The sequence below is a fragment of the Cupriavidus sp. C3SS-1 genome (genome assembly GCF_057073755.1).
This window is the reverse complement of the sequence record NZ_CP172700.1, coordinates 2,198,735-2,256,405: the sequence shown is the minus strand read 5'-3', so window position 1 is coordinate 2,256,405 and position 57,671 is coordinate 2,198,735. Positions and strand designations below refer to the sequence as shown.

Sequence of the window (57,671 nt, the reverse complement as noted above, 5' to 3'; positions counted from 1 at the left end):
CCGGCATCTTCGTGCTGACCGGCACCGGCGCGCTGACCGCCGGCCCGGCGCTGACGGTGTCTTTCGTCATCGCGGCCATGGCCTGCGGCTTCGCCGCGCTTTGCTATGCCGAGTTTGCTTCCGCCATCCCGGTGTCGGGATCGATCTATACCTACAGCTATGCCACGCTGGGCGAGATCATCGCCTGGATGATCGGCTGGGACCTTCTGCTCGAATACGGCCTGGCCACCTCGGCGGTGTCGGTGGGCTGGTCCGGCTATTTTCAGTCGCTCGTCGCCGGCTTCGGCCTGAAGCTGCCGGTGGCACTCACGGCCGCGCCAGGCGCGGTGCCCGGTGTCGAGACCATGGTCAACCTGCCGGCCATGCTGATCATGCTGGCGATCACCTGGGTGGTGTCGTACGGCGTGAAGGAATCCACGCGGCTGAATAACGTGATGGTGGCGATCAAGATCAGCGTGGTGCTGCTGTTCATCGCCGTGGGCGTCTGGCACGTGAAGCCGGTGAACTGGCAGCCGTTTGCGCCGTTCGGCATGGGCGGCGTGTTCAATGCGGCGGCGCTGGTGTTCTTTGCCTTCATCGGCTTCGACGCCGTGACTTCCGCCGCGGAGGAAGTCCGCAACCCGAGCCGCGACCTGCCCATCGGCATCATCGGCTCGCTGGCGGTCTGCACCGTGCTGTACGTGGTGGTGGCCGCGATCATGACCGGCATCGTGCCGTTCGCCAGGTTCGCCGGCGTTGACCACCCGGTGTCGCTGGCATTGCAATTCGCCGGACAGAACTGGGTGGCCGGCTTTGTCGACCTCGGCGCCATTCTCGGCATGACCACGGTGATCCTGGTCATGACCTTTGGCCAGACTCGCGTCATCTTCGCCATGTCGCGCGACGGCCTGCTGCCCGCGCGGCTGTCGTCGGTGCATCGCGTACATGCCACGCCGTTCTTTGCCACCTGGACCGTCGGCATCGTGTTCGCGTTGATCGCCGCATTCGTGCCGCTCAATGTGCTGGCCGAGCTGATCAATATCGGCACGCTCTCCGCCTTCACGCTGATTTCGATCGCGGTGCTGGTGCTGCGCCGGACACGTCCCGAGTTGCCCAGGGCCTTCCGCTGCCCCGGCGTGCCGGTGGTGCCGCTGCTATCGGTTGGCTTCTGCCTGTTCCTGATGGCCCACCTGCAGGCACTGACCTGGATCGCCTTCCTCGCCTGGCTCGGAATCGGCCTTGCGGTCTATTTCCTGTACGCGCGCCGTAATGCGGTGCTGCACGGCGCCACCCGGTAGCAAGGGCTGGCCGTAAGAAGCGACGCGGACACCCACCATTCGCGATGGGGCTACCCGCCCCGTCCAGAGCCGCACCGCACTGCAATCCAGGCGGTGTACCAAGGAAGGCAGGGCTACAGCCTTGCATTCCCTACGTCATGGAGAAGACATTGAACGACCGTACCCACGCAGCGGCCGCCGTGCGCCTGTTCGGCACCGGCGAAGGCCTGTCCCACGAGCGCGTGACGCTCGCCACCGATCCGGAATCCGGCCTGCAGGCCATCATCGCCCTCTACAGCACCACACTGGGCCCCGCTTTCGGCGGCTGCCGGTACTGGACCTATCCTACCGAGGCCGAGGCGCTGTCCGATGCGCTGCGCTTGTCGCAGGGCATGGCCTACAAGAACGCACTTGCCGGGCTGCCGTTTGGCGGCGGCAAGGCCGTGATCCTGCGCTCGCCAGCGCAGACGGATCGCCGGAAGCTCTTCCGCGCTTTCGGGCGCATGGTGGAATCGCTGCGAGGCAGCTATATCTCGGCCGAGGATGTGGGCACGACGGTGGACGACATGCGCGCGGTCCAGGCCGAGACGCGCTACGTCAGCGGCCTGCCGCGCGACGGCGGATTCGGTGGCAACCCCTCGCCGTGGACGGCATACGGCGTGTTTGTGGGGATTCAGGCAGCGGTGCAGTACCGCCTGGACCGCAAGTCGCTCGCCGGATTGTCGGTGGCCGTCCAGGGTCTGGGATCGGTAGGCTGGGAACTCTGCCGACGCCTCCATGAAGCGGGCGCGGCCCTGACCGTGGCCGATATCGATGCGGGGCGGACCACGCAGGCGCAACAGCAATTCGGCGCACGCGTCGTAGCGCCGGAGGCCATTTCGGGCGCGGACGCCGATGTTTTCGCGCCTTGTGCGCTCGGTGGCGTCATCACCCCGGCCGTGGCCGAAAGCTGCCGCTTCCAGGTCATCGCCGGCGGCGCGAACAACCAGCTCGCCTCACTGGCCGAAGGGGATACCCTCCATCAGCGCGGCATCTTCTATGCGCCCGATTTCCTCATCAACGCCGGCGGCATCGTCAGCTGCGCGCGGGAATACCTCGGCGGCGTCGATGATTCCGTCCTGCGCGACGAAGTGGCCGGCATCCGGGACCGGGTGCTCAAGCTGGCGCAACGCGTTGAGTCGACGGGCCAGGCGCCGGCACGTGAAGCGGTGACGTGGGCTCACGAGGTGTTATCGCAAGGTATCGAGTCGAACTGAGCTGCCACCCTGGCCATGGTGATGCCAAGGCCGGTGCGGCAGCTACCGCAGGCGGCGCTTGCGACAGCGCCGCCCGCCGGGCATGCCGGTCAGCGTGCCATCTCCCTGGCATCGCCGACCAGTCGCCGCACTTCCTTCGAGACGATCGTATAGGCCTCGCCGGAAATCGACTCCAGCCCGTTGCGGTCGATCACGATGATGCGGCCGCGCGTATGCTCGATCAGCCTCAGGTTCTGCAGCTTGCCCATGGCTTCGGTGACGCCTTCGCGGCGCACGCCGAGCATCTCCGCGATGCGCTGCTGCGTGATGCGCAGCTCGTTGCTCTGGAGCCGGTCCAGCGTCTGCAGGATCCAGCGGCAAAGCTGCTCCATCAGCGTCCGGTGGCAGATGCATGCCGCGGTCTGGCCGACTTGCGTCAGCAGCAGCTGCATGTACCGCATGACCAGCCGTTGCATCTGCGGCAGCCGCGGATACAGCTCGCGCAGGTCGCCGGCGGCAATGCGCCAGCTCGTGCCCGGGTGGCTGACTTCGCACCGCTGCGGCATGGATTCCGCGCCGGTCAGCGCGGGCAGGCCGATCAGGCCTTCGTTGCCGACCGCGGCCAGTTCCACGCTGGAGCCGTCCGCATGGAGCGACAGCAGCGAGACCACGCCATCTTTCGGAAAGTAGACGTGCCGCACGCGCTGCCCGGCATCGCACAGCAATTGCCCGCCACGCAGCGCCACGGCTTCGAGATATGGCTTGAGTGCCGCCCATTCCGATTCCGGAAGCTGACGCAACAGTAGGTTGTTGCCACCTGTCCTGTTCGAAGTGTCCATCCCGCGCTCCCCGTTTCCATGTTGCAAAGTTCCGATGGGTTCCTGCCGGTCTGGTGCCGGCCCGTGGGCACATTAGGCGCGTTCTGTACGACGACGAACATTGGCTGAAGGGCTTAGACCCCGTTTCACATGGCGTAAAGGCGTCGCCATTCGCCCGATGAAACGGGTTTCGGCGCCCCGCGTGCGGGTTGCGACGAAAGGTTGAGTCCCAGCCAAAGGGAGGAGGCGGCGCGCCGCCGGCCGATCAGCTGCCGCAGGCGTGGATCAGGAACTCCCGCAGCGCGTCGGCCGGCTTTTCGAGCTTGCGTCCCGGCTGCCACAGCATGCCGACCTCCATGTCCGGCACCGCGTCGGCGATGGGCCGCGCGGCGATCTGCCGGCCTTCCAGCGACCATGGGCGGTACACCATGTCGGACAGCACCGTGACGCCAAAGCCATGCGCGACCAGCCCGCGCAGCCCCTCCATCGAACTGGTGCGGAACGCGATGTTGGGCGCCAGCTTGCGGCCCCGCCAGTACCGCAGCGTGGACGACTCGGCCTCGTCCACAGTGATGAGGATGTAAGGGTAGGCCGCGATATCGCGCAAGGACGGGCGCTCGATGGCCAGCAGCGGGTGCGTGGCCGACGTCCAGAGCTGGCGCCGCGAACGGATCAGCGTGTGGCGGGCAAAGCGCTGCGGGCGCTCCAGGTTGGACAGCAGCCCGATGCCAAGCTCGATGTCCCCCGACAGCACGGCCCGCTCGATCTCGGGGCGGTCCATGTCCTGCAGGTCCAGGTCGATGTCGGGGTAGCTGGTGCGAAAGCGCGCCAGCAGGCCCGGCAAAAAGTAGCCCAGCACCGTATAGGACGCCGCCAGCCGCACGCTGCCTTTTAGCCCATACACCTGAAAACGGGGCTCGCGCAGCGCGTCCTCGACCGAGTCCAGGATCTGCCGCGCATGCTGGTGGAACAGGTGGCCTTCCGCGGTCAGCGCCACGCCGTGCGGCAGGCGGTCGAACAGGCGCACCGCCAGCCGCTGCTCCAGCGTCAGCACGGCGTTGGTAATCGCCGATTGCGACACATGCTCGGCGGTCGCGGCCATCGAAAACTGGCCTGTTTCCGCCGCCGCGACGAAGTAGCGGAACTGCCGCAAGGTGATTTCCTTGGCCAGCCGTTCCGGCGTCTCGCGTGCCTTTGCCATGGTCATTGCTCCGGTATTCGTTTGTCGGATATCAGCTCTCGGATTTCATGATTTTACGATATCGATGGCGCTTCCTACACTGCCACGAATAACTTCGACATCCCCGGAGAGAGACACCCATGAATGCCCCGCTGCCACAAGCCCTGCGTGAGGCCCTGGCCAACGCCAGCCTGGACGACAAATACACCCTGGAAAAAGGCCGCGTCTACCTGAGCGGCACCCAGGCGCTGGTGCGCCTGCCCATGCTGCAGAAGGCGCGCGACCGTGCCGCCGGCCTCAATACGGCGGGCTTTATTTCGGGCTACCGCGGTTCGCCGCTGGGCGCCGTCGACCAGGCGCTGTGGAAGGCCAAGGCGCACCTGGCCGCCAGCGACGTGGTGTTCCAGCCCGGCGTCAACGAAGACCTCGCCGCCACGGCCGTGTGGGGCAGCCAGCAGGTCAACCTGTTCCCCGGCGCGACGCGCGACGGCGTGTTCTCGATGTGGTACGGCAAGGGACCCGGCGTGGACCGCTCCATGGATGTGCTCAAGCACGCCAACTCGGCCGGCTCGTCGCGCCACGGCGGCGTGCTGCTGCTGGCCGGCGACGACCATGCGGCCAAGTCTTCCACGGTGGCGCACCAGTCGGAGCACGTGCTGCTGTCCGCGGGCATTCCGGTGCTGTACCCGTCCAATGTGCAGGAATACCTGGACTACGGGCTGCATGGCTGGGCCATGAGCCGCTACTCGGGGCTGTGGGTGTCGATGAAATGCGTGACGGACGTGGTGGAAAGCACGGCCTCCGTCGATATCGATCCGGACCGCGTGCAGGTCGTACTACCCGATGATGTCACGATGCCGGAGGGCGGCCTCAATATCCGCTGGCCGGATACGCCGCTGCAGCAGGAAGCGCGCCTGCTCGACCACAAGTGGTATGCCGCGCTGGCCTATGTGCGGGCCAACAAGCTCAACCGCGTCGTGCTCGATTCGCCCAACGCGCGCTTCGGCATCATGACCGCGGGCAAGGCCTACCTCGACGTGCGCCAGGCGCTGGTCGACCTTGGGCTGGACGACGACACCTGCCAGCGCGTCGGCATCCGCGTCTACAAGGTCGGCTGCGTGTGGCCGCTCGAGGCGCACGGCGCGCGCGAGTTCGCGACCGGGCTGGACGAGATCCTGGTGGTCGAAGAGAAGCGCCAGATCATGGAGTACGCGCTCAAGGAAGAGCTGTACAACTGGCGCGACGACGTGCGGCCGAAGGTTTATGGCAAGTTCGACCAGCGCGGCAATGACGGCGGCGAGTGGTCGGTGCCGCGCGGCAACTGGCTGCTGCCCGCGCACTATGAACTGTCGCCGGCGCTGATCGCCAAGGCCATCGCCCGGCGCCTGGAGCGCTTCGATTTGCCCGAAGAGGTGCGCGCGCGCATCGCGGCGCGCGTGGCGCTGATCGAAACCAAGGAGCGCGAGGCCGCCCAGCCGCGGCTCGCCGTCGAACGCAAGCCATGGTTTTGCTCGGGCTGCCCGCACAACACCTCCACGCGCGTGCCCGAAGGCTCGCGCGCGCTGGCTGGCATCGGTTGCCACTACATGACGCTGTGGATGGACCGCAATACCGACACCTTCAGCCAGATGGGCGGCGAAGGCGTGGCGTGGACGGGCCAGATGCACTTCACGAACGACAAGCACGTGTTCGCCAACCTCGGCGACGGCACGTACTTCCACTCGGGCCTGCTCGCCATTCGCGCGTCGATTGCCGCCAGCGCCAATATCACCTACAAGATCCTGTTCAACGACGCGGTGGCGATGACGGGCGGGCAACCGATCGACGGCGTGCTGACCGTGCCGCAGATCGCCCACCAGGTCCTGGCCGAAGGCGCGAAGAAGCTCGTGGTCGTCACCGACGAGCCCGACAAGTACGGCAATGGCGGCATGCTGCCGGCCGGCGTGACGGTGTTCCACCGCGACCAGCTCGACCAGGTCCAGCTGGACCTGCGTGCGACCGAGGGCGTCACCATCCTGATCTACGACCAGACCTGCGCCACGGAAAAGCGCCGTCGCCGCAAGCGCGGCACCTATCCGGACCCGGCTCGCCGCGCCTTCATCAACGACGCGGTCTGCGAAGGATGCGGCGATTGCTCGGCCAAGTCGAACTGCCTGTCGGTGGAGCCACTGGAAACCGAGCTGGGCACCAAGCGCAAGATCAACCAGTCGTCGTGCAACAAGGACTTCTCGTGCGTCAACGGCTTCTGCCCGAGCTTTGTCACCGCCGAGGGCGCGCAGGTGCGCAAGCCGGCCGCCGCGGGCGGCAAGGGCACGGGCGCTGATTTCGACGCGCTGCCGCTGCCCGTGCTGCCGGCGCTGGAGCGTCCGTATGGCGTGCTGGTGACCGGCGTGGGCGGCACTGGCGTGGTCACCATCGGGGGGCTGCTGGGTATGGCTGCGCATCTCGAACGCAAGGGCGTGACCGTACTCGACATGGCCGGCCTGGCGCAGAAGGGCGGCGCGGTGATCAGCCACGTGCAGATCGCCCCGAGTCCGGCCGCGCTGCATGCGACGCGCATTGCCACCGGCGACGCGCGGCTCGTGATCGGCGGCGATGCCATCGTCTCCGCATCGGCGGACGTGCTGTCCAAGGTCCGCCACGGCGTGACCGCGGCCGTCGTCAACAGCGCCAACACGCCGACCGCCGAATTCATCAAGAACCCGAAGTGGAAGTTCCCGGGCGCCAACGCGGAACAGGACCTGCGTGCCAGCGCCGGCGAGGCATGCGCGTTCGTCGATGCCAGCGCCTGGGCGGTCACGCTGCTGGCGGATGCCATCTATTCCAACCCGCTGCTGCTGGGCTTTGCGTGGCAGAAGGGCTGGGTTCCGCTGCTGCGCGACAGCCTGCTGCGAGCAATCGAACTCAACGGCGTGTCGGTGGAGAAGAACCGTCTCGCGTTCGAATGGGGCCGCTATCTCGCGCATCACGGCGAGGCGGCGGTGCGTGCCATGCTGCCGACCGCGCCGCGCGAGCAGGTGGTTGCCATGCCGCAGACGCTCGACAACCTGATCCGCAAGCGTGAAGCGATGCTGACCGACTACCAGAACGCCGCCTATGCGGGCCGTTACCGCGATGCGGTAGAGCGCATCCGCGCGGCCGAGCAGAAGCTTGGCGGCGGCCGCAAGCTGGCGCTGACCGAGGCCGTGGCGCGCAATCTTGCCAAGCTGATGGCCTACAAGGACGAGTACGAAGTCGCGCGTCTCTACACCGATCCCGCCTTCCTCGACAAGCTGCGCGCGCAGTTCGAAGGCGAGCCCGGCCGCGACTACCAGCTCAACTTCTGGCTCGCGCCGCCGCTGACGGCGAAGACCGACGAAAAGGGCCGCCTGCTCAAGCGTCGCTTTGGCCCGCGCACCATGTCGGCGTTCCGCCTGCTGGCACGCCTGAAGGGTTTGCGCGGCACCGCGCTCGATGTGTTCGGCAAGACCGCCGAGCGCCGCGCCGAACGGCAACTGGTTGCCGACTACATGGCGATGGTCGGCGAGTTCGCGCAATCGCTGAGCCATGACCGGCTCGACACCGCGATTGCGCTGGCAACGCTGCCCGACGACATCCGTGGCTTCGGCCACGTGAAGGAAGGCAACATGCATGCCGCGGCCGCAAAGCGCGAGGCACTGCTTGCGCAGTATCGCGCGGGCACACGCCTGGCGGCGTGACGGGTAAAGACCGCCGCCTTGTGCGGCGGTCTTTTTTTCCGTCGAGACGGAAAGTGACTTGCCGGTTACGCCGGCGGAACAGCCCACAGCCAACCAAATCAAATCCCAAATCCCCCATCGCCGTGAACTAGAATCCATTGAAACCCCTCCGGCACCACGTCCCCGGTCCCAAATGGAAGACGACGCGATTCCTTCACGGAGCACGCTGCCGCCGGCAGCCAATATCGACGGCCCTCCTGCCCCGGACGCATCGTCCACCTGGCAAAACGGCAACGCCCTGTTCGTCAATCGGGAACTGAGCCAGCTGGAATTCAACCGGCGCGTGCTGATGCAGGCCGCCGACCCCGACACGCCGTTGCTCGAACGCCTGCGCTTCCTGTGCATCTTCAGCAGCAACCTGGACGAGTTCTACGAGATCCGCGTGGCGGGCCTGAAGGAACAATGCCTGGTCCAGTCGCCGGTCAGCGGCCCCGATGGCCTGTCCCCGCAGACGCTCTACGACCTGGTGAACGCCCGGGTACGCGAACTGGTCGCGCTGCAGTACCAGATGCTCAACGACGTCCTGATTCCCGCGCTCGCCGCCGAGCAGGTCTGCTTCCTGCGGCGGCCGACCTGGAACGCGGCGCAGGCGGAATGGATCCGCGAGTATTTCTTCAATGAACTGATGCCCGTGCTGACGCCGATCGGGCTGGACCCCGCGCATCCGTTTCCGCGCGTGCTGAACAAGAGCCTGAATTTCGCGGTGGAACTCGACGGCAAGGACGCGTTCGGCCGCCGCTCGGGCAACGCCATCGTGCAGGCGCCGCGTGCATTGCCGCGCGTCATCGCGCTGCCGCCCGAAGTGGCCGGGTGCCGGCATGGCTTTGTGTTCCTGTCCTCGATCCTGCACGCGCATGTCGGCGAATTGTTCAGCGGCATGACGGTGCGCGGCTGCTACCAGTTCCGCGTGACGCGCAACAGCGAGCTGTTCGTGGACGAAGAGGAGATCAAGAACCTGCGCGAAGCGCTGCAGGGCGAGCTGCCGCAGCGCCATTTCGGCGACGCCCTGCGGCTTGAAGTCGCGGACAACTGCTCGCCGCCGGTGACCTTGTTCCTGCAGCAGCAGTTCGGCCTGTCGGCCAAGGAGGTGTTCTCGGTCAATGGGCCGGTCAACCTGGTGCGGATGCTGCAGGTGCCCGAAGCGGTCGACCGCCCCGATCTCAAGTACCCGCCTTTCCGCCCGGGCTTGCCAAAGGGACTGCAGCCGCAGGCCGACATGTTCCGCGCCATCCGCGAAGCCGACATCCTGCTGCATCACCCGTTCCAGTCGTTTGCGCCGGTGGTGGATTTTGTCCGGCAGGCCGCGCAGGACCCGGATGTCGTGGCGATCCGCCAGACCGTCTATCGCGCGGGCCATGATTCGGTGCTGTTGTCCGCGCTGACCGATGCGGCGCGCAAGGGCAAGGAAGTCACCGCGGTCGTGGAGCTGCTGGCGCGCTTTGACGAAGAGGCCAATATCGGCTGGGCCGCGCAGCTCGAAGAGGCGGGCGCGCATGTGGTCTACGGCGTGGTCGGCTACAAGGCGCATGCCAAGATGGTGCTGGTGGTCAGGCGCGAAGGCGGACGCCTGCGGCACTATGCGCATCTCGGGACGGGCAACTACCACAGCCAGACCACGCGCTTCTACACCGATTTCGGCTTGATGACCTGCCATCCGGAGATCACGCAGGATGTCGCCAATGTCTTTGGCCAGCTGACCGGGCTGGGGCAGATCAGCAAGACCGCCCATGTCTGGCAGTCGCCGTTCACCCTGCACAAGTCCCTGCTGCAGGCCATCCGGCGCGAGGCCGAGCATGCACGCGCGGGGCGCAAGGGCTGGATCATCGCGAAGATGAATGCGCTGCTAGAGCCGGGGCTGATCCAGGCGCTCTACGATGCCTCGCGCGATGGCGTGCGCGTCGACCTGATCGTGCGCGGCGCCTGCGCGTTGCGGCCGGGCGTGCCGGGTCTCTCGGAGAGCATCAGCGTGCGCTCCGTGATCGGCCGCTTCCTCGAGCACTCCCGGATCTTCTACTTCCACAACGACAAGGCCGAAGACGTCATGCTCTCCAGTGCCGACTGGATGGACCGCAACCTGTTCCGGCGCATCGAAGTCTGCTTTCCGGTGCTGGACGCGCGCCTCCGGAAGCGGGTGATCGCCGAAGGCCTGAAGCCCTATCTGCGCGACAAGCGCGAGGCCTGGGAAATGGAAGCGGACGGGACCTACCGGCGCCGCCGTTCGCGGGAGGGCGAATCCGCGCAGGGATTCCTGCTGGCAAGCCTCACCTGAACGGGTGAGTCGGCGGCTTCCCTTCCGCAATACCTTTCAATCCCCTCCCAACCCCGCACCGATTACTGACGCACCGCAAGGCATCCCCAAGCCGCAGTCCTAGAATGGCTGCCGGCTTTTCCCCACTTTACGTCGACGATCCATTACCGGACTGATTCGACGCTCGCTTCCCATTTCTTCGCCGGCATGGTTCGACTGCAACGACAACCCATCGCAAGGCGATCCTGTTTCCATGTCATCGCATCGATGTCGTCGGGCCGCGCAGGTTTTTTCCCTTTCGCACGACCTGTGGTCCATGGCGCAGGCCGCACCGATACGCGTCCGGACTGCATCAGAAATGTCTGAAGAATCGAATTCCTTCTATATCCGGTGGCGATGTGCCAGGCCTAGACTTTTCCACGCAATTGCCAGGATCCGCGACAACAGCGGCGTCCCATCTCGCACCGGGTAGAAGACGCGCGCGGCGCGCGCGGAATTCGCATCAGCACAAGCCAGCGCGCAAGCCAGCCACGTCCTGATGCCACGCCGCCGGCCAGGAGGGGATTGCCCGGCCAAATCGTGACGCTGCCATGCGCGCGGTACGCGCGTACCGCGCCGGCTTGCGTCACCCGCGAATTCTTGCCACCCGTAAGGAAGTCATGGAAACAGAGGGAAACCGCCTGGGGCTGAATCTCGGTCAAGCGTTGTCGGCCGGCGCGTTGTGCATGTTCCTGCTGGCCGAAGCGGCGCAGGCCGTCGACGTGGGAGGCGGCATGGCAGGCCGCGAGATCGCCGCGCAGCGCGCCACATGGCGCCTGCTCCGTGACGCATGGCCGCTGCTGTTGCCCGCGCTTGGGCTCTGCCTGGTCCTGGCGGTCGGCTATGTGCGCACGCGCCGGCTGGTCGCGCAGCGCGCGAAGGCGGAAGGCAAGCTCGGCTATGAACTCGCGCTCAAGGAAGCCCTGCTGGCGAGCCTGCCCGAGCCCGTGGCGGCCAAAGGCCCGGACCTGCGCTACATGGAACTCAATCCGGCATTCGAGCGCTTCTTCGGCGTGGTGAAAGCCGATGCCGTGGGCAGGCATGCCCTGGAGGTCGGGCATCTGCGCGACCGGATGAGCGGCGAGCTCCTGGCCCTGCAGGATGAAGCCATGCGGACCATGGCGCCACGCCAGATGCATCTGCACATGCAGAACGCGGCCGGCCAGTTGCGGCGCGTGAACTTCTGGGCCTTGCCGTTCCGCAACCCGGATGGCACGCCGGGCGGCATCGTGACCGTGCATTTCGACGTGACGGACATCGATGAATCGCGCGAGCGCGCGCAAGCGTTCGAGCGCCGCCTGCAGGACGTGGTCGACAGCCTGCCCGTGACCGTGTTCCAGAGCCGCTTGCGAACCGGCGACCTGGACAGCGACTGGGACGTGACGTATGCCGCCGGCGATGGCACGGGGCTGGACATCGATACCGCCCGCGCGCTCGGCGCTGGCTCGCCGGCCCAATCGGGGGTCTGCCCGGAGGACCATCCGCGCCTGCGTGCCGCGATCCTGGAAAGTGCCCGCACCGGCCAGCCCCTGGATATTGCGGGACGCCTGAAGCGGGGGGCGGAACTGCGGTGGATTCAGGCCCGCGCCACGCCCAGGCGCGAGGGAACCTTCACGGTGTGGAATGGCGTGATCCTCGACGTCACCGAACAGCATCGCCAGGCCGACGCGCTGCATGAGGCCAAGGACGCGGCCGAGTCCGCCCTGCGCGCCAAGGAAGGATTCCTCGCCATGATGAGCCACGAGATCCGCACGCCGATGAACGGCATCCTGGGACTGGTGGAATTGCTGCAGAACTCGGGGTTGGCGCCCGAACAGCAACGCCTGCTCGCGCTGGCACAGGAATCCGGCCAGGCTCTCGCGCAGATCCTCGACGATATCCTGGACTACGCCAAGATCGAAGCCGGGCGCCTGGCGATCGTGCCGGCGCCGCTGGACCTGCGTGACCTGGTGGACAGCGTCGCATCGCCGCTGATGCCGCAGGCGCAGAAGAAGGGCCTGCAGATGCGCCTCTGCGTCAGTCCGGAGGTCCCGGCCACGGTACGCGCCGACGGCATCCGGATGCGCCAGATCCTGTTCAATTTGCTGGGCAACGCCATCAAGTTCACCGATCGCGGCAGTGTTGCGCTGCGCGTCACGGTCGAGACCTGCGTGGATGACATCGCGGGGGTGCTGGTGGAGGTGCGCGACACTGGCATCGGCATGGCAAAGGCCGACATGCAGCGGCTTTTCACGCCGTTCGTGCAGGTCGAGCGCAGTTCCACACGCCGCTTTGGCGGCACTGGACTCGGGCTGGCCATCTCGCGCAACCTGGCGGCCATGATGGGCGGCAGCCTGGCGCTGGAGAGCGAGGAGGGCACCGGCACCACGGCGGTACTGCGCGTGCCGTGCACGATCCTGTGCCAGCGCTACGACCTGCCATGTCTGCGGGAGCGCAAGGTGGCCGTCCGTGTGCGCGACCCCGACATCGCCCAGGCGCTGTTGGCCCATGTCCGGACCGCGGGCATGGTCCCGCTGGCGGGGCACGTCGACGCCGGGCAGGCCGCGATCGTGCTGGCCGATGCCGACCGCGGCCCGGTGCTGGCGGACAGCGCCGATCCGCGCCTGGTCCTGGTGACGACGAAGTGGAAGCCGCTCGGCTTCCGCGCCGATGAGCAGGACAGTGTGCGGCTGAGCGTGAATCCGCTGCGTTGGGCTGCGTTCCTCGGCGCGGTGGAGCGCGCGCTGGAACGCCAGGCGGCCGCGCCGGCTGTCGCTGGCGATGCCGGCCCTGTGCATGGGACAGCCGCATCGGGCACGCGAAAGCGCTGGCGCATCCTCGTGGCCGAGGACCATTGCATCAACCAGGAAGTCATTCGGCAGCAACTCGTGCTCCTCGGCCACTTGCCGACGGTGGTGGATAACGGCGAGGCCGCGCTGCAGGCATTGGAGGCCGGCGCGTTCGACCTGGTGCTGACGGACCTGCATCTGCCGGTCATGGACGGCTTTGCGCTGACGCGGGCCATCCGCAGCAGCCAGGACGCCACGCTGCGTGGGCTGCCCGTGGTGGGCATTACCGCGACCACGGTGCCGGAGGAACACCGGCGCGGCTTCGACGCGGGCATGAATGCGTGCGTGCTGAAGCCGGTCACGCTGGCCTCGCTGCAGGCAGGCCTGTCGGATGCGATGAACGCGCGCGGCGGTGCGCGCGCGCCGATCGGCACCGCTCGGCAGGAGGCCGACCACACGGGCTGCCTCCGCTTCGATGCCACGCTGGTGCGGCGCGAAGACCTGCTGGACGTGCTGCATCCGGGGGCCGGCGATGCCGGGTTGCAGGCCTGCGTCGCGGCGCTCGCGGGCGATCGGGAGACGCTGGCCGATTGCGTGGCCCGGGGAGCGATCAAGGCATTAAGGCCGTGGTGCCACCGCATGCGCGGCGCGCTGTCCGTGTTCGGTCAACCGCACCTCGACGAGATCATGGACCGCTTTCGGCGTGCCGTGCAGGCCGGTGACGTCGGCCAGGTGCGCACCGCCAGCGTGCCGGTGCTGGCGGCGATCGCCTACCTGATCGAAGCCCTGGGCGTGGACGACGGCGCCACGGGGCCTGCGCGCGGGCCGTTGCATTGCCGCGACTGCGAGCGACTGCGCGATGCCTGTCCCGGCGGCGGCAATCGCGGGGGCGACGTTGTATCTTGAGATAGGGAATAGCGATGGCAATCAGGGTAATACTGGCGGACGATCATCCGCTGATCATCTTCGGCGTACGGCAGACGCTGGCCGCGGCCACGGGTATCCGGGTCGTGGCGGATGCCTCGAACCCGAGGGCGCTATTCGATCTGTTGCGCACCGTACCGTGCGATGTGCTGGTGACCGACTTCTCCATGCCTTGCGGCGACTCGCCTGATGGCCTGGCGATGCTGACTACGCTGCGTACGCGCTTTCCGCACGTCCGGGTCGTGGTCCTGACCATGCTGGAGAACCCGGGGCTGATGGTCAGCATGCAGGACGTCGGCGTGCTGGGCATCGTCAACAAGCGAGATGACTTGTCGGAACTACCGGCCGTAATCGTGGCGGCATACAGGCGCCGCAGGCTGCTGAGCACGTCCGCGCGTGTGGATTTGGCGCGCTGGGAGAACGAGATGCTGCAGAGACAGTCGAGCCGCTGCCTCAGCCCGCGTGAAATGGAAGTGGTGCGCATGTACGTCAAAGGGATGACGACGACCCAGGTGGCGCGGTACCTTCATCGCAGCGTCAATACGGTGAGTACGCAGAAAACCAATGCCATGCGTAAGTTGGGGCTGTCTAATGATGCGGAGTTGTTTGATTATGCGCAGGAGCATGGGTTGAAGGCATAGGGTTTGGGCGATGACTGGGTCATCGCCGCAGAACCCTGCCGGCTCTGCTCTCTCCCATCCTTCAGGAGACGGCAGCACTCCCCCAAAAAAACGATCCCGTTACCAGTGGAATCCCGCTCCAACCGTCGCCCCCACATTCCTCCGCGAGTTGGTAGTCACCCCGCCCTTGAACACCCACTTCCCGGAATCCGACAGCTTCGACACCCCGAGCGCGAGCGCTGACTGGCCGCTGTAGGTGCTGCCCGCCAGGGCAACCATGCCCTTGCCCGGCAATACCGCCTGCGGCAGTCCCGCCAGCGCCATGGCCGACGCGGTGCCGGCGTTGGCATCACGCTGCACGCCGTCAACCCGGTTGTTCAGGTTAGTGATGGACTGCGTATTCCCACCAACCTGCTGGTTCAGGTTGGCAATGTCCTGCGTGTTCTCATCCACCTTCTGGTTCGTTGCGTACAACTGCGAACCGTTGACCGCGTCGGTACTCTCCGCGCCGAGGCGCCCGGCCGCGACATTGCTCACGGTGCGCTCGTTGCCAGCCGAGCCCACGCTGACCGTGCTGGTCGCGCTGCCTCCGGCGAACCGGTAAATGGTGCCGCCCACCACGCCGCTGGCCGTAGCCACTGCCGCCGATGTGACCGATCCCGCGCCAAGTGCCACGCTGTTGGCATCCGATGCCACGGCATTGCGGCCGAGCGCGAGCGCGCTGTCGCCGGTTGCCCTGGCGTCATAGCCCACCGCCGTCGATCCCTGTCCCTGGGCATAGGCATCCGCCTGCGCCAGCCCGGTGTCGTTGGTGCGGACGTAGCGGATGCCGCGCCCGTTCTGCTCGGTGTACTCGGTCGACTGGTCGCCGGCGAAGTTGTTGATGACCGCGTTGGTCTCGTTGAGCTGCGACATGTTCACGACGTCGCTGTCGTTGACGCCGCGCGCCACGTTGGTGATCCTTGTGCCGCCAGTCTTTGTCACCGAGTTGTACGTGTCGCCGCCCATCGTCACGCTGTTGTAGTTGACGGTGCCATCCGCATTGATGTCGTACTTGACCGCGCCCTGGTCGAGGTTCGAGATGTTCGAGGAAATCTGATCGATGGCCGCGTTGGTCGCGGCCAGTTGGGAGCCGTTGACGGCATCGGTACTGTCGGCGCTGATGCGACCGGCAGCCACGTTGGTGATGGTGCGCTCGGCGCCGACGTCGCCGACGCTGACCGTGCTGGTCGGCGCGGTGCCCGCGAAGGTGTAGTCCTTGCCGGCGATCGTCACGCCCGTGGTGGCTACCGCGGCAGCGGTGACGGAGCCCGCTCCGAGTGCCACATCGCCCGCATTGGCGGCGACGCTGTTGTGGCCGATTGCCACCGCATCCGCCGCGGCCGCATTGCTGTCGCGGCCCATGGCCACGGCGCTGTCACCGTTCGCCTGCGCGTTGTAGCCAACGGCGGTGGAGGCCTGTCCCCGGGCGTGGGCGTCGGCTTGCGGCAAGCCCGTGTCATTGGTGCGGACGTAGCGAATGCCGCGGCCATTCTCTTCCGTGTACGTCGTCGACTGGTCGCCTGCGAAGTTTTCGACCGTGTTGGTGATGCTGGTCACGTCAGCCTTGACTTCATTCAGCTGTGACACGTTCACCGCATCGCTGTCCGCCACGCCGCGCGCCACGTTGGTGACCTTCGTGCCGCCGGTCTTGGTTACCGGGTTGTACGTGCTGCCGGCCATCGTCACGCTGTTGTAGTTCACGGTGCCATCCGCAAGCCGGTCGTACTTCACTGCGCCCTGGTCCAGGTCCTCGATGGCCTGGTTGGTGGCGTAGAGCTGCGAGCCGTTGATGGCATCGGTGCTGGTGGCGCTGATGCGGCCGGCGGCCACATTGGTGACGGTGCGCTCGGCGCCGATGTCGCCAACGCTGACGGTGCTGGTCGGGGCGATGCCCGCGAAGGTGTAGTCCTTGCCGGCAATGGTCGTACCCGTCGTCGCAACCGCCGCCTGCGTAACGGCGCCCGCGCCGAGCGCGACGTCGTTGTCGCTGGCCGCCACGGCATTGCGGCCAAGCGCCAGCGCGTTGCCGCCGAGCGCCACGGCGTTGTAGCCAAGCGCCGACGAGCCGATGCCCCGAGCATGCGCATCGTCCAGCGGCAGGCCGCTGTCGTTGGTGCGCACATAGCGGATGCCGCGTCCGTTATGGTCGATATACGTATCGGACTGGTCGCCGGCGAAGTTGTTGATGATGGCGTTGGTCTCGTTGAGCTGCGACATGTTGACGGCGTCGCTGTCATCCACGCCGCGCGCGACGTTGACGATCTTCGTGCCGCCGGTCTTGGTCACCGCGTTGTAGGTGTCGCCGGCCAGCGTGATGCTGTTGTAGTTGACGGTGCCATCGGGATTGACGTCGTACTTGACCGAGCCTGCATCGCTCGCGGTGATCTTGCCGTCGAGTGATTTGAGCTGGCTCACGTTCACCGCATCGGTGTCGGCCGCGCCGGCTGCGAGATGGGTGATACGGCGCTCGGCGCCGGCGGAGCCGACGGAAACCTCTCCCGCGGGCGCCAGGCCAGCGAGCACGTAAGCGCTGTCCGGGTTGTACGCGGCAGCCGACAGGTCGGCCGTGGTAGTGCTGCTCGCGCCGATCGCCACGCTGTTGGCTGCCGTGGCGGCCGCGTTGCGACCAAGCGCCAGCGCGTCCGCCCCGGTTGCCGTCGCCTGGTAGCCGACCGCGGTCGAGCCCTGGCCCTGGGCGTAGGCGTCGGCGATCGGCAGGCCTGCGTCGTTGGTACGCACATAGCGGATGCCACGGCCATTGATGGTCGTGTTGGTGGTCGACTGATCGCCCGCGAAGTTGTTCACGGTGTCGCCGAGGTTCGTCACCGCCTGGTTGGTCTCGTTGAGCTGCGACATGTTGACGGCGTCGCTGTCGTTCACGCCGCGCGCGACGTTGACGATCTTCGTGCCGCCGGTCCTGGTCGTCGCGTTGTAGGGATCTCCGCCCAGCGTCACGCTGTTGTGGGTGCTGTCGTCATACATGACGGCATCGGCCGTGGCAGCCTGGAGCTGGCTGACATTGACGGCATCCGTGGCCGCCGTGCCGGCGGTGACGCCGGTGATCTTGCCGCTGCCCTCATCGTTGATGGTGATATTGCCGAACTTCGGCGCGTCGGCCATCTGCAGGCTGAGCGAGCCCGTCGGGTCGGTGACGGTCTTCAGATTGGCGCCCGAGTAGCTGCCTGTGGTCGTGGCGACGCCGGTGATGGCGAGCGTATCGCCAAGGTGCCGGTCGACGCTGGCGCCGCTGTTGCCGCTGAAGCGGATGGGCTTGTCCAGTTCCTGCGCCACGGCATACAGTTGCGAGCCGTTGATCGCGTCGGCGCTGGCGGCACCGATCTGGCCGGCCGCGACGTTCTGGATCTGCCGCGGAGCCGCCGTGGAACCGACGCTCAGCACATCGCCCGCCGCCGGTGCCGCGCCGGCAAAGGTGTGCGCAACCCCATTCACGGTCATGCCGGCCATGGGGGTGGCGGCGGACACCGTCGAGTTGTTGCCCAGCACGACGGCGCCATTCAGGCCGGCCGGTACCGACACGTTGTTGCCGACGACGAAGGCGTTGTCGGCATCGATGGTGTTGTCATTGCCCAGCGCATAGCTGCCGGTGCCGGTGACATGGTTCGGGTCGCCGATCGCGCCGGACTTGTCGCCGGTCACGATGTTCCGCGAGCCAATACTGATGGACCGGACGCCCAGTGCCTGTGCGGCCTTGCCAATGGCAATGGCTTCGGTGTTCCTGGACATTGCGCCATCGCCGACCGCGACGGAAGACGTGCCGCTGGCGAACGCATAGTCGCCCAATGCGAGCGACTCATCGCCGGCCGCGGCAGACAGCACGCCCAGGGCGACGGACGAGTTGTGCGAGGCAACCGCTCCGCGGCCCATGGCGACGCTGTAGCTGCCGGTGGCAAATGCCGCGGTGCCTACCGCGGTGCCATCGTAGCCCGCTGACGAATCCACGCCGATGGCAACCGCACCGTCACCAGAAGCGCTGGTGTTGCTGCCGAGCAAGGTCACGCCGGCATTCTGGTTGGCGTTGGCGTTGTTGCCGACGATGACCGAGCCCCCGCCTGGCAGTGGATTGCCCCAGGGGTCCGTTGTCATGGTGGGGTAAAAGTAGGTGGGATACGAGATGCCTGCTGCGTTGTCGCCGATGACCAGGTCGCTGGAGCTGCCGGTGGCATTGTTGCCAATGGTATCGAACGCGAATGCGCACGGCGTGGCAACGCTGGCTAAGATGGCGAGCGCGGAGGCTGCGATGCTTCGCGATGACTTTGCGCGCCCCTTGGCGGTCTCGGGCGCCGCCACCCATGTACCGGTCGATGCGTTGAAAACGCTGCGATATGTCTTGTTCATGATGAGATTCCTGATTCCTTGAGAAGGCGCGGCATGCATTCGATGCCAGCCGCCTTGTCGGGGACGACTCACGGAAAACGGGCGTGAGCGCGCCCCTGCCGCCTGCGCGGCATGTTCAAAAATGGCTTGGTGAAAGGAAGGGTCAGCCGCGCGAGGTCACGCTGGCCTTGCCGTGCTACTTCACGCCGGCGGAGCGGATCTCTACGCGCCGGTCCGGCGCCAGGCATGCAATCAGCTTGCCGCGTGGCATGGCGCCGCAGTGGCTGACCGGATTTGCCTTGCCACGGCCCTGCGCCGTGACCACGCGCCTGTCCACGCCCTGCGCGACCAGCAGGGTCTTCACGGTCTCTGCGCGCCGTTGCGACAGGCGCTGGTTATAGGCGGCCGTGCCGAGGCGATCGGTGTAGGCATACACATCGACGTGGCGGAGCGATTTCATGGCGGCCAGCTCTCTCCCCAGTGCATCGACCTGGCGGCGGCCTTCCGGCAGCAGGTCGGCCGGCCCCGAGCCGTTGAAGGCGAACAAGGCATCGGCGCCGAGCGTAGTGGTCCGTTCGGTGACGGCGGGCATCACGACGGGGGCAGCCGGCGCCGGCGCGTCCGCATACTTCAGGAACGCCGCGCACGATTCAGGCGCCCAATAGTACGAGCGGGACAGCATGTCCTTGTCGAACAGCACCATCATCTGGCATTGCGCGACATCGTTCGGTGCCGGCTTGCCGGTGCGGAAATTGAAGAGGTAGTCCCACTCCCGCACATCGAGCATGCCCTCGTTGAAGTGCGGGCGCCCGATCAGCGCGTAGTGCTGGTCCTTGGTCATGCCGGGCCGCAGCTGGCGCAGGTTGTCGAGGTTCGCGAAGGTACCCTGCGCGGGCCAGGCGCTGGCCTTGTCGGGGAATACGACCTGATTCGATGTGCCCTGGTCGCTCGGGTGGCTGGAGGTCGTGGAACATCCGGCGAGGATGGCGGCCAAGGCAGCCGCAGCCAGTGAAGCGGTAGTCAATCTCATAGTGTTGCCTCGGTTTGATCGAAGAACTCCGATCCGCGGCAAGCACCTGTCCCCGGCCAGCAAGCTGTCCGGGGCATTGGCTTCAGTCGGGAAGTTGGCGGGCGGCGATGCCGCCACGCCGGGTCAGCCGCCGCCACATCAATCATTCGCTGATTGGCGTGGCGTCGAGGAGACCGGTGGCTGAATGCTGCGGATCTTCGGGTCGTAGACTAGGTTCCCGAAGCAACGGAAACTATAGAAGGACTTCGAATCCGCGCGGTTTTCTTGCAGCGGGCTGGTGGGATTGGCGCATCGGCCCGCTATCGCGCTACGGCGCTATGCCCCGGCGCCCCCGTCGACCCGCGCACGATGAGCTCCGGCGTCAGCTCGACCGTCACCGCCTTGGCATCGGGCTGGCTGAGCTTGCTGAGCAGCAGCCTTGCCGCTTGCTCGCCCATTTCATGGACGGCAATGCGCACCGTGGTCAGCGGCGGCGTGAGCGCGTCGACGAACGGCATGTCGTTGTGGCCGATCACCGAGAGGTCGTCGGGGCAGCGCAGGCCGCGAGCGCGCAGGCAGTCGTAGCAGCCCATGGCGATCAGGTCATTGCCGGCGGCAATGGCCGTCATGCCCGGGAATTCGGCCAGCAGCCGTTCGCAGGCTTCGCGGCCCGCTTCGCGCGAGTAGCTCGCGGCTTCGATGACCTGCCATTGGCCGGCTCCCAGGCGGTGGCGCCGCACGGCGCGGACAAAGCCCTCGCGGCGCAGGAAGCCGGTGGAGAGCGTCGACGGTCCCGCGATGTGGCCGATGCGGCGGTGCCCGAGCCCGACCAGGTGATCCACCGTCAGGCGCATGGCCAGCAGGTTGTCGCTGACCACGCATGACGCACGGCCGGTGTCCTCGCCGCGGTTCACCATGACTACGGGAATGCGCTGGGCCACGCAGTATTCCAGCACGGGATCGTCGCGCTCGGCCGTTGCCAGCACCAGCCCTTCTACCTGGCGCCCGAGCAGCTGGTCGATGACGAAGCGCTGGCGCGCCTTGTCGGTGCCGGCGTTGACGACGATCGGCACATAGCCTTGCTGGCACAACACCGCTTCAATGCCCGCCAGGATCGGCGGAAACACCGGGTTGGCGATATCGGGCAGCACCACGCCGACCAGCCCCGAACGTTGCGTGCGCAACCCGGCCGCGATGCGGTTCGGACGGAAGCCGCGCTCGTCGGCCAGCGCGAGCACGCGTGCCGCCACGTCTTCCGCCACGAGATGCCGTGTGGCCGGGTTCATCACGCGCGACACCGTCGAGTAATGCACGTTGATCTCGGCGGCGAGGTCTTTGAGGGTCAGGCGTTTGCGCTCGGACATGTCGGCGGAAAGCGGTGCGGCGGCTGGGGGCGCTGGGCAGGTCGGGAAACCGCCATTCTAAGGCACCCGCGACGGCCGGCCGCCGCGCGCGAGCCCGACTACTGGCCGCCCTTGACGCCCGATTGCCTGACAACCGGCGCCAGCTTGGCGATTTCCGCCTGGATATAGGCGGAGAACGCCTGCGGCGTGGAGGTCCTGGGCTCGGCTCCCTGCACGGCGAGCTTTTCCCTGACATCGGGCGCGGCCAGCGCCTTGCCGATCTCGGCATTGAGCGCATTGACGATCTCCTTCGGCGTGCCGGCGGGAGCGAGTATCCCGAACCAGGAATCGAAGGCATACCCCGGCAGGCCGGCTTCCGCCACGGTCGGAATGTCGGGCAGGGAGGCGGCCCGCTTCGCCGTGGTCACGGCCAGAGCCTTGAGCTTGCCCTGGCGCACGAATGGCATGGCCGATACCGACGGCGCGAACATCATGTCGCCGCGGCCCGCCATCACGTCGGTGAGCGCTTCGCCCGTGCCCTTGTACGGGATGTGGACCACGTCGATGCCGGCCTGCATCTTGAACAGTTCGCCGCTCAGGTGCGTGGAGCTGCCCGAGCCGGCCGAATCGAAGTTCATGACACCGGGGTTGGCCCTGGCCGCGGCAACGATGTCGCGCACGGAGTTGTACGGGCTGGCGGCGTTCACCACCAGCACATTGGGCACGCTCGCCACCAGCGACACCGGCGCGAAGTCCTTGACGGTGTCATAGGCGAGCTTCGGGTACAGCGTGGCGTTGATGGCGTGCCCGACCGAGACCAGGATCAGCGTGTAGCCGTCCGGCGCGGCCTTGGCGACGCCGGTGGCGCCAAGCGTGCCACCGGCGCCGGGGCGGTTGTCGACGATGATCTGGTAGCCGGAATGCTGTCCCATCCTGGCGCCGATGATGCGGGCCAGGATGTCGGTGGCGCTGCCGGCCGAGAACGGCACCACGAGGCGGATCGGCTTGGACGGGTATTGCGGTTGCGCCATGGCGGGCAGGGCGGGCAGGGCGGCCAGGGCAACCGCGGAGGTCAGGGTGAGCAGGGCTTTGCGACGAAGGGGGCGGTACATCGTAGGTCTCCTTGCAACCGGGGATTCAGAAGAAGTGGCGCATGCCGAGCGCAAAGGTCTGCGGGCTCGCGCCGGCGCTCACGCCGAGTTCGTTGATGGCGAAGTCGTAGATCGCGTTCTTCTTGTTCTGGATGCGGCTGTAGTAGGCATACAGCGCGGTACGTTTGGACAGCGGATAGTCGTAGCCGACGGTGATCTGCATGGCGCCCGTCTCCGCGCCGCTGCGGAAGAAGCCGACGGTCTCGGTGGCGCTGCCGGCGCCGTTGCTGGCCAGCGCGAAGCCTGCCCTCACGCTGCCCGGACCCAGCTTCTGCGCGAGCGACGCGTAGTAGCCGTTGCGCGTCAGGTCGCCGGTGGCGGTGCGGTAGTGCAGGCGCTCGTACAGCAGCGCGACCGTGGTGGTCGGGAACCGGTACGACACGCCGGCCTTCATGGCGTCGTCATTGCGCCCCTGGACCTGGTAGTTCTGGTGGATCTCATAGGCCAGCACCACGTTGAGCGGGCCGTTGTCGTACGCGGCCGAAAACGAGTACAGGCCGGGATTGCGCGGCACGGTCAGCTTTTCCTCGTTGATGCCCCACGCCGCGGCGCCACTGAAGCCTGCCAGCGATGGCGTCTTGTAGACGATGACGTTCTTCTGCCGGCGATCGAACGAGCTGGTGTCCTGCACGTTGTCGGAGCTCGACGTGGACCCGTTGCCGATCAGCGCCATGTAGCCGGCGGTGGTCGGGTAGTAGGGGTCGTAGCCGGACGTCGCCTCGGTGTACGGCGTCTGCCAGTGGCCCATGAAGAAGGTTCCGGCCTTGCCCTGCAGCCCGACGCGGTCATTGCGCCCGGCAATCTGGCCCTGGCCCGTATCGAGCGAGAAGTTGCTCTCGATCTGCCAGATCGCCTTGAGCGTGCCGCCAAGGTCTTCTTCGCCACGCAGCCCGAATACCGAGCGGTTGTTGGTCAGCCGTCCGGTGCCGCCCAGGTGCGTGCCGTCCGTGGCGGTGGTGGCGTTGGAATACTCCAGCGCCGTGTTGATGCGGCCATAGATCGTGACCGAAGACTGCGCCTGGGCCGTGCCGGCCAGGCCGCATGCGGCCACGGCCAGGGCCGCGCTTCGCATGGGAACGCGTTTCATGGGTTTGTCTCCCCTACCTTTGATGTTTGTTATGGAAGAGAGTCCCCGCAATGCGCGGGGACGGCGCCATGCCGTGGCGCCGGGTGTTGCGCGCTACGTACTGCTTGCTGCGCGTTGTAGCTGCCGGCTCACGCTTTCGGGTAAGGCATCGCCAGCAGCAGCATCGCCGGGCGGTTGCCCGGGTTGGACACCTGCCGCGCTTCGCCCGGCGCAAGCCGCACCGAGTCGAACTGCTGCAGCGTGACGGTTTCGTCAGGCGTGCGCAGGCAGACTTCGCCTTCGAGCACGACGTAGTGCTTCTCGACGGCGGACGCGTCCATGCTGGTATGCCCGCCCGGCAGCAGCACCGACACGCCGAGCCACAGCGACTCGGATGGCCCGGCCTCATGCCCCTGCAGGCGCAGGCAATGCATGCCGTTGTGGTTGGGCGGGAAGTACGCCGGCGCCTGGGCGAAGCGGGTCGTGTTCATGGCTTGAGCACCACGCGTTCGGCCGCCCCTTGCAGCACGGCGCGGTAGGCGTCGGCGGCGTCCGCCAGCGCGTAGGTGTACTCGGGCAGCACCGGGAACGGCTTCAACGCGCCGGACGCGAACATCGGCGCAAGCTGGTCAAGGATGCCCGCGCATGCGCTGCTGTCCAGCGCCAGCGTGTCGACGCCCACATAGGTGTGCTGGCCACGGTAGAACGTGAAGATATCGAACGGCACGGGGCGCTCGATGGTGGAGATGAAGATCTGCGCGGCGCCGATCGCCATGGCCTGGTTGGCCTGCTCGAAGTACGGGCTGCCGACCGTGTTGTAGACAATGTCGGCGCCATGCCCGCCGGTTTCATCGCGCACCACCGCGGCGATGGCTTCGCTGCTTGCGTCGATCATGCGCACCGGGCCGCTGGCGTGGCCGCGATAGCGCTCCGCGGTGCGCTCCACGGCGAACACGCGCGCGCCAAGCGCGGTGGCGATCTGGATGGTCGCCTGGCCGACCTTGCCGTTGCCGCCGCACACCAGCACGGTGCTGCCGGGCTTCGGCATGCCGGCGCGGCGCAGGCCTTCATAGGCGGTGATGAACGGCACGCCGACCGCACCGGCTTCGAGCAGCGACAGCGTGGCCGGCTTTTCGCGTACCGACTGCGCGGCCACGCTCAGGTACCTGCCATGCGTGCCGTCGCGGCGGATGCCCAGTTCGCCGCCACTGCCCCATACCTGCAGGCCGACCATGCCGTCCGGGCCGGCAACCACCGTGCCTGCATAGTCGCGCCCCGGCGTACGCGGCCAGATCGCGTGCGGCATCAGGCCGAGCGTGGCCTTGACGTCGCTGGGGTTGACGCCCGCGCTGGCCACTTCAATCACGCACTGGCCGCCCACGGCTTCAGGGCGCGGCGCGCCCACCAGTTCCAGTTGCAGGCTGTCGATGCCGGCGGCTTTCTCGCTGACGCGAATGGTGTTCATGGTCTCTTCCTTTTCAGTGTCTTGTCTTATGCGGTGTCGGTTCAGGCTTCGCGCAGGCCGAGCACGCGGCGCGCTTCCTGCGGCGAGGCGATCTCGCCGCCGAGCGAGCGGACGATGTCGCTCGCCTTGGCCACCAGTGCGGCGTTGTTCGGGGCCAGCACGCCTTTTTCCAGGTAGATGTTGTCTTCCAGCCCGACCCGGACATGCCCGCCCGCGAGCCACGCCTGCGCCACGATCGGGAACTCGGCGCGGCCGATGCCGAAGGCCGACCAGTGCGCCCCGGGCGGCAGCATGTTGCGCGCGTAGAAGAGGGTTTCCGGCGTCGGCGCGAAGCCGTACTTCACGCCGAGCACGAAGGTCCACAGGCCGGGGCCGTCAAGCACGCCTTCGCGGATGAAGTCCAGCGCCATGTTCAGATCGCCCGAATCGAAGATTTCCAGCTCGGGCATGACGCCGGCCGAGCGGATCACGGCGGCCATCTTGCGGACATTGGCCGGCGTGTTGATGACCACGTCGCCGCCCGAGTTCATGGTGTTCAGGTCCAGCGAACACACGTCGGGGCGCAGCGCCGCGATGTGCTCGACACGCTTCGCCGGGTGCAGCAGCGTGGTGCCCGGCGCCGCCTCGCGCGGCTCGTCCTCGCTGGGCACGAAACGTCCGCCTGGACCGGTGGTCAGGTTGATGATCAGCGTGCGATGGCGCTTGCGGATGCGGTCGATGACATCGGCGTAGTAGTCGAGCGACATCGACGGACGCCCGGTCTCCGGATCGCGCACGTGGATATGTGCGGCCGCGGCGCCGGCTTCGGCGGCTTCCAGCGCGGCGTTGGCGATCTGCTCCGGCGTCACGGGCAGGTTGGGGTACTGCTCGGGTGTGACGATATTGCCGGTGACCGCGCAGGTGATAAGGGTCTTGCGTGCGTGCATGGTTGCGTTGGCGATAGTGTGGAAAGCGAAGAGGCAATCAGCCGAGCTGGCGGCCGCCGTCGACGACGAGGGTCGTGCCCGTGGCAAAGCGCAGCGACGTGGCGCAGGCGACGATGGCATCGGCTACGTCCTGGGCCTGGCCGATACGGCGCAGCGGCGTGGTTTTGGCCGCGCGCTCGTTGAAGGTGTCGTCGCGGCCGGGCACGAAGCCCGTGTCGACCACGCCCGGCGAGACATTGAGCACGCGGATGGCCGGCGCCAGCGCGCGACCCAGCGATACCGCCATGACGTCCAGCCCGGCCTTGGCGGCGCAGTAGGCCACGTTGCTGCCCTGGCCCGTGCGGCCCGCGATGGAGCCGACGTTGACCACCAGCCCGTCGCCATGGGCGCGCAGGTGCGGCGCGAACGCGCGGATGGCCGCGAACTGGCCGCGCCAGTTGATCGCGAACAGTTCGTCGATCAGGGCATCGTCGAGCGCATCGAGGTCCGCGTGCGGAATGGCCCGCGTGAAGCCGGCGGTGTTGACCAGGATGTCGATCCGGCCGTAGTGGCGGCTGACTTCGCCGGCCAGCGCGTTCAGCGACGCGGTATCGCCGATCTCGGCCACGGCGCCCAGGTGATTGCCGGCAGGCAGCGACGCTGCCGCGCTGTTCGCGCTGTCGCGCTGGCGCCCGGTCAGGATCACGCTGGCGCCAAGCTGGGCCATCGCATGGCCGGTGGCCAGGCCGATGCCGCCGGTGCCGCCGAGGATCACGGCAACCTTGCCGGAGAGGGATGAAAGGCTCATGGTATTCAGTCGGGTTGCCTTGAAAGGGGGCGGTGGGTCAGTCGATCGGCGGCTTCGGGAACGTCTGTTCGCCGGGTTCGAGCGTGAAATCGAAATCGAGCGTGTAGAACGGCGCGGGCAGGCCGCCCCACGGGCTGTGACCGTGGTCGACCCGTTCGAGATGGCCGACGAGTTGCCGGTGCACGCCGAAGGTCACATCCGATTCCAGCGCGTGCGCCTCGTCCACGAACACTTGCGTCACCAGCGTGCGATAGCCCGGCGCCGCCACGATGAAGTGGATATGCGCGGGACGGTACGGATGGCGCAGCTGGGCGTCCAGCAGCGTGCCGATCGGGCCATTGGTCGGCACCGGATAGCCGGCGGGCCGCACGGTGCGGAAGTGGTAGGCGCCCTGCTCATCGGTGTGGAAGCAGCCACGCAGGTTGCGGTCGGGCTGGCGCGGGTCCTGGTTGTCGTACAGACCGACCGGTGATGCCTGCCAGATCTCCACCAGCGCGCCGGACAGCGGCGCGCCATCGGTGCCGCGCACGATGCCGCGCACGAACAGCGGCAGGCCCGGCGCATCGTCCTGCACCACGCAGTCGCCGCAGCCATAGCACGGGGCGTTGGCGCGATAGAACGGGCCCAGCAGCGCGCCCGGCGTGCGGCCGTCCCGGGTGCTGTTGTTCATCACCGTCACCAGCGTCGACAGGCCCAGCACGTCGGCGGCCAGCACGACTTCATTGTTGGTCGCGTGGGTGGCGTGCCCTAGTGCGGCAATGAATTCCAGCGCCTGCTCGAATTCCTCGTCAGTGGGGCGGACCTCGCGCAGGAAATCGTGCAGGTGCTGCACCAGCAGGCCCATCACCAGGCGCAAGCGCGGACTGCTGGTCTGCGCCATGGCGGCCTGGACGATCTGGGTGACGGAATGCTCGTCTTCGATCAGGCGAAGCGGCGCGGTGCCTGGTTGAGTCTCCATTGTTTTCTCCTTGCAAACGTTTGCAGCAAACGTTTGCAATTATGGCCAAAGAATCGGATTGGTCAAGCATTGTTTTGAAGCAAGGAAGGACGGAGACGGGGGGCGTTTCGTTGAACGCACGGGAAATCGGCGCTTGAGCGGTACGGATTGCCGCGCGCGGAGGCGGCGGACTTACGGCCCGCCGCTATCGCAGGCCGCGCAAACGGCGGCCTGCTTTTTTCTTAGTTGCCAAAGGTCATCGCATGCAAAATCAGCGCACGATGCATGACCATGTCTTTGAGGCTGTCGCATAGCCTGGCGCGAATTTCTTCCGCGCTCCCGGTTTCTATGCCATCCCGCCTGAGCGCAGCAATCCGTCTCTCCTGCGCTTGAATGCGCGCTCCAAGACGTTCGATCGAGCGCGCCGTCTCATCCAGCTCCCTGAGATCCTCTTCGATGTTCCGCGCCGCCGGTCTTGCTTGCATGATGTGCTCCATGCAGATGCTGCTCTCTTTTCTTGTGATAGCTCTTGACGGAGAGGACCGGTATCGGAGGATGTCCGACAGACGGGCACCGAGGCTCGGCTCCCTTGTCGGGCGTGGATGCTTCGCCATGCCGCCAGGCCCCGGGCTGCTTGACATCGGGCACGGGCTGGGACGGCGTTTGCCGCAAGCGGGCAGCGTGCTGATCCGATGGCTGCACTGGGCCGAGCGCACCCAGACGCTCCAGTAGCTGCCTGCTGGCTGCGATAGTGCGCGCCGCGCGCGCCAGGATGCTGCGATCTTCGATCATTTCTTCGTCTTCTTCTTCTAATTCCCTCTTTGTTCGAGTGAACTGTTGAGGCATGGCGGTTCCTCCACCTGCTGTATCGCGACGACGACGCGAAGAAAAACCCCGCTCCCCGCGGGTCTGGATGCTGGTTGGACCGGGCTGACTGGCTGCAACCAAGCGAGGTCCGATGGCTTTGTCTTAATTGTAGTGTTCGAAATGGAGAGTATCGCGACGCAGCAATAATGAAAGGCTGAAATAAGCAGACCGCAACACAACTTATCCCCGTGCCACGCAAAAGCCCTTCTAAAAAGCGGCGACAAGTGCTGCGTAAATACCGCCTACGACGAACAACGCCCCTGCAAGCGCAAGGTAATATCGCGTTCCGTGGCGTGGCGGATGGGAATGGAAGTGATGGACGACAGGCTTCATGTCCACGTGTCAAGGTGTAGGAACGTGCACTGCTTTGGGGCGGCCTCTTTCTGAATATACGTAGGACCGCCACTCGCTATGGTGTTCAGAAGGGATTCGTTCTGAACGTTTCGCGATCAGCCCTCCAGTGCCCCCGCCAGCATCTGGGCGATATGAAGCGCCTGCGCGCCCGCGTGGTGCCGGATCTGCAGGCGGCAACTGAAGCCGTCAGCCACGACCATCGTCTGCGCGTCTTTCGCCAGGATGCGGGGGATCAGGGTCCGCTGGGCGCAAGCATCCGATACCGCCTGTTTTTCCGGCAGGAATCCGAACGACCCAGCCATGCCGCAGCAACCCGAATCCAGCACGGTATGGTCGACGCCGAGCGCGCGCAGTACCTGTTCTTCACCATCGCCCTTCCAGAGCGAGCGATGATGGCAATGGAGGTGGACGAGCGCGCTGCCTGACAGCGTACGCAGGCCGCGCAGGGAGTCCTGCTGGCACAGGAAGTCGGGCAGCAGGAACGCCTGCCTGCGCAGGCGCGTGGCTTGTTCGTCGCCGCCGAGCAGCTCGCGCATTTCCTCGTGGAACACGGACAGGCAGGCGGGTTCCAGCACCACCACCGGCGTACCGCGGCGGATATCGTCGGCCAGCATGTCGAGCACGCCGCGCAGATAGGCACGCGCCCGGTCCAGCATGCCGTACTCGTAGAGCGGCCGGCCGCAGCACACCGGTTCGCGCGGGATATGCACATCGTGTCCCGTGGCTTCCAGCACGGCGACGGCGTCGCGTGCGATCGCCGGCTCGAAGGCGTTGGTGAAGGTGTCCGGCCACAGGATCACGCGGCGCCCGTGCGGAGCCGGGCGCGGCCGCGTGGCGAACCAGTCGCGGAACGACTGGTTCGCGATGCGCGGAATCTCGCGTTCGCTCGCCACGTTGGCCAGCTTGTGCGCCGCCTGCGAGAACAGCGGCGCATGCGTGAGCAGGTTGGCGAGTCCCGGGGCATGCAGCCCCATCCGCGCCCACCGGTCGACCAGGCCGAAGGCAAATGCTTCACGCGGCCGGTGCCGGCGCTCGTAGTAATGCGCCATGAACTCGGCACGGTAGATCGCCATGTCCACGTTCACCGGACATTCGCCCTTGCAGCCCTTGCAGGACAGGCAGAGGTCGAGCGCATCATGCACGGCTTCGGAACGCCAGCCGTCCTGCACCACCTCGCCCTTCAGCATCTCGAACAGCATGCGGGCGCGCCCGCGCGTCGAATGCCTTTCCTCGCCCGTCGCCATATAGCTCGGGCACATCACGCCCTTGTTCTTGCGGCACTCGCCCACGCCGACGCAACGCAGCATCGCGCGCGGAAAGCTGCCGTTGTCCGACGTGTAGTGGAAATAGACCGGCTGCTCGGGCGGGTTGTAGTCCGTTCCGATCCGCAAGTTCTGGTCGACATGAAATGGATTGACCACCTTGCCGGGGTTCATGCGATTGAGCGGGTCCCAGATCTGCTTGAACCTGCCGAAGGCGCGCATGAGCCGTTCGGTGTACATGATCGGCAGCAGGTCGGCTTTCGACTGCCCGTCGCCATGCTCGCCGGAGATCGAGCCGCCCAGGCTCACGACGAGGTGCGCCGCGTCGTCCAGGAAGCGCCGCCAGGTCTCGATGCCTTGCGCCGTTTCCAGGTCGAAGTCGATGCGCGTATGCACGCACCCCTGGCCGAAGTGGCCGTACAGCGCGCAGGCATAGCCGTACTGATCGAACAGCTCGCGCAGGCGGCGCAGATACTCGGCCAGGTGCCGCGGCGGCACGGCCGAGTCTTCCCAGCCTTCCCACGTGACCTTCTGGTTCGGCACGTGCGCGGTGGCGCCAAGGCCGGATTCCCGCACGCGCCAGATCAGTTGCTCTTCGCCGGGGTCGTCGAACAGCTTCATCGTAGGCGGGTTGCTGGCGGCCTTCAGGGCATCCATCAGCTTGCGCGCGCGGCCGTCGGCCTGCGCCTTGTCGTCGCCGCCGAATTCCGCCAGCAGCCAGCCGTTGCCTTCGGGCAGCAGCGCCACATCGTCGGGGTGCATGTGCAGCGCCTTCATGTCGCCGATCAGCCGGTCGTCCATGCCTTCCACGGCGATCGGGCCGGCGTCCATGACGTCCGGCACGTGGTCGGCGGCGTGATAGACGTCCGGATAGCCGAGCGCGATCAGCGTGCGCGCGCGCGGGCTGTCCATCAGCCGCAGCTTGGCTTCGAGCACGACCACGCAGGTGCCTTCGGTGCCGACCAGCGCGTGGGCGATATTGCCGTCGTACTCGGGCAGCAGCGCTTCCAGGGGGTAGCCCGAGACGCGTCGCGGAATCCGCGGCATATGCTGGCGGATGTCGTCCTGGCAGTCATCGCGCAGCGTGCGCAGGTGCCGGTAGATCTCGCCCACGTGGTCGGTCCGTGCGGCCAGCGCGTCCCATGCCTGCGGCGTGGTCGCGCCGACGGTCAGCCGGGTGCCGTCGTAGGTCAGGATGTCGAGTTCGATCACGTTGCGGATGGTCTCGCCGCCCATGACCGAATGCGGCCCGCATGAGTTGTTGCCGATCATGCCGCCGAGCGTATTGTGCGTATGCGTGGCGGGGTCCGGCGCGAACGTCAGGTGATGGCGTTCGGCGGCATCGCGCAGGCGGTCCAGCACCACGCCGGGTTGCACGCGCGCGGTCTTCTCCTGCGGATCGATGGCAAGGATGCGGTTGAGGTACTTCGAGAAGTCGAGGACCACCGCGACGTTGCAGGTCTGCCCGCACAGGCTGGTGCCGCCGCCACGCGACAGCACGGGCGCGCCATGCCGCCGGCACAGGGCCACGGTATCGATGACGGCCTGCACGCTACGCGGTATCACCACGCCGACAGGCACCTGCCGGTAGTTCGATGCATCGGTCGCATAGAGCGCGCGGCTGCCGGCGTCGAAGCGCACTTCGGCGTCGACGGTATCGCGGAGGTCTTGCTCCAGGGCGGCGAACGTTTCGCCGGGCCCGGACGCTAGCAGGCCAGGTGGCATCGCGCATCCCCTTCCTTGAAGTGCAGCCCCAGCCCGGGCCGGTCGGCATGCGGATGGAGACTGCCGTCGCGCAGTGCGGGAATGCCGTCGAAGTACCGTTGTTCGATCTGGGCATGATCCTCGAACACTTCGACGTGGATGGCCGCCGAAGCCGCGCAGCACAGGCTCGCATGCAGCGCCGGCGCGCAATGGCTGGAAAGCGGGACGTGAAAGGCTTCGCAAAGATTCACCGCGCGCAGCCAGCCCGTGATGCCGCAGCGCGTCGCGTCGGCCTGCAGGACATCGACGCAACGCGGCTCCAGCAGCCGCCGGAAATCGTCGCCGGTAAAGCCATACTCGCCGGCCGCGACGGCCACCCCCGGGGGCGTGTGTTCGCGCACTTCGCGCAGGCCCGGGATATCGTCGGAAGATACGGGCTCCTCGAACCACGAGATGCCTGACTGTGCAAAGCGGTCCGCCATGCGCAGCGCCTGCGCGACCGTGTAGGCGCCATTGGCATCGACGAACACTTCGACGTTGGGGCCGACAGCGTCACGCACCGTGGCGACGCGCTCCGGATCATCGGCCGGGTGGCGGCCCACCTTGATCTTGACGCGCGTAAAGCCGGCATCGCGCCAGGCGCGCCCGGCCTCGCGCAGTTGCGCGGGCGTCAGGCTCGTGAAGCCGCCGCTCGCATAGCCGGGAATCGACGTGCGCGCCGCGCCGAGCAACTGCATCAGCGACACCTCGAGCAGCCGCGCCTTCAGGTCCCACAGCGCGATATCGACGGCGGAGATCGCCTGCGCGCACAGGCCCGAAACACCGAGATTGCGCATCGCGCCGGTCATCGCACGCCAGCTGGCGTTGGTGGCCATCGCATCGGTGCCGAGCACGCGCGGCACGAGGATCCGCGCAATGATCGGTATGACCGCCTGGTCGGAGTACCCATACCCGCAACCGCGGACGCCGCCGGCCGTGGCATGCACGACCACCAGCGTGGTGTGGTCCCACTCCAGCGTGCCGTCGGATTCCGCGGCCGGTAGCGGAATCCGATAGGCCCGGGCTTCGACGGACCGTATCGGCGCGGGGCGGGCGCGGGTCACGGCGTGGAGTCCTTCTCGGCGTGCCGCTTCGACGGCGCGGTCAGCGATTCCCACACCTGCCGGAAGGTGGCGCGCAAGGTGCCGCCCGCATCGGCGTCGCCATGCAGCATGGCGGATAGATAGGCACGCGCCTCTTTCACCGAAATATGCGGTGGCAACGGTGGCACATTGGGGTCCGTGACCATTTCGAGCACCGTGGGCACGGTGGCGGCCAATGCCTGGTCCAGGGCCGGGCCGATAGACTCGGGCCGGTCGACGCGAATGCCCTGCAAGCCGAGCAGCTGCGCGAACGCCGCATAGCCGAACGGCGGCAGGTCCTGCGACGCGGCAAACTTCGGGTCGCCTTCCATGACGCGCTGCTCCCACGTGACCTGGTTCAGGTCGCCGTTGTTCAGCACGATGATGGTCAGCGACCCGCCCGACCAGCGCTTCCAGTCGCGCGAGATCGTGATCAGCCCGTTGATGCCGTTCATCTGCATGGCGCCATCGCCGGCCATCGCGATCACGGGCCGGTCCGGGTGCGCATACCTGGCGGCAATCGCATACGGCACTGCCGGGCCCATGGTCGCGAGCCCGCCGCTGAGCGATGCCATCATGCCGCGCCGAATCTTCAGGTCGCGGGCATACCAGTTGGCCGCGGAGCCCGAATCGCAGGTCAGGATGCAGCCATCGGGCAGCCGCTCGGACAGTTCCGTGAAGACGCGCTGCGGGTTGATGGGCTCCGCCTTGGCGGCCGCGCGCTGTGCCAGCACCTGCCACCACTCGGCCACGTTGTGCTCGACCTCCTGCTGCCATGCGAGCGGCTGCTGCTTGAGCAGGGGCAGCAGCGCGCGCAACGTGGCGGCGCTGTCGCCCTCCAGGCAGATTTCCATCGGGTAGCGCAGGTTGAGCATGCGGCCGTCGATATCGATCTGGACCCCGCGTGCCTTGCCCTCCGCGGGCAGGAACTCGGAGTACGGAAAAGCGGAGCCCACCATCAGCAAGGTGTCGCAGCCGTTCATCAGTTCCCAGCTTGGCTTGGTGCCAAGCAGGCCGATGCTGCCCGTGACGAAGGGCAGGTCGTCGGGCACGGCGGCCTTGCCCAGCAGGGCCTTGGCCACGCCGGCGCCGAGCCGGCGCGCCACCTCGATGACTTCATCGGTGGCCTGCAACGCGCCGGCGCCCACCAGCATCGCCACCTTGCTGCCCGCGTTGAGCACCTCGGCGGCCCGGCGCAGGTCCGGCTCCTGCGGCACCTTCGCGCGCGCCGTGTAGCCGATGCCCGTATGCACGGTGCCGTGCTCGCGCGGCGGCACCGGCACCGCCGCCAGTTCCTGCACATCGTTCGGGATGATGATGCAAGTGACCGTGCGCCGCTCGATGGCGATGCGCATGGCGCGGTCCACCAGGTGGCGCATCTGCGCGGGATCGGTCGCCATTTCCACGAAATCGCGCGCCACGTCCTTCATCAGCGTGGTCAGGTCAACTTCCTGCTGGTAGTCGCCGCCCAGCGCCGCGCGCTTCTGCTGGCCGACGATCGCGACCACGGGCTGGTGGTCCATGCGCGCGTCATACAGGCCATTGAGCAGGTGGATCGCCCCGGGGCCCGATGTGGCCAGGCAGACGCCGGCCTCGCCGGTGAACTTCGCATGGGCGCAGGCCATGAAGGCGGCCAGTTCCTCGTGGCGCGCCTGCACGAACTCGGGCTCGTTGCCGGCACGGCCGAACGCGCCCATCAGGCCGTTGATACCATCGCCGGGATAGCCGAATACGCGCCGCACGCCCCATTCCCGCAGGCGCTTGAGCACGAAGTCAGAAACGGTCATTGCCATGGTTTGCCTCCGTCGTCCGTGACACAGCCATGCATCACGCATGCCGGTTCTCGGGAGCGGTCCCCCCGCGAATTCGGCGCAGCACATCGGTCGCGGCGATATACGGTCCGGCGCCGCGTAGAAAGTGCGCATTCCGGTAAGGATTGCATCCGCCGTTGGCGCGATGTGGCGGACAAGCGTGCCGCGCATGCGCAGCGCAAGTCATCCTGCGCAACGCATCACGGTGGGATATATCTTGCATGCAGTGGCGGTATTGCCTGACGAAGAATCCACCGATGCGCAGCCAGTTCGCGACGTCCGGAAGGCGTCATTCTCCCGCCCGTTGCGTGGTCATCACCGGCGCCTCGGCCGGGATCGGGCGCGCCACGGCGCGCGCGTTCGGCCGTCTCGCGTGGCGCGTGGGCCTGCTCGCGCGTGGCCAGGACGGGCTGCAGGCGGCGGCCTCGGAGGTCGAGCGCAGCGGCGGCGTGGCGTTGCCGATCGTCGTGGACGTGGCGGACCATGATGCCGTCGAGCGTGCCGCGGCAAGGGTCGAGGCCGAGCTCGGGCCGATCGACATCTGGATCAACTGCGCGATGGCCACCATCTTCTGCCGCGCCGACCGGATCGCACCGGTCGACTTCGTCCGGGCGACGCAAGTGACGTACCTGGGCGCCGTGTGGGGCACGCTGGCCGCGCTGGGGCGCATGAAGACGCGCGACCGCGGCGTGATCGTCCAGGTCGGTTCGGCACTGGCCTATCGCTCGATCCCGCTGCAGGCGCCGTACTGCGGCGCGAAGAGCGCGCTGCGCGGCTTTACCGATTCGCTGCGTTCGGAACTGATCCACGACGGCAGCCACATCCACCTGACCATGGTGCACCTGTCGGCCTTCAATACGCCGCAGTTCGACTGGGGCCGCACCTGCATGGACCGCCAGCCACAGCCCGTGCCGCCGATCTTCCAGCCGGAGCTGGCGGCCGATGCCATCGTCTGGGCGGCGCTGCATCATCGCCGCGAATCGTGGGTGGGCTGGCCCGCGGTCCAGGCCATCCTAGGTACGCGGCTGATCCCGGGCCTGCTCGATCGCCTGCTGGCCTGGCATGGCTTCGATGCGCAGCATACCGACCAGCCGCTGCCGCGCAACCGGCCCGACAATCTGTACCAGCCCGTCAGCGGCGACCATGGCGCGCACGGCAGGTTTTCCGATCGCGCCGCGCGCAACAGCGTCCAGTGGTGGCTCGATACCCATCGCTGGGCGTTGGTGGCCGTCGTGCTCGTGGTGCTCATCGTGACCGCGCTGGCCGTGGCGTGGCTCTTGCGCAGCCGCTAGCGGGGCCGATGACGAAGCAGGAGAATTCATATGCTCAGCGATACCGAATTCCGGCAACGTGTCAGGCAGATGCTGGCGGACGTCCCCATCGACGCGCGCCGCGCATGGAGCCAGGCGGAACTCACCACGTGGTGGAACACGGTCTGCATCCAGGACGATGCCCTGGCCGCATGGCGGCCGGCCGGCGACGAATTGCCCACGGCCGTGCTCTGGCGTCTTTGCAACGACCTGGTCGGGCCACACGCGGTGGAAGGGCCCTAGCGTCCGGTGGAGGCGCGCGGCGGCAACTGCCACGCCGCGGGCACCTTGGCCCGGCTCGCGTAGTCGCCATGCGCCAGCACGAACAGGATCGCGAGGATCGCCACCGGCACCGCGCAGGCAATCCGCAGCAGCACGCTGGCGCGGGCCAGGTGCATGAAGAAAATGGCGACCAGCACGGCCTTGATCGCGGCGATGCCGAGGTTGATCACGAGATTCCACGGACCGAGGCGAAGAAAGGCCGTGCCGACGGTGATGGCCAGAAGCCCCATCAGGCTCGCCCAGACAACGAGCTGGTGGTGCGTTTCGGGTTGCTTCGTGCGATGGCTGGCGGACTTCATGGGCCACTCCTTCCCGGCAGGTAGAGCAGCGGAAACAGGAACAGCCAGACCATGTCGACAAAGTGCCAGTACAGGCCGACGATCTCGACGCGCCCCGGATCGGCCGCCAGCGGCCGGCGCTGCTGCATCGCCAGCGCGAAGGTCACCACCAGGCCGATGCCGATGCACAGGTGGATGGCGTGCAGGCCCGTCATGGCGTAGTAGAGCAGGCGGAACATCTGCCCGGTCGGGCCGCCCGCGCCGGAAGCATTGGCCGGGACAAAACCGCTGGCGATGTCCTTCGCATACTCCCACGACTTGATGACCAGGAAGGCCAGTCCGAGTGCCGCCGTGGCCCACATGCAGCGCACGGCGGCGCGCTGGCGACCGTCCCGCGCGGCCGACACCGCCATCGCCATGACGAGGCTGCTGGTCATCAGGACGAACGTATTCAGCGTGCCGGGCAGCAGCTCGGTGTGCCGCGCGGCCAGCGCGAGCGAGGCCGGGTCGGTCGAGCGGACGAAGTAGTAGCCGACGAAGAGCGGGCCGAAGAACATCAGCTCGGTGCCCAGGAAGACCCACATGCCGAGCCGCGCCGCCACCGCCTGCTGGCCGGTGCTGTCGAACTGGAACGGCGGGGCCCTCATTGCGGCGTCTCCTTGCCCGAGACCGGGTCGTAGAGGTAGGCGTCGCACTGCACCTTCGGCAGCTGCGTGAAGTTGCGTGTCGGCGGCGGCGAGGTGGTCTGCCATTCGAGCCCGGTGGCCTGCCACGGGTTGGCCGGCGCCCGCTCGGCGCGGAACAGCGAATGGATCAGGTAGACCAGCGGCATCAGGTAGCCGATCGCCAGGATCGACCCGCCCGCGGACGACAGGATATTGAGCACCTGGAACTCGGGCGGATAGGCGTGATAGCGGCGCGGCATGCCCTCGAAGCCAAGCAGGAATTGCGGGAAGAAGGTCAGGTTGAAGCCGAAAAAGATGACCACCGCCGCGATGCGTGCCCAGGTCTCGGGATAGCGGCGGCCCGTCATCTTGGGCCACCAGAAATGCAGGCCGCCAAGATAGGCCATGACCGAGCCCCCGACCATGATGTAGTGGAAATGCGCGATCACGAAGTAGGTGTCGGTCAGGTGGACGTCGAGCGCGAGTGCGGCCAGGACCAGCCCCGTGAGCCCGCCGATGGTGAAGAGCCCGACAAAGCCCAGCGCATACAGCATCGGCGCGGACAGGCGGATGCTGCCCTTGTACAGCGTGGCGGCCCAGTTGAAGACCTTGATGGCCGAAGGTATGGCCACCAGGAAGCTCAGCAGCGAGAAGGTCACGCTGGCGCGGTACGACTGGCCGCTCACGAACATGTGGTGGCCCCACACAAGGAAGCCGAGGCTGGCAATGCCGACGATCGCCCACACCATGGCGCGGTAGCCGAATACCGGGCGCCGCGCGAAACACGGGATGATCTCGCTGGCCACCCCCATCGCGGGCAGGACCATGATGTACACGGCCGGGTGCGAGTAGAACCAGAACAGGTGCTGGAACAGCAGCGGGTCGCCGCCCAGCGCCGGGTCGAAGATGCCGATGTGGGCCAGCCGCTCCAGCGCCACCAGGCACAGCGTCATGGCCAGCACCGGCGTGGCCAGCACCAGGATCAGGCTGGTGCCGTAGGCCGCCCAGACGAACAGCGGCAGGCGCAGCCACGTCATGCCGGGCGCGCGCAGCGTATGCACGGTGACGATGATATTGAGCCCGGTCAGGATCGACGAAAAGCCGGTGACGAACACGCCGGCCAGGGTCAGCACCACGTGACTGTTCGAGAACATGGTCGAGTACGGCGTGTAGAAGGTCCAGCCGGTATCGACGCCGCCGGCGATCATCGCGCCAAGCGTCAGCAGGCCGCCGGCCACGTACAGGTACCAGCTCGCCAGGTTCAGCCGCGGAAATGCCATGTCGCGCGCGCCGATCATCAGCGGCACCAGGAAGTTGCCCAGCACCGAAGGAATCGACGGGATCAGGAACAGCCAGACCATGATCACGCCATGCGCGGTGAACAGGCGGTTATAGGTGTCGGCCTCCATCAGGTGGCCCTGCGGCGTGACCAGGTTCAGCCGGATCAGCGTGGCGGCGGCGCCGCCGATGAAGAAGAACAGCGTGATCGAGGCCATGTACAGCCACGCAATGCGCTTGTGGTCCGTCGAGCCGAGCCAGGACCCGAGCGAGAATCCGTCGCCCAGGTAATCGGGTTCGGCCACGGTGCTGGCGCGTTCAGCGACCTGGGCTTCCATTGGCGGCTCCTGTGGTGCGCAGGTATTCGATGATGGCGACTATGTCTTCCTCGTCGATCTGGCCCTGGTAGGTGGGCATGATGGGCGCATAGCCGGCGACGATGTCCTTGCGCGGGGTCAGCATCGCGTCGCGCACATAGGCCGCGTCGGCGGTCACGGTGCGGCCGTCCTGCAGCGTGACCGTGCTGCCCATCAGGTGTTCCAGGCGCGGCGCCTGCACCGTCGCGCCGGCATCATGGCAGGCGGCGCAGCCCAGGCGCTGGAACAGCGCACGGCCGCGCGCCGCCGTGGTTTCCGGGCCCACGTCCGTATCGAGCCAGCGCGCGAACTCGGCGGGCGGCATCACCACGATGCGCCCCTGCATGGCGGCATGGTCGGTGCCGCAGTATTCGGCGCAGAACAGCCGGTACACGCCCGCGCGCGTGGCGGTGAAGCGTAGCGTGGTGTAGCGGCCCGGCACCACGTCCTGCTTGATGCGGAATGCCGGCACATAGAAGCTGTGGATCACGTCCTGCGAAGTCATCGTCAGCTGGACGGCCTGGCCCAGCGGGACGTGCAGTTCATTGATCTCGCGCTTGCCGTTGGCGTGCTCCAGCTTCCACATCCACTGGCGCGCCACGACGGTGACGGGCAACGCGCCCGCGCTCTCGCGCGCGAGCAGGGTGTAGTCATGCGCGCCCCAGGCGAAGATGCCAAGGAAGATCAGCAGCGGGATCGCGGTCCAGGCGATCTCCAGCGGCTTGTTCGACAGCGGTGGATGGCTGCGGTCCGCCGCACGGCGCTCGTGGTAGCGGACCACGGACCCGGCGATCAGCACGAGCACCGCCAGCGCGACCACGGCCAGCAGCGCGGTAAGCGACAGCATCAGGGTGTCATAGCGTCCGGCCGCCAGCGACGCGCTCTCGGGCAGCAGGTGGAAGCTGCTGTTCATGATGGACGCCGCCGTTTGTGGCACAGCCTGTGCCACAGCCACCAGCCGGCCAGCGTTGCGAACGCGCCCAGGAACAGCGCGCGGATGCCATCGAGGATGGTCACCGTGTAGCGTCCCGTACGCGGGTCGAAGTGGACGCAGCGCATCAGCCATTGCTGGGTGGGGGAGCCGACCTTGCCGGCCGATGCCTGCTCGATGGCGCGGCGCAGCGCCGTCGCATCGAACCGCACGCCATCGAAGGCCTGGACAATGCGGCCGTCCGTCGTCAGCACGACGAAGCCGGCCGGATGCGCGATCTCGCCGGAACCGGCGACCCGCGACGCGCGCAGGCCGATGGCCTGCATCAGCGCGCGGATCGCCGCGTCGTCGCCGGTCAGCATATGCAGGTTGCCGCCGGCTGCCGCGACCAGCGCGCCATAGCTCTGTTTCTTCGCGGCCGCCACGGACGCGGTTTCGCCGCTGTCGATGCTGAACGCCACCACGCGCCACGCGCCGCGCGGCAGCCGGGCCTGCGCCAGCGATTCGAGCACGCCATCCATGACGGTGCTGCACAGGTTGGCGCAGTGGTAGTAGCCGGGTACCAGAATCACCGGCCCATCCCGGGACAGATCGCGCAGGCGCGCCGGTGCGCCGTCGTCGTCGCGGAAGACGAGTTCGAGCGGCACCTGCCGGCCCGGGACGGGCGCGAACGCCATGTCGGGCGGCGCCGGCAGCGCAAGCGGGCCGGCCTGCGCGCACAGCGCGAGGCAGGCGGCCGGGATCATGCCGAGCCAGGGCCGCGTCATGGCGCAGGCTCCGCCGGAGGCGCGACCATCAGTGCCATGGCCCGCTCCACGGGGATATGCGCTATGCCCGCGCGCTGGTCCACCCAGCCCCAGCCGTTGAGCACGCTTTGCTTTTCCGCGTCGTAGCGCTCGCGTTCGGTTTGCGGCGCGCTTTGCGACAGCGGCAGCGTGGCCTCCGGCGTGGTCGGTGCGGGCGCGTTGAGCCGACCCACGGGATTCAGGCGGCGTTCGTAGATCCGGCCCAGCAGGAGCGCCAGCGCAATCGAGACCAGCAGCACCGCCGCGCCGGCCAGCACGGCACGCAGGCTCACGTGGCGGGCCTGGCGGACGCGGCTCATGTCTGGCCTCCCGCGCCGGTCGAGGGCAATACCAGCCAGAGTGCGTTCAACGCATGCATGACGAGCAGCGATGCCGCCACCGTGGCCAGCATCGCCGGCGAGCGCTTCAGGCGCCGCGACAGCAACGCCAGCATCGGCAGCGCGAAATGGCCGAGCGCCAGCGCCCACGCGAGCACGGGCCACAAGCCATGGCGGCGCACCAGGTACCAGGCGGTCTCATGGGGGAGATCCTCCGCCCAGATGATCAGGTACTGCGTGAACGCCAGGTAGGCCCAGGTGATGACGGCTGTCAGCAGCAGGTTGCCCAGATCCTGAAGCACCTGCGGCGCGGCCCCGTGCCGCGCGGCCAGCCAGGTGCCGAAAGCCAGGCCGGCGCAGGCTTGCCCGGTGGCCAGCAGCAGGCCGAAGACGCTCGAATACCAGAGCGGCATCAGCGACATGATCCAGTCGACCGCCGCGATGCTCACCGTGATGCCATAGACGATCAGCGCCACCGCGGCGAACCGTGCCGAGCGCGTCCAGCGCGCGGAGCGGCTCATCGCCGCCAGCACGATCCAGGTCGCGAGCACGGCCACGCCGCGCAGCACGAAGCCCAGCGGTGTCAGCCACATCGACTTGAAGCCGGCGTCGCCGGCGGCGATTTCGCGCGGCCAGCGGTGGACGCCCAGCGCGGCGTCGGCGGCCCACGGATACAGGAAGGCCGTGCCGGCCAGCACGGGCACGAACAGCAGCGCCAGCAGCCAGGTATGGCGCGCGAGTTCCAGCAGCGGCGCGCGCAGCGCCTCGCCCCAGGCGCCGCCGCTGAGGTTGTGGATCCATACCATGGCCAGCCCGCCCAGCACGATGCCGATGCAGCACCACCATGCGCAGAGGTACAGGGCCAGGATCGTCGCGACGACGTGCGCGCTCATGGTTGCACTCCGTTGTCCAGGTGCCGCAGGTCGTCGGCCGTCAGGCGCGCGGCGGACGCATGCTGGCTCAACTGCAGGGCCCGGATGTACGCCACCACGGCGCGCCGGTCTGCCGGCGGCAACTGCGCGGCATAAGGCGCCATCGGGCCGCTGCCATGGGTGATCGCGTCGTACAGCCGCGCGTCGGTGGCGCTGCGCAGCGCGTCGCTGTGGAACGACGGCGGATGCGGGAAGCCGCGCCGGACCACCATGCCGTCCCCGTCGCCGGTCGGGCTATGGCACGGCGCGCAATGGATCTCGTAGCGCGAGCGCCCGCGCTGCAACTGCTGCAGCGTGAGCGGCGCGCGATTCTCCGCGCCGGGCCAGTCCTGGTCCCGTCCGCTCGACATGGCGGCGAACGGGCCGCCGGGCACCGGTACCGAGTGGTCGGGACGCGGGCGCGCGGAGGTGCCATCGGCGAAGCGGTCGCTGCGGGCGAACGGCTTGTACTTGGGCTGGTCATACATGTCCTGGCGGGCGCGTTCGCAAGCGCCGAGAGCGGCCAGCATGCACGTGGCGGCGACGTAGCGGAGCAGGCGCAGCGGCATCATTGAGGCACCTCGCTCACGCGCAGCGGCGCGGTTGCGGCCAGCAGCTCGCGGGCCGCCGTGGCCTGCGCCGCTTCCGGACGGATGCAAAGGAAAAAGCGGTACCGCGACGCCTGTTCGAAATCGGGCGCGTCGAACAGCGGATGCCGCAGCCGGGGCAGCCGGTTCGCCACCAGCATGCCGATCACCGTGGCCAGCGCCGCGCCCAGTATCGTCAGCGAGAATGTCACGGGCACGAACATCTGCCAGCTTCCGGTCGGGCGGCCGCCGATATTGATCGGGTAGTCGACCACCGCGGCATACCACTGCAGCAGAAACCCCCCCAGCCCGCCGCCGAGCCCGCCCAGCAAGGCGATCAGTGGCATGCGGTCGGTCGCCATGCCGATGGCTTGCGCCAGCCCTTCGACCGGATACGGCGTGAAGGCCTCCAGGCGCGTGAAGCCCGCCGCACGCGCGCGTTGCGCCGCGGCGAGCAGGGCGGCGCCGGTGCGGTATTCGGCCAGCACGCCGTATTGGTTCATGGACGCTCCTTTACGCTGGCAAGGACCAGCTCGCGCATCTCGGCGATCGAAATCACCGGCAGGCAGCGGATAAAGACCAGGAACAGCCAGGCGAACATCGCGATGGAACCCGCCAGCATGATCCAGTCCCACCAGGTCGGATAGAACATGCCCCACGACGATGGCAGGAAATCGCGGTGCAGGCTCGATACCACGATCAGGAACCGCTCCATCCACATGCCCGTGTTGATGACCAGGCTCAGCACGAACAGCGCGAGCGGGCTGTGCCGCACGCGGCGCCACCACAGGCACTGCGGCGCGAGCACATTGCAGGTCATCATCGCCCAGTAGACCGGCGCGTACGGGCCGGTCCAGCGGTTCTCGAACAGGAACATCTCGTAGCGGTCGCCGCTGTAGAACGCAGTAAAGATCTCGCTGGCGTAGCCATAGGCGACGATCAGGCTCACGGTCAACATGATCTTGGCCGCGTTGGCGAGGTGCCGCGTGGTGATGAAGTCCTCCAGCCCGTACATGCGCCGCAGCGGGATGGCGATGGTCAGCACCATGGCGAAGCCCGAGAACAGCGCGCCGGCGACGAAATACGGCGGAAAGATCGTCGAGTGGTAGCCCGGGGTGTTGCCGATGGCGAAGTCCAGCGACACGATCGAATGCACGGCGATCACCAGCGGCGTCGCCAGCCCGGCCAGCAGCAGGTAGGCGCTTTCGTAGCGCGCCCAGTGGCGCGCGTCGCCGCGCCAGCCCAAGGCCAGCACGGCATAGGCCTGGGCCGTGCGCCGCCGGCCGCGCAGGCATGCGCGGTCGCGCAGCGTGGCCAGGTCCGGGATCAGGCCGACATACCAGAACAGCAGCGAGACGATCAGGTAGGTGCCGATCGCGAACAGGTCCCACACCAGCGGGCTGCGCCATTGCGGCCAGACGTCCATGACGTCGGGGTAGGGCACCAGCCAGTAGAAGAACCACGGCCGGCCCAGGTGCAGGATCGGGAACAGGCCGGCGATGGCGGCGGCAAACAGCGTCATGGCTTCGGCGAAGCGGTTCACCGAGGTGCGCCACTGCTGCCTGAGCAGCAGCAGGAACGCCGAGATGAAGGTCCCCGCGTGGCCGATCCCGATCCACCAGACAAAGTTGCCGATGGCAAAGCCCCATGCCACCGGAATATCGACGCCCCAGATGCCCACGCCTTTCACGAACAGCCATGCCGTCGCGCCGATGAAGATCGTCATCCCGGCAAAGGTCAGCAGGAACGCGCCGAGCCACGGCCACCGCACCGGCCGCTCCAGCACAAGGCCGGCGATCTTGTCGGACACGCTGGCATAGCCCCAGCCCGGCCGCAGCACGCCGATGTCCTTCGAAACGGGCGGCGCTTCAGAGGGGGACGTGGCGGAGCGGTCGGTCATGTTCAGGCCAGCGCATCGTCGGGGTTGGTCACCAGCGCCGCATAGCTTGTGCGCGGCCGGGTGTTCAGTTCGGCCAGCAGGTCGAAGTTGCGCGGCCCGCGCTTGAGCTGGCTGACCACGCTGTCGGGATCATTGAGGTTGCCGAACGCGATCGCCCGGGTCGGGCAGGCAGCCTGGCACGCGGTCACCACGTCACCGTCGCGCAGCGGCTGGCCGAGCTTCTCGGCCTCCAGCCGCGCGCGCGTGATGCGCTGCAGGCAATACGTGCATTTCTCCATCACGCCCCGGCGGCGCACGGTGACCTCGGGGTTGTAGGCCGGCGGCGGCCGGTCGTCGCCCTGATTGCTGTATTGCAGGAAGTTGAAGCGCCGCACCTTGTACGGGCAGTTGTTCGAGCAGAAGCGCGTGCCGACGCAGCGGTTGTAGACCTGCACGTTGAGGCCGGCGCTGTCGTGCACCGTCGCGCCGACGGGGCAGACCAGCTCGCACGGCGCGTCCTCGCAATGCATGCACGGGACGGGCTGGAACACGCTGCGCGCGGCGCGGCCAGCGGGGTCGTGCGCATCGTCGTAGCGGTCGACGCGGATCCAGTGCATGACGCGGCCGCGCATGACCTGGTCCTTGCCGACCACGGGGATATTGTTCTCGGCCTGGCAGGCGATGGTGCAGCCATTGCAGCCGATGCAGGCGTTGAGGTCCACGGTCATGCCCCAGCGTTCGGCCGGATACGGCCAGCGCGGATAGAGCGATGGCGCCGCCGGCGTGGCCTGGGCGAAGCGGGGATCGCGGCGATAGGCATCCACGGTGGCGAGCGGGGCGACCTCGCGCCCCGCCATCGAGGTTTGCGTCTGGACCAGCGCGAACGCATGGCGCTGTCCGGTGGCTTCGACGGCGATCTCGTGCGGGCCGTGGACGGTACGCAGCGCATACGCATCAAAGCCCACCCCATTGCCGACGCGTCCGGCATGACGACGGCCGTAGCCCAGCGGCAGCGTCATGACGCCTTCCGCGTGGCGGGGCATCACCCACACCGGCGCCTCGATCGGGTGGCCTTGTCCATCCACGCGATGGATCGCGACCACGTCGCCGGTGGACAGGTGCCGCGCGCGTGCCGTGAGCGGCCCGATCAGTGCGGCGTTCTCCCAGGTGTGCCGCGTCAGTGCGCGGGGCAGTTCCTGCAGCCACGCGTTGTTGGCCAGCTCGCCGGCATCGGTGGCGGGATCGGGCATGAAGCGCGCGACCAGCGCGGGCGCCGCGAACGGCGGCGCAGGGATAGGCTGGCGCATGTCGGCCGTTGCGACCGGTGCGGCCGTGCCGGGGATGACGCCGGTACGCAATGCCTGCTCCCAGAACGCTTCGAAGTCGGTGGACTGGTGCGTGCGCCAGAACGCGCGTACTAGGTCGTAGCCCGACTGGCGTGCGCCGATGGTGGCCGACAGCAGTTCGTGCGCGGAGCGGCCGTCATTGAGCGGCGCAATCACGGGCTGGACGATCGACGCGGTGCCGTCCCAGGCGCGCACGTCGCTCCAGCGCTCCAGGTCATGGGCCATGGGCGCATGCCAGGTGGCCAGCCGCGCCGTTTCATCGCGATAGAGGCCCATGTGCGCCGACCACGGTACGTGTGCGAGTGCCGCGTTGAAGCCGGTATCGCAGGGCGCGTCATAGGCGGGATTGGCGTCGATCACGAGCAGCGCGGAGACAGCGCCGGCCCGCATGGCGTCGGTCAGTGCGCCGATCGAATGCGCGTCGCCTTGCGGCCGCCTTGGCGTGCCGGTGATCGCGCGCACCGATTTGCCGAGATTGCCAAGCCGGGCGTTGAGTCGCCAGACCAGCCCCCGTGTCGGGACGGACACGTTGTCGCCGACCATCAGGAGCGAGCTGCCCGGTGGTGCTTCTTCGAGCCGCCGGGCCAGCACGGCGAGCCAGCGTCGCGCGGCTTCGGACGCGGGCTCCGGCGTGTCCGCCGCAACGCCGACACCGAGCCTGCGCGCGAGCGACCAGGCCAGCCGTTCGATCTCATGCGGCGGCAGCGCCAGCCGGTTGTCGGCGATTTCGCCGGTCAGTGTCGGCGACGACTCGATCGCATAGAGCCGGCGTGCCAGCGGGGGCGCTACGCCGCGGCGGTCCGCCATCAGGTCGTGCGCCACGCGCACGGCGGCCGGGCCGTGGCCGATCAGGTCGGCATCCAGTGTCACGATGGTCGTGGCGGGGGCGGGATCGATCACGAGATCGATGTTGTCGCCGAACGCCAGGCGGATCGCCGCATCGTCGCCATGGAGCGGGTCATGCACGTGCCAGCTGGCCTTCGGATAGCGCTCGAGCCATCTTGCAATCTGCGCGGCCAGTGTCGGCGAGCCCACGTTGCCGGTCAGCAGCCGCAGGCCTTTCCCGCCGTTGTCGCGCCACTGGGCGCCCTGTGTGGCCAGCGCCGCGTCGAACGCGGCCCAGCTCGTCAGCGCGGTGCCGCGATACGGTGCCTGGCTGCGGTCGGGATCCCAGAGCTGCAGCACGGCGGCCTGGTCGAACGGATGCGTGGCGCCGAGGCTGGCGGGATGGCGCGGATTGCCCTCGATCTTGGTCGGGCGGCCCATATTGGTTTCGACGAGCACACCGGTGCCGTAGCCGTGGCGCGTGAGCGCGGTGGCATAGAAGAGCGGCCTGCCGGGCACCATGCCTTCGGGCATCTGCACATAGGGCACGATGGTTTCGGCTGGCGGCCCGCTGCATGCGGCGCCGGCCAGCGCGGCGGAAGCCGCCATCGTCGTGCGCAGGAAGTGGCGGCGCGAGGGGCTGCGCGGCGCATCGGCCGGTTCCGGCACGGGGACGATCGGAATCACGGGGGCGCGTTTCATCGATGACAGGTGGAACAATCGGTGAGTCGTCGCGTGTCCTGTAGGTGATACATCTTATGCAGCATGGCGATGTCATCGCCGGAAAGCGGGGCGCGTTCGCGCATCGTGACGATATCGGCGGGGGCATGCAGATGGCGGACGGGGTCGCGGTGGCAGGCGAGGCACCATTGCATGTCGAGCGGTGCCACGCGGCGCGTCAGCGGCATCTGGTCCACGCGTCCGTGGCATTCCTGGCAGGCAACGCCCTTGGCGACGTGGATGCTGTGGTCGAAGTAGACGAAGTCGGGCAGGTCATGCACGCGTGTCCAGGCCAGCGGGCGGTTTTGCCGCAGGCTGTCGTGCAGCGGCGCGAGCATCGGCGCGTCGCGGAACAGCACGCTGTGGCAGGTCAGGCATACGCTGGTGGCCGGCATGCCCGCGAAGGCCGACGTTTCCACCGACGCATGGCAGTAGCGGCAATCGATGCCGTCATCGGAAACGTGATGCTTGTGGCTGAAGGGGACGGGCTGCGCGACGGGTTCCTGCATTTCGATCTGCGGCGCCATGGACCAGCGGGCCATCCCGAGGGCTGCGGCGACAAGCACTACCGCGCCAAGGCCCAGCAGCTTGAGGACAAGCAGCTCCGAGCGCGTGAAGGTTTGCGCCATGGCGTTCTTCTTGGTGGCAAAACGATTGTTTGTTGCAAGGGGGATGCCAAGGGGTGGGTTTGGGGGGGTGGGGGGCTTTATGGCAATGACTGAGTTGTCGTTCTTGACAGACGTGGCTGTTTCGCCGGCGTAGCCGGCGACCTACTTTTGTCCGAGCGACAAAAGTAGGCAAAAACGCGTCTTCGCGGTCGACGAACGGCTCATGGTGGTGAAGACGGTACAGGGCATAGCGACACTGCCTGCCGCGTAGATGATCAGGATAGACACGTCAGATGAGCGAACCCGGATTACTTGGTGGCTCCTGCTAACCGCGCCATCGGTAGGACGCCTACGGCTGCGCTGCGCGCACTCAGTAAAACCCAGGGGGAATGGCTGAGGGGAAACTGAAGCACCAGCCTCGGCGTCGTTGAGGTCGTTCCGCCTGCCGACTACTGAGCCGCGCAGCAGCCGAAGGCGATGATGCGATAACGGTGGCAGTGTCGGGCCACGGACAGTTTCGGGGCTCGTTCAATCATTGCCGGAGAGCCTGCATACGGACGCGCTCCACGCGGCAGGCAGCCGGGCAGACTCTGAAGCGAATACCCGTACAACACCCTCGGCACGCTACGATCAATATTCGTCCGCTAGGACAAGTCAACGCGTTTTTTGGTTACTTTTTGTCGCTCGGACAAAAAGTGACTCGCCGGCTACGCCGGCGAAACAGCCGCGCCTGCCAAGAGCGATAACCCAATCATTGCGAGAGACGCCCCGCCGGCTACGCCGGCGAAAGAGCCGCGCCTGCCAAGCACGATAACCCAGTCATAACCAGAGCCCCCCGCAGTTCAAGTATGTAGCCTTTACCTCCGCATTCCCGATTTTCCAGAGCCGCCGGCAATATTCACCGGCGGCGAAACCAACCAGCCCATTCCCCATCCCCAACCCATCCCAAAGTGCCCCCGGCGCTATACTGGCAACCTCCCTTCAGGAGGACGACCGATTGCCCGATCCCGATCTCTCCAGGCTGAAAATCGACCGCGGCCCGCACGCCGCCGCGCCGCGCAGGCGCCGGTGGCTGCCCATCATCGTTGGCGCCGTTCTGCTGGCAATCGCAGCCGCCTTGGCCTACAAGCTGGCTGGCCCCACGGCGGTGGAAACCGTGACGGTTTCCACCGCCTACCCCTCCCAGAACTACACCCTCCTCAATGCCACCGGCTACGTCGTGCCCCAGCGCAAGGCGGCCGTGGCGTCCAAGGCGCAAGGCCGGCTCGAATGGCTGGGGGTGCTGGAAGGGTCGCACGTGAAGAAGGACGAGATCATTGCGCGTATCGAAAGCCGCGACGTGGGAGCCACCCTTGCGCAGGCGACAGCCCAGGTGAAGGTCGCCCAGGCCAACCTAGACCTGCAAATCGCCGAGCTTCGCGATGCCGAGGTGAACCTGCGCCGCTCCGAACAACTGCTCGGTCCAAAGGCCATCTCCGCCCAGCAATATGACGCCGACCTGGCCCGCTTCAGGAAGGCCCAGGCATCGGTGGCGAATTCGCGCGCCGCGATCGTCTCCGCACAGGCCAATGCCCAGGCCGCCCAGGTAGGGGTCGACCAGACTATCATCCGGGCACCGTTCGACGGCGTGGTGCTGGTCAAGCATGCCAACGTCGGCGACAACATCACGCCGTTCTCGTCGGCATCCGATACCAAGGGCGCCGTGGTGACCATTGCCGACATGGATACCCTGGAAGTCGAAGCCGATGTCGCGGAATCCAATATCGCGAAGATCCGCCCAGACCAGCCTTGCCTGCTGCAACTCGATGCGCTGCCAGACGTTCGCTTCGCAGGCCAAGTGTCACGCATCGTGCCGACGGTGGACCGTTCGAAGGCAACCGTGCTGGTCAAGGTCCGCTTTGTCGATCGCGACCCGCGCGTGCTGCCCGATATGAGCGCCAAGATCGCGTTCCTGTCCAAACCGCTCGCAGGTCAGGACCGCAAGCCCGTGGTGGCCGTGCAGCCCACCGCCATCGCCACGCGCGATGGACGCAAGGTGGTGTTCGTGGTGCGCGATGGCAAGGCGCACGAGACGGCGGTGACGGCCGGCGAACGGATCGGCGAACTGGTGGCCGTCGGCGGCGTGGCCGCCGGCGCTACGGTGGTGCTCTCGCCCGGCGACAAGCTGCGCGACGGCGCCCGCGTGACGGCAGCGAAGAAGTAACGTGGAGACCGCCCCGCTCGTCCGCATCCGCCATGTCGCCAAGTCATACCGGCGCGGCATGCAGACCGTGCCGGTCCTGACCGACATCACGCTCGATATTGCCGAGGGCGACTTCATTGCCCTGATGGGGCCGTCCGGCTCGGGCAAGAGCACGCTGCTGAACCTGATCGCGGGCATCGATCGACCGGACAGCGGCGAACTGCTCGTGGCAGGGCAGGACATCGCGCGCCTGGCCGAATCCGAACTCGCGGCGTGGCGCGCCGCCAACGTCGGCTTTATCTTCCAGTTCTACAACCTGATGCCGGTGCTCACCGCGTTCGAGAACGTCGAGTTGCCGCTGATGCTGACGCGCCTGTCGCGTGCCGAGCGGCGCGAACGCGTGGACATGGTGCTCGGCATGGTGAACCTGGCGGACCGCATGGATCACTATCCGTCCGAGCTGTCCGGCGGGCAGCAGCAGCGCGTGGCCATCGCCCGCGCGCTGATCACCGACCCTGTGCTGATCGTGGCCGACGAACCGACCGGCGACCTCGACCGCAACGCCGCCGCGGATATCCTGGCCATGCTGCAGCGGCTCAACCGCGAAGCCGGCAAGACCATCATCATGGTCACACACGACGCCCACGCCGCCAACGCGGCCCGGTCGATGGTGCACCTGGAAAAGGGGGAACTGAGCCATGGCAACAGCGCCTGACCGGCACTGACCGCGCGCGCCATGTTCGTGCTCAAGCTGATCGCCCGCAACGCGCTGCGCCACAAGCTGCGCACCGCGCTGACCGTGACCGGGCTGGTGGTCGCGGTGCTGGCCTACGGACTGCTGCAGACCGTGGTCGATGCCTGGTATGCGGGCGCGGCCGCGGCGTCAAGCGGGCGGCTGGTGACGCGCAACGCCATCTCGCTGGTGTTCCCGCTGCCGCTCAGCTATGAAAGCCGCATCCGCGGCGTGGATGGCGTCACGCTGGTGGCGCGCTCCAACTGGTTCGGCGGCGTCTACCGCGACCCCAAGAACTTCTTCGCGCAGTTCGCCGTGTCGGACAACTACCTCGAGCTGTACCCCGAGTTCCGCGTCACGGCGCAGCAGCTCGCCGACTACCAGCGCGACCGCAAGGGCTGCCTGATCGGGCGGCAGCTCGCGGACCTGTACGGCTTCAAGGTCGGCGACGTGCTGCCGATCAAGGGCACGATCTATCCTGGCACGTGGGAGTTCATCGTGCGCGGCATCATGGAAGGGCGCGATGAAAGCACCATCACGCGCCACATGGTGTTCCACTGGGAGTACCTGAACGAGACCGTGCGCAAACGCACGCCGCGGCAGGCCGACCAGGTCGGCGTGTATATCGTCGGCATCGACAATCCGGACAACGCCGCCGCGATCTCGCGCGACGTGGACGCGGTGTTCCGCAACTCGCTGGCCGAGACCCTGACCGAGACCGAGCAGGCGTTCCAGCTCGGCTTCGTCGCCATGTCGAACCAGATCATCGCGGCCATCCGCGTGGTGTCGTACGTGGTGATCCTGATCATCATGGCCGTGATGGCCAATGCCATGGCCATGAGCGCGCGCGAGCGCACCACGGAGTACGCCACGCTCAAGGCGCTCGGCTTCGGGCCGCGCTTCCTGGCGCTGCTGTTGTTCGGCGAATCGATGTTCATCTGCCTGCTCGGCGGTGGCATCGGCATGCTGGCCACGCCGCCAATGGCCGCCGTGTTCAAGCAGTCGGTCGGCGGCGTGTTCCCGGTGTTTTCCGTGTCGCACGAGACCATGTGGATGCAGGCCGCCTGCGCGCTGGTGGTGGCGCTCGCCGCCGCCGTGGTGCCGGCCGTGCAGGCCGCGCGCGTGCGCATCGTGGAAGGCCTGCGGGCCATCGGCTAGGCGCTCGCATGGCAATTCCGCTCAGCTACATCGCGCGCAACCTGTGGGCCCGGCGCCTGACCACGGCGCTGACTGCCGGCGGCCTGGCGCTGGTGGTGTTCGTGTTCGCCACCATGCTGATGCTCGACGCGGGGCTCAAGCGCACGCTCGTCACCACTGGCGAGCCTGACAACGTGGTCATGATCCGCAAGGGCGCGGAGACCGAAGTGCAGAGCGCCATCAGCCGCGACCAGGCCAGCATCATCGAGATGCACCCGTCGGTGGCCATGGACGCCAGCGGACGGCCGATGGCCTCGAAGGAGGCGGTAGTCCTGATCTCGCTGACCAAGCGCGGATCGGACACGCCGTCCAACGTGGTGATCCGCGGGGTGTCGCCCAAGGGCCTGGCATTGCGGCCGCAGATCCGGCTGGTGGCCGGGCGCGCGTTCCGGCCGGGCTCGTCGGAGATCATCGTCGGCAGCAGCGTGGCCGCCGGCTTCAAGAACGCACAGTTGGGCGGGCGGCTGCGCTTTGCCCAGCGCGACTGGACCATCGTCGGCGTGTTCGATGCCGGCGGCAGCGGCTTCGATTCGGAGATCTGGGGCGATGCCGACCAGCTCATGCAGTCGTTCCGGCGTGCCAGCTATTCGTCGATGGTGGTGCGGCTGACGCGGCCCGACGCGTTGGCGCGCCTGCGCGCCGACATCGATGTCGACCCGCGCCTGACCGCGGAGGCCAAGAGCGAGCAGACTTTCTATAGCGATCAGTCCAAGGCGCTGTCGACGTTCATCAACATCCTGGGCCTGACGCTGTCCACGATCTTCTCGATCGCGGCGATGATCGGCGCGATGATCACCATGTATGCGTCGGTGGCCAACCGTGTGGCGGAGATCGGCACGCTGCGCGCGCTGGGCTTCCGGCGCACCAACGTGCTCGCCGCGTTCCTGGTCGAGGCGCTGCTGCTCGGGCTGGCTGGCGGCGTGGCCGGGCTCTGCTGCGCGACGCTGATGCAGTTCGCCTCGTTCTCCACGACCAACTTCCAGACTTTCGCGGACCTGTCGTTCCGCTTTATCCTCACCCCGGGCATCGTCGCCAAGACGCTGGGGTTTTCGATGGCGATGGGCCTGGTCGGGGGCTTCCTGCCGGCGCTGCGCGCGTCCCGCATGAACATCGTCGATGCCCTGCGGGCGCGCTGACGCCTGAGGGTTTCAGCTTGCGGCGAGCGCCTGCCGGGCATGGGCGCGCCGCGCCAGCCCGAGCGTCAGCATGGTGCCGCCAGCCAGCAGGGCCGGCACGCCGATCAGCGCGAACAGCGTTGGCATGCCCAGCCCCATCGACAGCATGGTGGCACCGCCTACCGAGCCGACCACCGAACCGAGACGGCCTACGCCATTGGCCCAGCTTACGCCCGTTGCGCGGCAGTCGGTCGGATAGAAGCCGGCCGACAGCGCGTTGGCGCCGACCTGCGAACCCGATACGCAGAAGCCCGCGAAGAACACGGCCACGCCGGCCAGTGCCGGCGCATCGGCCAGGCTGCCGATGGCGGCGACGAACACGCCGGCCAGCGCGTAGCTGATGGCCAGCACATAGTGCGGATTGAAGCGGTCCATCAGCCAGCCCAGAACGATGGCGCCAAGCGTGCCGCCGACCTGGAACATGGTGGTGACCAGCGCCGCGGTGCGCAGCGACAGGCCGGTGCTGCGCAGCAGCGTCGGCAACCAGCTCGACAGCAGGTAGATCACCAGCAGGCTCATGAAGAAGGTGAGCCAGAACAGCAGCGTGCCGCGCACCAGTTCCGGCTTGAACAGATGGCGCACCGGCGAACTGGTGCTCCGCGCCTCGGCTACGGTGAACGTGGCGCCGCGCAGGTCGGCCTGGGGGGCAATGCGCTGCAGCGTGGCGGCGATGCGCTCGGGCGCGCGGCCGGACATCACGAGGTAGCGCACCGATTCGGGAAGCAGCAGCGCCAGCAGCACGGAGAGCACCAGCGGCATCACGCCGCCGATCACCAGCACGGAGCGCCAGCCGTAGGCTTCGATCAGCCCGGCCGAGGCCAGTCCGCCCAGCGCGGAGCCGAGCGTGAAGCCGCAGAACATGGTGGTGACCAGAAACGAGCGGCGCTTCTCCGGACAGAACTCCGACGTCAGCGTGATGGTGTTGGGCATGGCGCCGCCCAGGCCAAGGCCGGTCAGGAAGCGCAACGCGACCAGTACCCACAGGTCGCCCGACCACGCCGAGGCCAGGCTGGCAACGCCGAAGAACAGCACCGAGAACACCAGCACGCTCTTGCGGCCGAAGCGGTCGGCCAGCGGGCCGAACAGGAAGGCGCCGGCCATCAGGCCGCCGAGCCCGGCGCCGAACAGCGGCGCCAGATGCGCGGGCGTCAGCTGCCATTCGGCGCGGATCGCCGGTGCGATGAAGCCGATCGCGGCGGTGTCGAAGCCGTCGATCGCGACGATCAGGAAGCACAGCACCACGATCATGACCTGGTACGGCGAGAGCGGCTGGCGGTCGATGAACGCGGAAATATTGATTGTCTGGCTGGCAGGCATGGGTTGTCTCCTCCTCGTTGCCTGGTTTTGGGGCGAGCGATGGTCTACCGGCGGCGCGGGCCGCCAGTACTATCGTCAGTCACTGCATTGATGCGCTTTAGGGTTTCTCCCCCTCTCCTGCTTGCGGGAGAGGGGAGCTAACAACTGGCAGTTGGAACTCCAGGGCGGTGAATCTTCAGAGCCAGGGCGTCGGGCTCAGGCAGCGTTCGGCGCGCCAGCCGTGCAGCCACTGCAGCGCGTCGTAGTACTGCGCCTGCGTGCGGCCGGTCCACAGCGTGTTGCGCACCATGCGGTCGACGCCCTTGGCGTGGTACACGCGACCCATGTCGCGCGCGGCATACAGCACGCGCGCGGTGCGCGGGATGCGGGCCTCTTCGTACAGCTTGAACGCGGCTTCGAAGTCATTGCCCGCGGCTTCCACCGCGGCGGCCAGCGTGACGGCATCTTCCAGCGCCTGGCATGCGCCCTGCGCGACGTACTGCGTCATCGGGTGCGCGGCATCGCCAAGGATGGTGGCGCGGCCGAAGCTCCAGCGCGCCACCGGGTCGCGGTCGGCGGTGGCCCAGCGCTTCCACGACGTCGGCCGATCGAGCATCTGGTGCGGCAGTGCATGGATGCCGTCGAAGTACGACAGCACTTCCTCCTTGCTGCCTTCGCGCACGCCCCAGCTCTCCTGCTCGCGGCTGTGGAAGGTCACGACCAGGTTGTACTGCTGGCCGCCGCGCAGCGGATAGTGCACCAGGTGGCAGTTCGGCCCGGCCCATACCACGGGCGCGTTGACCTGCAGGTCCTTCGGCATGTTGTCGACCTCGACCACGGCGCGGTACACCACGTGGCCGGTCACGCGCGGCGCGTCGCCGATCAGCGCTTCGCGGATGGCGGACTTGACGCCGTCGCAGCCGACCACGGCATCGGCATGGTGGCGCTCGCCGCGCTGGTCGATGACGGTGACGCCGCGCTCGTCCTGTTCCAGCTTCTCGACGCGCGTGGCGGTGCGGAAGCTGATCAGCGGGTGGTCCTGCACGGCTTCCAGGATCGACAGGTGGATGTCGGCGCGATGGATCACCGCATACGGATTGCCGAAGTGCTCGCGATAGGGCGTGCCGACATCGACGCGGGCGATCTCATGCGTGTCGATCGCGTCGCGCAGGCTCAGGTAGTCGGTGAAGACCGCGCGGCCGCGCGCGGCCTCGCCCACGCCGAGTGCGTCCATGGCCGCGAAGGCATTGGCCGCGAGCTGGATGCCCGCGCCGATCTCGCCGATCTGCTCGGCCTGTTCCAGCAGCTCGATGCGGATGCCCGTGCGCGCGAGCGCCAGCGCCGCGGCCAGGCCGCCAATGCCGCCGCCGATGATCAGGACCTTCCGACCCGTGTCTTGTGCTGTGTTCATGCTTGTCTCCTGGCCTGGGTCAGTCAATCAGGCGGTGTAGTCCGGTTGATGCTTCGGTGCCGCCTTGGCGAAAGCGGGGTGCGCGCTGGCGTGTGCGTAGACGGCCATCGCGCGCGGATAGGCCGACAGGTTGCAGCCCATGCGCAAGGCGTTGGCCACCTGCGGGACCAGCGTGACGTCGGCCAGTGTCGGGGTGTCGCCGAAGCACCACGGGCCGTTGCCGTACAGCGCGAGCAGTCGTTCCACGCCGGCCATGCCTTCGTCGATCCAGTGGCGGTACCAGGTGTCCTTTTGTTCCGGCGTCACCTTCAGCACGTCCTGCAGGTAGCGCAGCACGCGCAGGTTGTTGACCGGATGCATGTCGCAGGCAACCAGACTCGTCAGTTCCAGCACGCGCGCACGGCGCGCCGCGTCCTGCGGCAGCAGGCGCGGCTCCGGGTAGTGCGCATCGAGGTAGTCCATGATCGCGAGCGACTGGCCGAGCGTGAAGTCACCGTCCACGAGTGCAGGCACCGAGGCGGACGGGTTGATGGCCTGCACGTACTCCGCCTCGCGATGCTGGCCGGTGCGGATGTTGACCGGCAGGGTCTCGAACGGCAGGCCCTTGAGCGCCAGCGCAATGCGCACGCGGTAGGACGTGGAGCTGTTGAAGAAGCTATAGAGCTGCATGATGGCTTGCTTGCTGCGGATTGGGGGCAGGGTGATCAGACCACGCGGACCTTGAGTTCGCCGAGGCCTTCGACGCCGGTCACCATGGTGTCGCCGGCCTTGACCGCGCCCACGCCTTCCGGGGTGCCGGTGAAGATCACGTCGCCCGGTTCCAGGCGGAAGAACTGCGACAGGCAGGCCACCGTTTCGGCCACCGACCAGATCAGGTGCGTGACGTTGCTGCGCTGCTTGTCCTGGCCGTTGACGGTCAGCCAGATGGCGGCCTGCTGCGGATGGCCGATATCGGCGGCGCGGTGGATCGGCGCGACTGGCGCGGACGCGTCGAAGGCCTTGCCGATTTCCCACGGGCGGCCCATTTCGCGCATCTTCATCTGCAGGTCGCGGCGCGTCATGTCCAGGCCCACGGCGTAGCCCCACACGTGCTCCAGCGCCTGTTCCACCGGAATATCGGCGCCGGCCTTGCCGATCACGGCCACCAGTTCGGCTTCGTAGTGGTAGTTCTGCGTCTGCGCGGGGTAGGGCAATTCCAGCGTCTGGCCGTCGGCTACGGGCACGATGGCGTCAGCCGGCTTGCAGAAGAAGAACGGCGGCTCGCGGTCGGGATCGAAGCCCATTTCGCGCGCATGGGCGGCATAGTTGCGGCCCACGCAGTAGACGCGGCGCACGGCGAACTGGTCATCGGTGCCGGCAACGGGAATGGCAACGGTGGCGGGGGGCGTGAAGACGTAGGACATGGTCGTTTTCGGTCGGTTCGGTCAGTCAGGGGTGTGCGGGGCCGGGGTGCCGCGCCTTGCGCGCACCCGGGCATCGGATTCCGGCAGAACGGAAAAGTGGCTCAGGTGCGCGCTTCGCGCAGCAGGTTCAGCGCCGACAGCACGGGCCGGTCGGAGTAGCTGAACAGCAC

General features: G+C 67.4%; 45 protein-coding genes (2 of these 45 running past the window's edge). 12 read left to right on the top strand and 33 right to left on the bottom strand.

Annotated elements, in window-relative coordinates:
• On the top strand, positions 1–1,277 hold the 3' portion of the coding sequence (gene bcaP / locus ACIGJC_RS26375) for a branched-chain amino acid transporter BcaP (protein WP_483712386.1). The gene continues 121 nt to the left of window position 1, outside the view; the window shows 1,277 of its 1,398 coding nt (coding positions 122–1,398); the start codon falls outside the window, past its left edge; its stop codon occupies positions 1,275–1,277.
• A 137-nt stretch (positions 1,278–1,414) separates the two neighbouring features.
• The gene (locus ACIGJC_RS26370; RefSeq protein WP_483712384.1) at positions 1,415–2,512 is read left to right on the top strand and encodes a Leu/Phe/Val dehydrogenase; all 1,098 of its coding nucleotides are present in this window, start codon (positions 1,415–1,417) and stop codon (positions 2,510–2,512) included.
• Positions 2,513–2,601: 89 nt separating this feature from the next.
• On the opposite strand, the gene ACIGJC_RS26365 is transcribed toward ACIGJC_RS26370, so the two are convergent.
• Both ACIGJC_RS26365 and ACIGJC_RS26360 read right to left on the bottom strand, forming a co-directional pair.
• A complete protein-coding gene (locus ACIGJC_RS26365) occupies positions 2,602–3,330 on the bottom strand; it encodes a Crp/Fnr family transcriptional regulator (RefSeq protein WP_483712383.1) in 729 nt (242 codons plus the stop codon).
• 244 nt (positions 3,331–3,574) lie between these two features.
• A complete protein-coding gene (locus tag ACIGJC_RS26360; RefSeq protein ID WP_483712382.1) occupies positions 3,575–4,510 on the bottom strand; it encodes a LysR family transcriptional regulator in 936 nt (311 codons plus the stop codon).
• A 119-nt stretch (positions 4,511–4,629) separates the two neighbouring features.
• Here ACIGJC_RS26360 and ACIGJC_RS26355 point away from each other — a divergent pair, with 119 nt between their 5' ends.
• The 4 genes from ACIGJC_RS26355 (at position 4,630) to ACIGJC_RS26340 (ending at position 14,846) form a co-directional block, all read left to right on the top strand.
• A complete protein-coding gene (locus tag ACIGJC_RS26355) occupies positions 4,630–8,187 on the top strand; it encodes an indolepyruvate ferredoxin oxidoreductase family protein (RefSeq protein WP_483712380.1) in 3,558 nt (1,185 codons plus the stop codon).
• A 172-nt stretch (positions 8,188–8,359) separates the two neighbouring features.
• Complete coding sequence (ppk1, locus tag ACIGJC_RS26350; RefSeq protein WP_483712379.1) at positions 8,360–10,495, top strand: polyphosphate kinase 1; 2,136 nt, start codon at positions 8,360–8,362, stop codon at positions 10,493–10,495.
• Positions 10,496–11,133: 638 nt separating this feature from the next.
• Entirely contained in the window at positions 11,134–14,187 is a 3,054-nt protein-coding gene (locus ACIGJC_RS26345; protein ID WP_483712378.1) for an ATP-binding protein, read from the top strand.
• Between the two features lie 14 nt (positions 14,188–14,201).
• Positions 14,202–14,846 (top strand): response regulator, encoded by a 645-nt coding sequence (locus ACIGJC_RS26340; RefSeq protein WP_483712376.1) that lies wholly within the window; start codon positions 14,202–14,204, stop codon positions 14,844–14,846.
• Positions 14,847–14,945: 99 nt separating this feature from the next.
• Here the strand turns inward: ACIGJC_RS26340 and ACIGJC_RS26335 are convergent, their stop codons facing one another.
• The 14 genes from ACIGJC_RS26335 to ACIGJC_RS26270 form a co-directional block, all read right to left on the bottom strand.
• Positions 14,946–19,223 (bottom strand): YadA-like family protein, encoded by a 4,278-nt coding sequence (locus ACIGJC_RS26335; protein ID WP_483712375.1) that lies wholly within the window; start codon positions 19,221–19,223, stop codon positions 14,946–14,948.
• A 175-nt stretch (positions 19,224–19,398) separates the two neighbouring features.
• On the bottom strand, positions 19,399–20,232 hold the full coding sequence (locus tag ACIGJC_RS26330) for an outer membrane protein assembly factor BamE (RefSeq protein WP_483712374.1): 834 nt from the start codon (positions 20,230–20,232) through the stop codon (positions 19,399–19,401).
• 299 nt (positions 20,233–20,531) lie between these two features.
• Complete coding sequence (locus ACIGJC_RS26325) at positions 20,532–21,575, bottom strand: LacI family DNA-binding transcriptional regulator (RefSeq protein WP_483712373.1); 1,044 nt, start codon at positions 21,573–21,575, stop codon at positions 20,532–20,534.
• A gap of 98 nt (positions 21,576–21,673) precedes the next feature.
• Positions 21,674–22,666 (bottom strand): tripartite tricarboxylate transporter substrate binding protein, encoded by a 993-nt coding sequence (locus ACIGJC_RS26320; protein ID WP_483712372.1) that lies wholly within the window; start codon positions 22,664–22,666, stop codon positions 21,674–21,676.
• 25 nt (positions 22,667–22,691) lie between these two features.
• Positions 22,692–23,792: a porin gene (locus ACIGJC_RS26315; RefSeq protein WP_483712371.1), complete on the bottom strand. Its 1,101-nt coding sequence runs from the start codon at positions 23,790–23,792 to the stop codon at positions 22,692–22,694.
• A gap of 128 nt (positions 23,793–23,920) precedes the next feature.
• On the bottom strand, positions 23,921–24,262 hold the full coding sequence (locus ACIGJC_RS26310) for a cupin domain-containing protein (protein WP_483712370.1): 342 nt from the start codon (positions 24,260–24,262) through the stop codon (positions 23,921–23,923).
• Positions 24,259–25,236 carry a quinone oxidoreductase family protein gene (locus tag ACIGJC_RS26305; protein WP_483712369.1) on the bottom strand — a complete coding sequence of 326 codons (978 nt, stop codon included), beginning with the start codon at positions 25,234–25,236 and terminating at the stop codon, positions 24,259–24,261. The genes ACIGJC_RS26310 and ACIGJC_RS26305 overlap by 4 nt, the downstream gene beginning before the upstream one ends.
• A 41-nt stretch (positions 25,237–25,277) precedes the next feature.
• Entirely contained in the window at positions 25,278–26,162 is an 885-nt protein-coding gene (locus tag ACIGJC_RS26300) for a beta-keto acid cleavage family enzyme (protein ID WP_483712367.1), read from the bottom strand.
• A gap of 37 nt (positions 26,163–26,199) precedes the next feature.
• A complete protein-coding gene (locus tag ACIGJC_RS26295; protein ID WP_483712365.1) occupies positions 26,200–26,949 on the bottom strand; it encodes an SDR family NAD(P)-dependent oxidoreductase in 750 nt (249 codons plus the stop codon).
• Positions 26,950–26,986: 37 nt separating this feature from the next.
• Positions 26,987–27,907: a dioxygenase family protein gene (locus ACIGJC_RS26290; RefSeq protein WP_483712364.1), complete on the bottom strand. Its 921-nt coding sequence runs from the start codon at positions 27,905–27,907 to the stop codon at positions 26,987–26,989.
• A gap of 221 nt (positions 27,908–28,128) precedes the next feature.
• Positions 28,129–28,383, bottom strand: coding sequence for a hypothetical protein (locus ACIGJC_RS26285; RefSeq protein WP_483712362.1), 255 nt, complete (start codon positions 28,381–28,383; stop codon positions 28,129–28,131).
• 819 nt (positions 28,384–29,202) lie between these two features.
• A complete protein-coding gene (locus ACIGJC_RS26280; protein ID WP_483712361.1) occupies positions 29,203–32,094 on the bottom strand; it encodes an FAD-binding and (Fe-S)-binding domain-containing protein in 2,892 nt (963 codons plus the stop codon).
• The gene (locus ACIGJC_RS26275; RefSeq protein WP_483712360.1) at positions 32,076–33,176 is read right to left on the bottom strand and encodes an enolase C-terminal domain-like protein; all 1,101 of its coding nucleotides are present in this window, start codon (positions 33,174–33,176) and stop codon (positions 32,076–32,078) included. The genes ACIGJC_RS26280 and ACIGJC_RS26275 overlap by 19 nt, the downstream gene beginning before the upstream one ends.
• Complete coding sequence (locus ACIGJC_RS26270; protein ID WP_483712359.1) at positions 33,173–34,987, bottom strand: thiamine pyrophosphate-requiring protein; 1,815 nt, start codon at positions 34,985–34,987, stop codon at positions 33,173–33,175. The genes ACIGJC_RS26275 and ACIGJC_RS26270 overlap by 4 nt, the downstream gene beginning before the upstream one ends.
• A 275-nt stretch (positions 34,988–35,262) precedes the next feature.
• Between ACIGJC_RS26270 and ACIGJC_RS26265 the strand changes: the two genes are divergently transcribed.
• Both ACIGJC_RS26265 and ACIGJC_RS26260 read left to right on the top strand, forming a co-directional pair.
• Complete coding sequence (locus tag ACIGJC_RS26265; RefSeq protein ID WP_483712357.1) at positions 35,263–36,297, top strand: SDR family oxidoreductase; 1,035 nt, start codon at positions 35,263–35,265, stop codon at positions 36,295–36,297.
• 30 nt (positions 36,298–36,327) lie between these two features.
• A complete protein-coding gene (locus tag ACIGJC_RS26260) occupies positions 36,328–36,558 on the top strand; it encodes a hypothetical protein (RefSeq protein WP_483712355.1) in 231 nt (76 codons plus the stop codon).
• Here ACIGJC_RS26260 and ACIGJC_RS26255 read toward each other — a convergent pair.
• The 12 genes from ACIGJC_RS26255 to ACIGJC_RS26200 are packed head-to-tail and all read right to left on the bottom strand — an operon-like array spanning position 36,555 to position 48,125.
• On the bottom strand, positions 36,555–36,896 hold the full coding sequence (locus tag ACIGJC_RS26255) for a cytochrome C oxidase subunit IV family protein (protein ID WP_483712354.1): 342 nt from the start codon (positions 36,894–36,896) through the stop codon (positions 36,555–36,557). The two genes, ACIGJC_RS26260 and ACIGJC_RS26255, sit on opposite strands and share 4 nt — an antisense overlap.
• Complete coding sequence (locus ACIGJC_RS26250; RefSeq protein WP_483712352.1) at positions 36,893–37,522, bottom strand: cytochrome c oxidase subunit 3 family protein; 630 nt, start codon at positions 37,520–37,522, stop codon at positions 36,893–36,895. Before ACIGJC_RS26250 ends, ACIGJC_RS26255 begins: the two co-directional genes overlap by 4 nt.
• Positions 37,519–39,156: a cytochrome c oxidase subunit I gene (gene ctaD / locus ACIGJC_RS26245; RefSeq protein WP_483712350.1), complete on the bottom strand. Its 1,638-nt coding sequence runs from the start codon at positions 39,154–39,156 to the stop codon at positions 37,519–37,521. Before ctaD ends, ACIGJC_RS26250 begins: the two co-directional genes overlap by 4 nt.
• A complete protein-coding gene (coxB, locus tag ACIGJC_RS26240; RefSeq protein WP_483712349.1) occupies positions 39,137–40,087 on the bottom strand; it encodes a cytochrome c oxidase subunit II in 951 nt (316 codons plus the stop codon). Before coxB ends, ctaD begins: the two co-directional genes overlap by 20 nt.
• Positions 40,084–40,872, bottom strand: a complete 789-nt coding sequence (locus ACIGJC_RS26235) for an SCO family protein (RefSeq protein WP_483712348.1) — start codon at positions 40,870–40,872, stop codon at positions 40,084–40,086. Before ACIGJC_RS26235 ends, coxB begins: the two co-directional genes overlap by 4 nt.
• A complete protein-coding gene (locus tag ACIGJC_RS26230) occupies positions 40,869–41,210 on the bottom strand; it encodes a hypothetical protein (protein WP_483712347.1) in 342 nt (113 codons plus the stop codon). The genes ACIGJC_RS26235 and ACIGJC_RS26230 overlap by 4 nt, the downstream gene beginning before the upstream one ends.
• Positions 41,207–42,121, bottom strand: a complete 915-nt coding sequence (locus tag ACIGJC_RS26225; protein WP_483712346.1) for a hypothetical protein — start codon at positions 42,119–42,121, stop codon at positions 41,207–41,209. The genes ACIGJC_RS26230 and ACIGJC_RS26225 overlap by 4 nt, the downstream gene beginning before the upstream one ends.
• A complete protein-coding gene (locus ACIGJC_RS26220; RefSeq protein ID WP_483712345.1) occupies positions 42,118–42,711 on the bottom strand; it encodes a c-type cytochrome in 594 nt (197 codons plus the stop codon). Before ACIGJC_RS26220 ends, ACIGJC_RS26225 begins: the two co-directional genes overlap by 4 nt.
• Entirely contained in the window at positions 42,708–43,229 is a 522-nt protein-coding gene (locus ACIGJC_RS26215; protein WP_483712344.1) for a DUF3341 domain-containing protein, read from the bottom strand. The genes ACIGJC_RS26220 and ACIGJC_RS26215 overlap by 4 nt, the downstream gene beginning before the upstream one ends.
• Positions 43,226–44,626, bottom strand: a complete 1,401-nt coding sequence (nrfD, locus tag ACIGJC_RS26210; protein ID WP_483712343.1) for an NrfD/PsrC family molybdoenzyme membrane anchor subunit — start codon at positions 44,624–44,626, stop codon at positions 43,226–43,228. Before nrfD ends, ACIGJC_RS26215 begins: the two co-directional genes overlap by 4 nt.
• Positions 44,627–44,628: 2 nt before the next feature.
• Positions 44,629–47,478: a 4Fe-4S dicluster domain-containing protein gene (locus ACIGJC_RS26205; RefSeq protein ID WP_483712341.1), complete on the bottom strand. Its 2,850-nt coding sequence runs from the start codon at positions 47,476–47,478 to the stop codon at positions 44,629–44,631.
• Positions 47,475–48,125, bottom strand: coding sequence for a cytochrome c3 family protein (locus ACIGJC_RS26200; protein ID WP_483712340.1), 651 nt, complete (start codon positions 48,123–48,125; stop codon positions 47,475–47,477). The genes ACIGJC_RS26205 and ACIGJC_RS26200 overlap by 4 nt, the downstream gene beginning before the upstream one ends.
• 976 nt (positions 48,126–49,101) lie before the next feature.
• On the opposite strand from ACIGJC_RS26200, the gene ACIGJC_RS26195 reads away from it, so the two are divergent.
• From ACIGJC_RS26195 to ACIGJC_RS26180, 4 genes are read left to right on the top strand one after another with little or no spacing between them, the layout of a single operon-like run.
• Entirely contained in the window at positions 49,102–50,307 is a 1,206-nt protein-coding gene (locus ACIGJC_RS26195; protein WP_483712338.1) for an efflux RND transporter periplasmic adaptor subunit, read from the top strand.
• A 1-nt stretch (position 50,308) separates the two neighbouring features.
• Complete coding sequence (locus ACIGJC_RS26190) at positions 50,309–51,001, top strand: ABC transporter ATP-binding protein (protein WP_483712337.1); 693 nt, start codon at positions 50,309–50,311, stop codon at positions 50,999–51,001.
• 21 nt (positions 51,002–51,022) lie between these two features.
• Positions 51,023–52,177 (top strand): ABC transporter permease, encoded by a 1,155-nt coding sequence (locus ACIGJC_RS26185; RefSeq protein WP_483712336.1) that lies wholly within the window; start codon positions 51,023–51,025, stop codon positions 52,175–52,177.
• An 8-nt stretch (positions 52,178–52,185) separates the two neighbouring features.
• The gene (locus ACIGJC_RS26180) at positions 52,186–53,352 is read left to right on the top strand and encodes an ABC transporter permease (protein ID WP_483712334.1); all 1,167 of its coding nucleotides are present in this window, start codon (positions 52,186–52,188) and stop codon (positions 53,350–53,352) included.
• Positions 53,353–53,364: 12 nt separating this feature from the next.
• On the opposite strand, the gene ACIGJC_RS26175 is transcribed toward ACIGJC_RS26180, so the two are convergent.
• The 5 genes from ACIGJC_RS26175 to gtdA all read right to left on the bottom strand — a co-directional run.
• On the bottom strand, positions 53,365–54,708 hold the full coding sequence (locus ACIGJC_RS26175; RefSeq protein ID WP_483712333.1) for an MFS transporter: 1,344 nt from the start codon (positions 54,706–54,708) through the stop codon (positions 53,365–53,367).
• Between the two features lie 175 nt (positions 54,709–54,883).
• Positions 54,884–56,098 carry a 3-hydroxybenzoate 6-monooxygenase gene (locus ACIGJC_RS26170; protein ID WP_483712331.1) on the bottom strand — a complete coding sequence of 405 codons (1,215 nt, stop codon included), beginning with the start codon at positions 56,096–56,098 and terminating at the stop codon, positions 54,884–54,886.
• Positions 56,099–56,125: 27 nt separating this feature from the next.
• Positions 56,126–56,767 carry a maleylacetoacetate isomerase gene (gene maiA / locus ACIGJC_RS26165; RefSeq protein ID WP_483712330.1) on the bottom strand — a complete coding sequence of 214 codons (642 nt, stop codon included), beginning with the start codon at positions 56,765–56,767 and terminating at the stop codon, positions 56,126–56,128.
• 35 nt (positions 56,768–56,802) lie between these two features.
• Entirely contained in the window at positions 56,803–57,501 is a 699-nt protein-coding gene (locus tag ACIGJC_RS26160; RefSeq protein WP_483712328.1) for a fumarylacetoacetate hydrolase family protein, read from the bottom strand.
• Positions 57,502–57,602: 101 nt separating this feature from the next.
• Positions 57,603–57,671 carry the 3' portion of a gentisate 1,2-dioxygenase gene (gene gtdA, locus ACIGJC_RS26155; protein ID WP_483712327.1) on the bottom strand. 978 nt of this gene lie beyond the right edge of the window, so 69 of the gene's 1,047 nt are visible here — the last part of the coding sequence; its start codon lies off the right edge, out of view — the gene reads right to left on this strand; it ends in the stop codon at positions 57,603–57,605.

What these genes read in the sequence shown, in the direction of transcription:
- ACIGJC_RS26335 (WP_483712375.1), bottom strand. Translation starts at nt 19,223, where the DNA reads ATGAACAAGACATATCGCAGCGTTTTCAACGCATCGACCGGTACATGG.
- ACIGJC_RS26180 (WP_483712334.1), top strand. Translation starts at nt 52,186, where the DNA reads ATGGCAATTCCGCTCAGCTACATCGCGCGCAACCTGTGGGCCCGGCGC.
- ACIGJC_RS26265 (WP_483712357.1), top strand. Translation starts at nt 35,263, where the DNA reads ATGCGCAGCCAGTTCGCGACGTCCGGAAGGCGTCATTCTCCCGCCCGT.
- ACIGJC_RS26360 (WP_483712382.1), bottom strand. Translation starts at nt 4,510, where the DNA reads ATGGCAAAGGCACGCGAGACGCCGGAACGGCTGGCCAAGGAAATCACC.
- ACIGJC_RS26175 (WP_483712333.1), bottom strand. Translation starts at nt 54,708, where the DNA reads ATGCCTGCCAGCCAGACAATCAATATTTCCGCGTTCATCGACCGCCAG.
- ACIGJC_RS26355 (WP_483712380.1), top strand. Translation starts at nt 4,630, where the DNA reads ATGAATGCCCCGCTGCCACAAGCCCTGCGTGAGGCCCTGGCCAACGCC.
- coxB (WP_483712349.1), bottom strand. Translation starts at nt 40,087, where the DNA reads ATGAACAGCAGCTTCCACCTGCTGCCCGAGAGCGCGTCGCTGGCGGCC.
- ACIGJC_RS26315 (WP_483712371.1), bottom strand. Translation starts at nt 23,792, where the DNA reads ATGAAACGCGTTCCCATGCGAAGCGCGGCCCTGGCCGTGGCCGCATGC.
- ACIGJC_RS26270 (WP_483712359.1), bottom strand. Translation starts at nt 34,987, where the DNA reads ATGGCAATGACCGTTTCTGACTTCGTGCTCAAGCGCCTGCGGGAATGG.
- ACIGJC_RS26200 (WP_483712340.1), bottom strand. Translation starts at nt 48,125, where the DNA reads ATGGCGCAAACCTTCACGCGCTCGGAGCTGCTTGTCCTCAAGCTGCTG.
- ACIGJC_RS26295 (WP_483712365.1), bottom strand. Translation starts at nt 26,949, where the DNA reads ATGAGCCTTTCATCCCTCTCCGGCAAGGTTGCCGTGATCCTCGGCGGC.
- ACIGJC_RS26215 (WP_483712344.1), bottom strand. Translation starts at nt 43,229, where the DNA reads ATGAACCAATACGGCGTGCTGGCCGAATACCGCACCGGCGCCGCCCTG.
- ctaD (WP_483712350.1), bottom strand. Translation starts at nt 39,156, where the DNA reads ATGGAAGCCCAGGTCGCTGAACGCGCCAGCACCGTGGCCGAACCCGAT.
- ACIGJC_RS26320 (WP_483712372.1), bottom strand. Translation starts at nt 22,666, where the DNA reads ATGTACCGCCCCCTTCGTCGCAAAGCCCTGCTCACCCTGACCTCCGCG.
- ACIGJC_RS26230 (WP_483712347.1), bottom strand. Translation starts at nt 41,210, where the DNA reads ATGAGCCGCGTCCGCCAGGCCCGCCACGTGAGCCTGCGTGCCGTGCTG.
- ACIGJC_RS26365 (WP_483712383.1), bottom strand. Translation starts at nt 3,330, where the DNA reads ATGGACACTTCGAACAGGACAGGTGGCAACAACCTACTGTTGCGTCAG.
- ACIGJC_RS26325 (WP_483712373.1), bottom strand. Translation starts at nt 21,575, where the DNA reads ATGTCCGAGCGCAAACGCCTGACCCTCAAAGACCTCGCCGCCGAGATC.
- ACIGJC_RS26345 (WP_483712378.1), top strand. Translation starts at nt 11,134, where the DNA reads ATGGAAACAGAGGGAAACCGCCTGGGGCTGAATCTCGGTCAAGCGTTG.
- ACIGJC_RS26310 (WP_483712370.1), bottom strand. Translation starts at nt 24,262, where the DNA reads ATGAACACGACCCGCTTCGCCCAGGCGCCGGCGTACTTCCCGCCCAAC.
- ACIGJC_RS26160 (WP_483712328.1), bottom strand. Translation starts at nt 57,501, where the DNA reads ATGTCCTACGTCTTCACGCCCCCCGCCACCGTTGCCATTCCCGTTGCC.
- ACIGJC_RS26170 (WP_483712331.1), bottom strand. Translation starts at nt 56,098, where the DNA reads ATGAACACAGCACAAGACACGGGTCGGAAGGTCCTGATCATCGGCGGC.
- ACIGJC_RS26280 (WP_483712361.1), bottom strand. Translation starts at nt 32,094, where the DNA reads ATGCCACCTGGCCTGCTAGCGTCCGGGCCCGGCGAAACGTTCGCCGCC.
- ACIGJC_RS26340 (WP_483712376.1), top strand. Translation starts at nt 14,202, where the DNA reads ATGGCAATCAGGGTAATACTGGCGGACGATCATCCGCTGATCATCTTC.
- ACIGJC_RS26250 (WP_483712352.1), bottom strand. Translation starts at nt 37,522, where the DNA reads ATGAGGGCCCCGCCGTTCCAGTTCGACAGCACCGGCCAGCAGGCGGTG.
- ACIGJC_RS26260 (WP_483712355.1), top strand. Translation starts at nt 36,328, where the DNA reads ATGCTCAGCGATACCGAATTCCGGCAACGTGTCAGGCAGATGCTGGCG.
- ACIGJC_RS26220 (WP_483712345.1), bottom strand. Translation starts at nt 42,711, where the DNA reads ATGATGCCGCTGCGCCTGCTCCGCTACGTCGCCGCCACGTGCATGCTG.
- ppk1 (WP_483712379.1), top strand. Translation starts at nt 8,360, where the DNA reads ATGGAAGACGACGCGATTCCTTCACGGAGCACGCTGCCGCCGGCAGCC.
- ACIGJC_RS26330 (WP_483712374.1), bottom strand. Translation starts at nt 20,232, where the DNA reads ATGAGATTGACTACCGCTTCACTGGCTGCGGCTGCCTTGGCCGCCATC.
- ACIGJC_RS26185 (WP_483712336.1), top strand. Translation starts at nt 51,023, where the DNA reads ATGTTCGTGCTCAAGCTGATCGCCCGCAACGCGCTGCGCCACAAGCTG.
- maiA (WP_483712330.1), bottom strand. Translation starts at nt 56,767, where the DNA reads ATGCAGCTCTATAGCTTCTTCAACAGCTCCACGTCCTACCGCGTGCGC.
- ACIGJC_RS26305 (WP_483712369.1), bottom strand. Translation starts at nt 25,236, where the DNA reads ATGAACACCATTCGCGTCAGCGAGAAAGCCGCCGGCATCGACAGCCTG.
- ACIGJC_RS26300 (WP_483712367.1), bottom strand. Translation starts at nt 26,162, where the DNA reads ATGCACGCACGCAAGACCCTTATCACCTGCGCGGTCACCGGCAATATC.
- ACIGJC_RS26255 (WP_483712354.1), bottom strand. Translation starts at nt 36,896, where the DNA reads ATGAAGTCCGCCAGCCATCGCACGAAGCAACCCGAAACGCACCACCAG.
- nrfD (WP_483712343.1), bottom strand. Translation starts at nt 44,626, where the DNA reads ATGACCGACCGCTCCGCCACGTCCCCCTCTGAAGCGCCGCCCGTTTCG.
- ACIGJC_RS26285 (WP_483712362.1), bottom strand. Translation starts at nt 28,383, where the DNA reads ATGGAGCACATCATGCAAGCAAGACCGGCGGCGCGGAACATCGAAGAG.
- ACIGJC_RS26225 (WP_483712346.1), bottom strand. Translation starts at nt 42,121, where the DNA reads ATGAGCGCGCACGTCGTCGCGACGATCCTGGCCCTGTACCTCTGCGCA.
- ACIGJC_RS26205 (WP_483712341.1), bottom strand. Translation starts at nt 47,478, where the DNA reads ATGAAACGCGCCCCCGTGATTCCGATCGTCCCCGTGCCGGAACCGGCC.
- ACIGJC_RS26235 (WP_483712348.1), bottom strand. Translation starts at nt 40,872, where the DNA reads ATGACGCGGCCCTGGCTCGGCATGATCCCGGCCGCCTGCCTCGCGCTG.
- ACIGJC_RS26370 (WP_483712384.1), top strand. Translation starts at nt 1,415, where the DNA reads ATGGAGAAGACATTGAACGACCGTACCCACGCAGCGGCCGCCGTGCGC.
- ACIGJC_RS26290 (WP_483712364.1), bottom strand. Translation starts at nt 27,907, where the DNA reads ATGGAGACTCAACCAGGCACCGCGCCGCTTCGCCTGATCGAAGACGAG.